This window comes from Enterococcus sp. SMC-9, from assembly GCF_021011285.1.
Taxonomy (GTDB): domain Bacteria; phylum Bacillota; class Bacilli; order Lactobacillales; family Enterococcaceae; genus Enterococcus_C; species Enterococcus_C montenegrensis.
This window is the reverse complement of record NZ_JAILYE010000006.1, coordinates 1-57671: the sequence shown is the minus strand read 5'-3', so window position 1 is coordinate 57671 and position 57671 is coordinate 1. Positions and strand designations below refer to the sequence as shown.

The window sequence follows — 57671 nt, the reverse complement described above, 5'->3', positions numbered from 1 at the left end:
AGTGGCGCCGGCTGTGGTGAACCGCTTTGGGTACAAAAAATCAATGTTGAAATTTCGCATGATGCAAGATCATGTGGTTTTTAATGTTTCTTTTTTTAATCAGCCCTATTTAAAAGACAAAGTTGTTTTAGGTGAAGAATTGGCAGTTTATGGCAAGTGGGATGCCAAGCGAAAAGCAATGACGGGTATGAAAATTTTGGGCTCTGGCACAGATGATGATTTCGCCCCAATTTATCACGTCAATAAAAGTTTGAAACAAAAAACATTAATTGATTTAATTCGCCAAGCTTTTGAACTTTATCAAAATCAAATTGACGAGAATCTGCCTGTATCCTTAAAAGAAAAATATCGCTTAATCGATCGTGACAAAGCGATGTATGCCATGCATTTTCCACGGGATAAAGAAGAAAGTCATCAAGCTAAGCGGCGCGTTGTTTTTGAAGAATTTTTCTTGTTCCAAATGAAGTTGCAGGCCCTAAAGCAAGCAGAAAAAGCTGCAATCAATGGTTTGGCGATTCAATATGATGTCAAGCGGTTGAAAACTTTTATTGATAGTCTGCCCTTTGAATTGACAGGTGCGCAAAAAAAAGTAACCAATGAGATTTGTGCCGACTTAAAGAGTCCCCAACATATGCAACGCTTATTGCAAGGGGATGTCGGTAGCGGGAAAACGGTCGTGGCGGCGATTGCCTTATATGCTACAATGACAGCTGGCTTTCAAGGGGCATTGATGGTACCAACAGAAATCTTGGCTCAGCAGCACATGGAAAGTCTAAACCAATTGTTTGATCCGTTGGAAGTTTCTACGGCTCTTTTGACAGGATCCACCAAGGCCAAAGAACGCCGGCTTATTTTAGCGCAATTGGAAAATGGTGAAATTGACGTCATTGTTGGGACCCATGCGCTAATCCAAGAAGATGTGACGTTTTCAAATTTAGGCTTAGTGATTACCGATGAACAACACCGTTTCGGGGTAAACCAACGTCGTGTATTACGGGAAAAAGGCTTGCGCCCAGATGTCTTATTTATGACAGCTACGCCAATTCCGCGAACCTTAGCGATTACGGCTTACGGGGAAATGGATGTTTCTGTTATCGATGAACTGCCAGCTGGTCGGATTCCAATTGAAACACGCTGGGTGCGACCGAGTCAGTTAGATGCTATTTTGGATTGGTCTTATCGCGAGTTAAAAAAAGAACATCAAATGTATGTTATTTGCCCATTAATTGAGGAGTCAGAAACATTGGATGTTAAAAACGCGACGGAGATTTATGAACATCTACAAGCTTTTTACGGGGATGATTATGCAGTGGGGATGCTTCACGGCAAAATGAAAAACCAAGAAAAAGAAGCGATTATGACTGACTTCAAGGACAATAAAATGCAAGTGCTAGTATCCACCACTGTCATTGAAGTTGGCGTTAATGTGCCCAATGCAACTGTGATGCTGATTATTGATGCCGAACGTTTTGGTTTAGCACAACTCCACCAATTGCGGGGCCGAGTGGGGCGAGGCGCAGAGGCTTCTTATTGTATTTTAGTTGCAGATCCTAAAAATGAAACGGGAGCTGCACGGATGAAAATTATGACAGAAACAAATAATGGCTTCATTTTAAGTGAAGAAGACTTGAAACTACGCGGCCCAGGAGAAGTATTTGGTTTCCGGCAATCAGGGATTCCGCAATTTATAGCAGGTGATTTAGTCGCAGATGCCAATATTTTGGAAGTAGCCCAAAGTGAAGCAAAAAATGTTTGGCGAATGAAAAACTGGCAAGTATTACCGGAATATCACGGATTGGCTGCAGCAATAAAAAATCAGACCAGTGCGCAATTCTTTGATTGATTATGCTATACTTTGTAGCATATGAAAAGCTTATAACCAGCTTATAGGCTGTAGTTAATGGTTTACAGGAGGTAATAACGAAATGATGAAAATCGCAGTCGATGCGATGGGCGGCGATAATGCACCCAAAGCAATTGTCGAAGGTGTCATGTTGGCAAAAAAAGATTTTCCTGATATTGAATTTCAATTATATGGTAAAGAAGCAGAAATCAAAAAATTCGTAACTGATGAAACAAACGTTAAAATTATTCACACGGATGAAAAAATTAATAGTGATGACGAACCGGTTAAAGCAATTCGTCGTAAAAAACAAGCTTCGATGGTCTTAGCAGCACAAGCAGTGAAAAATGGCACAGCAGATGCTATTTTTTCTGCGGGGAATACAGGGGCATTATTGGCAGCCGGCTTGTTTATCGTTGGGCGGATTAAAGGGATCGAACGTCCCGGTCTAATGTCTACGTTACCAGTGATTGGTAAAGAGGGCGGTTTTGATATGTTAGACCTTGGAGCAAATGCCGACAATAAACCTGAACATTTATTGCAATATGGCATTTTAGGCTCTTTTTATGCCCAACATGTCAGAGGGGTTACAAATCCTCGCGTTGGTTTGTTAAATAATGGGACCGAAGAAACCAAAGGCAGCGAATTAACGAAAAAAGCTTTTGAACTCTTAAAATCAGAAAAAAGCATTAACTTTATTGGTAATGTGGAAGCAAGAGAACTTTTAAACGGCGCAGCAGATGTTGTCGTGACCGATGGCTTTACCGGCAATGCCGTTTTAAAAACAATTGAAGGAACAGCGCTAAACATGATGGCGCTTTTAAAAGAATCTATCTTAGCAGAAGGCTTCAAAGGGAAAATGGGCGCATTGCTGTTAAAAGATGGTTTGCGTAATTTGAAAAATGAAATGGATTACGCCAAATATGGTGGTGCTGTTTTATTTGGCTTAAAAGCACCAGTAATTAAAACCCATGGTGCTACAGGACCAGAGGCGGTCAGCTATACAATCCGTCAAATTCATACCATGTTGCAAGCGGATATGGTCCCACAATTAGTCGCACAATTTGAGGCGCGGGAAGATGAAAAGGCGAATTAAAAAGCTTTTAAAACGACAATTACTTAAAAAAGGCTAGACAAAGTATTTAGAAACCCTTAAAATGTTTGGTAGCTATCTTTTGATATTGTCATAAACGTGGAGGTGAATACATTTGACGCGTGAAGAAGTATTTAAAAAAGTAGCAGCCGTGATTGCAAACCACTTTAACGTGGATGCCGATCAAGTTACTGATACTATGAGCATCAAAGACGACCTGAATGCAGATTCCATTAGCGTGATGGAATTTGTCTTGGAATTAGAAGATGAATTTGGTACCGAAATTTCTGATGAAGATGCCGAACAAATCGAAACAGTAGGTAGTGCAGTAGATTATATTGCCAGCCACTTGTCATAAGAAACCAGTTAAAACTGAATCTTTTGTCACTAAAAGAGTAAAGAAAGTTTACCTAAAATTTTCTTTACTCTTTTTTTCTTTAAAAAAAAACAAAATCATTTTGGCATTTTTGCGCATTATTTGTTGTTTAAATGCTTTTTTATGGTAGGATAAAAATACATAAAAATAAATATTTTTGTATGGAATTTCACTGGTAAGTTTACGTGAAAGTGCTTTTTTAGCGAGGAAATTAATCTTTAAAGTTATTTGTTGAGGGAATCTTTGTGAAATTGCATGAATTGTAGCTGAAATTTACGCTTTAATTTTTATAAAAGATTAGCTTAATAGCAAGTTTTTCTTCAAATTTACGAGAAATCAAAATTAATTTTGGGAGTTTTCTGAAAATTCTGCTTTCACAGCTCTTTAACTTGCATTATGATACACCTTTCTATATAATTATTAAGAAATATTAGCGGGAGTAATTGGAGACTGGTAGAAGACAGCATCTCTCCCATGCTTTTTTACATTTTCCGGCAAAAAATCTCCGCATTAGCGAAAGAGGGGTATTGGATTGTCACAAGATAATCAATTATTAGAAGTTCAAGATCTGCACACGGGCTTTCGTATTAAAGATGAATACTACGATGCTGTTGACGGTGTGTCATTTACTTTAGAACGTAACGAAATTTTAGCGATTGTTGGTGAGTCAGGTTGTGGAAAGAGTACACTTGCAACGACCATTATGGGATTGCATGATCCAAAAAACACCCGTATCACTGGTGAGATGCTTTATAAAGATTTGGACTTAGCCAATTTAAATGAAACTTTATATAACAAAATTCGCGGAAATGATATTGGGATGATCTTCCAAGATCCATTGTCAGCCTTAAATCCTTTGATGCGAATTGAAGACCAGATTAAAGAAGGTTTGGTTTATCACACCAATATGACCGCAGAGCAACGGCAAGCACGGGCGATGGAATTACTAGATCAAGTTGGAATTCCAAATCCCAAACGAGTAGGGCGCCAGTATCCCCATGAATTATCTGGTGGGATGCGTCAGCGGGTTATTATCGCGATTGCGATTGCAGCAAAGCCACCGATTTTGATTGCCGATGAACCAACTACTGCATTGGACGTAACCATCCAAGCACAAATTTTAGATTTGTTAAAAGATTTACAAGAAGAAACGGAATCCGGCATTATTTTGATTACCCATGACCTGGGTGTCGTAGCTGAAATGGCTGACCGAGTAGCGGTAATGTATGCTGGTCAATTTGTTGAAGTGGCGCCAGTAGAAGAGTTGTTTAACAACCCACAACATCCGTATACCCGTTCACTTTTAAACTCAATTCCGCAAGAAGACAATCACGATAATGAACTTCATGTAATTGAAGGGATTGTACCGACCTTGGTGAAAATGCCACGGACAGGTTGCCGTTTTGCACCACGGATTCCTTGGATTCCAGAAAGTGATCACGAGGAAAATCCAACCTTACACGAAGTTGGAAAAGATCACTTGGTGCGTTGTACTTGCTACAAGCACTTCCATTTTAAAGACGAAGGAGAAGTGTAAATGTCAGAATTAATTACGATTAAAGATCTGAAAATCCACTATCCAATTCGCAGCGGTTTCTTTAACCGCGTGACAGACCATGTCTATGCCGTTGATGGTGTTGATTTTGTCATCGAAAAAGGTAAAACATACGGTCTTGTAGGGGAATCAGGTTCAGGCAAATCTACAACCGGTAAAGCGATTTTAGGATTAGAAAAAGTTACCGGCGGAGAAATTATTTATAACGGACAGGATGTCACAAAACGCAATGTCCGGAAAAAAATGAATTACAACAAAGACGTTCAAATGATCTTCCAAGATTCTATGTCCTCTTTGAACCCAAAAAAACGCGTATTAGATATTATTGCAGAACCGTTACGCAACTTTGAACGTTTAAGCGATCAAGAAGAAAAAAATCGCGTAAAAGAATTATTGGATATCGTCGGGATGCCAGAAGATGCCTTATACAAATATCCCCATGAGTTCTCTGGTGGTCAAAGACAGCGTTTAGGTGTTGCCCGTGCAGTTGCAACAAATCCAAAACTAATTGTAGCCGATGAACCTGTATCTGCTTTGGACTTATCCGTTCAAGCACAAGTGTTGAATTTCATGAAACGCATCCAGCAGCAATATGATTTGAGTTATTTATTTATTTCCCATGACTTGGGTGTAGTCAAACACATGTGTGACAATATCGCTATTATGTATAAAGGCCGATTTGTTGAAATTGGCAGTCGGGAAGATATCTACAATGATCCACGTCACATTTATACAAAACGCTTATTATCTGCCATTCCTCGAATTGATGTACCAAATCGTGAGGCGCATAAAGAAAATCGCCGTCACGTGGAAGAAGAATACATCAAGCATCAAAAAGATTATTACGACAATACGGGGCGCGTTTATGATTTACGCAAGATTACAGATACCCATTCTGTCGCATTATTAAACGAGGGGGCTAAATAAAATGTGGAAAACAATTTTACGACGTGTACTTTTAATGATCCCTCAAGTTATTATTTTGAGTATTTTAATCTTTATGTTAGCCAAAATGATGCCTGGGGATCCATTTACCGGGTTGATCAGTCCTACGACTTCACCGTCACGGATTGCAGAACTAAGAGAACAAGCTGGTTTAAATGATCCATGGCCGCAACAATATGTTCGTTGGGTTGGTAACGCCTTAAAAGGTGACTTTGGTATTAGTTATAACTACAAATATGCCGTTACGACAGTTATCGGACAACGGATCGGCAATACGGTTCGTTTGGCGATTGTTACAGTTATTTTGACTTATTTGATTGCTATTCCAATGGGGTTATTTGCCGGCAGATATCAAAACTCTTGGTTTGATAAATTTGTTGTTGCATATAACTTCATCAGCTTTGCGATTCCAGTATTCGTATTAGCTTTGATTATGTTGTTAATTTTTGGTTACCGTCTAGATTGGTTCCCTACCACGGGGAGTGTCTCGATTAACTCCAGTGCTGGGTCCTTTAAGTACTTCTTAGATGAGTTATACCACGTCGCGTTGCCGGCAATTGTTCAAGCGTTACTGGGAACAGCTGTAACCATCCAATACTTACGTAGTGAAGTTGTCGATGCAAAACAAATGGATTATGTGCGGACTGCCCGTTCTAAAGGGGTACCAACCAACCGCGTGTTTACCCGCCATATTTTCCGAAACGCATCATTACCAATCGCTTCACAATTGGGGTATGAAATTGTCGCATTGATTTCTGGTTCAGTGGTTATCGAGCGTATCTTTAACTATCCGGGGATTGGGAACTTGTTCATTTCAAGTATCCAACAACGGGATTATGCTATCATCACTGCTTTGACGTTGATTTTCGGGATTGCTACTTTGATCGGGACATTGGTGTCTGATATCGTGATGAGTATCGTTGATCCGCGGATCCGCATTCAGTAGTAGGGGGATAGTAGAATGTCTGAAAAAAATACAACAGAAAAAACGGCTCCAGTTGAAAAAGTATCGGTTCCACCAATGGGAATTCGAATGATTGCCCGCGAATTTGTTAAAGATCGTTTGGCACTTTTTTCACTGATAGTCTTAGTCTTATTATTACTTTTTGCTTTTGTGGGGGCGTTGTTCTTTGACCAGAGTTTGGTCAATACCGTTAACCCAATTGACCGCTATTTGGAACCAGGATCAATTTCCATGGAAGGTCATAAATTACTTTTAGGTTCTGATGATGGTGGTCGTGATGTTTTAGGCTTGCTTGTAATCGGCGCACGTAACTCAATTTTTATTGGTTTTGCAATTACGATTGCGACATCGATTATCGGTGTGGGTATCGGAATTATGTCGGGTTACTTTGGTGGCATTTTCGATATGATCGTGATGCGTATAGTCGATTTCGTTATGATTTTACCCATCCAATTAATCATCATTGTGTTAGTAACCATTATTCCACGCTATACAGCACTAAGTTTGGTTATCATCATGAGTGCGTTTTATTGGACGGCTAAAGCACGGCTGTTTCGTGCTAAAACATTGTCTGAAGTTCGACGGGATTACGTTTCCGCTTCAAAAACATTGGGGACAAATGATTTTAAAATTATGTTTAGAGAAATCATGCCTAACTTAAGTTCATTAATTATCACCAACTTGACGATGAACTTTGCTGGTAATATCGGGATTGAAACAACATTGACTTTCTTAGGTTTTGGTTTACCAAACGAAACACCAAGTTTGGGGACACTGATTTCATTTGCAACCGATTCTGATGTCTTGGTAAACAAACAATGGGTTTGGGTACCAGCTTCAATTCTAATTTTAGTTTTAATGTTAGCCATCAACTACGTAGGACAAGCATTCAAACGTTCAGCAGATGCGCGTCAACGTTTAGGTTAATTGCGGTATAACCATCTCTTACAGATGTTTGTATAAAAAAAGTTTTTAGTAAATGTATGGGAGGAACGGAAATGAAGAAAAAAATCATGGGTATGGTATCATTGTTCAGTATTTTTGCATTAGCTGCCTGCGGTTCTGGCGGTTCAGACAACAGCAAAAATAATGACAGTGGTTCAGGTGACAAAGCAGCAAACACATCTTTTGAAATGGCAACAAAAAATGATAAAAAGGCAATTGACGGCGGTACTTTAGAAGTAGCAGTCGTATCAGATACTGACTTTACTGGTATTTTTAGTCCTGCCTTTAGCCAAATCACATTGGATGACTACTTTAGTGAACCAGCACAAGAAACATTGATTTCTGTTGATAAAGATTTGAAAATCAAAGAAGACAATCCAGCCTCAACAGTTAAAATGGATCCAGATAGTAAAACAGTTACCATGACAATTAAAGACGGCGTAAAATGGAGTGACGGCAAAGACGTTACAGCCGACGACATGATCTTCCCGTATGAAGTAATCGGACACAAAGACTACGCAGGTGTACGTTATAGTGATGCCCTACAACAAATCGAAGGTATGGTAGAATACCACGATGGCAAAGCAGACTCAATCAGTGGGATTGAAAAAGTTAACGACAAAGAAATCAAAATCAAATTCAAAAAATTCCTACCTTCAATTTTACAAGGTGGTAATGACCCAATCTTAGGTTATGCTATGCCAAAACATGCTTTTGAAGGCATTGCGATTAAAGATATGGAAGGTTCTGATCCAGTTCGTAAAAATCCTGTTACAATGGGACCTTATAAAATTAACAAAATCGTTGCCGGACAATCTGTTGAGTTTGTTCCAAACGAACATTATTATGGTGAGAAACCAAAATTAGATAAAGTTGTTATGACCAAAGTTGGTACAGCTGCAGCAGCTGAAGCTATGAAGTCTAAAAAATATGACATGTTCTATGAAATGCCAACAAACACGTATGATTCATGGAAAGACAACAAAGGTTACCAAATGTTAGGTCAATTAGACAATGCCTATGACTACATCGGCTTCAAGATGGGTAAATGGGATGCTGATAAAGGTAAAGTTGTAATGGATCAAAATGCTAAAATGGCAGATAAACACTTACGTCAAGCAATGGGTTATGCCCTAGATAACAAAATTATCGGCGACCGTTTCTATGCTGGTTTAAGAACGCCTGCTAACTCATTAATCGTGCCTCCATTTGGCGAATTATATGACAAAGATCTTAAAGGCTACACACAAGATGTAGATAAAGCGAAAAAACTATTAGACGATGCTGGCTTTAAAGATACTGATGGCGATGGTTTACGTGAAGACAAAGACGGTAAGAAATTAACAATCAACTTTGCTTTCCGTGACAACTCTGGTGTAGCAAAATCAATTGCAGATTACTATATCCAATCATGGAAAAAAATTGGTTTAGATGTTAAATTAACTGGCGGCCGTTTGATGGAGGTAAACAGCTTCTACGACAAATTAGGTGCTGACGATCCTGAAATCGACGTTTACCAAGCTGGTTGGTCAACTGGTTTTGATCCAAATCCAAGTGGTTTGTACGGAACAGTTGCACAATTTAACTTTACTCGTTTTGAATCTGAAGAAAATACGAAGTTGTTAGAAGAAATGTCTTCTGAAGATGCATTAGATTCTGCAAAACAAGTAGAAATGTATAAAGAATGGCAAGAATATGCTTTTGATCAAGCATTTGCAATTCCAACAATGTATATGTACACACTACGTCCAGTAAGTGATCGTGTCGTAGATTTCTCTATTCAACGTCAATACGATGCTTATCCATGGGCTACAATCGGTGTAAGTTCTGAAGAACGTTAATAATTGATAAGAAATGACCACGAATTTTCGTGGTCATTTTTTTATGGGAAAAACGTCTGTTTAAAAAATAGCGTGTTTTTTATTTTTTGTAGGTGAAATAGTTAAAAGTTCGTTGTAAATCAACGGAGATATCGTGAATAACATTTCCTAATCGCTAGAAAATCAGTATAATAGGAAGGTGAGTATTGAAACAAAATCCAACCTAAAAAGGACTGTCAATAATGGATAATCAATTACAAACTATGTTAAAAGAAAAATTTGGGATTGTTTTTAAAAACGTATCGTTATTAGAACAAGCATTTACCCATTCATCTTATGTCAATGAGCATCGCAATTTGAATTTAGCCGACAACGAACGTCTGGAATTTCTCGGGGATGCCGTTTTGGAATTATTGGTTTCTCGTTACTTGTATCGCCAATATCCCGATTTACCTGAAGGAAAGCTAACGAAAATGCGGGCGTCTATTGTGCGGGAGGAAAGTTTAGCTGCTTTTGCTAAAGAATGTGATTTTGACAAAGCAATAAAGTTAGGTAAAGGGGAAGAAAACTCTGGTGGCAGAACTCGTCCTTCACTTTTATGTGATCTTTTTGAAGCTTTCTTAGGGGCGTTATATTTGGATCAAGATTTAGAAACAGTTAAAGCTTTTATTCAAAAAGTGATTTTCCCTAAAGTTGCTGCGGGTGCTTTTTCACATGAGATGGATTACAAAACACGTCTGCAAGAAGTCTTGCAAAAAGGTGGCGACGTGCAGATTGATTATCGCCTGGTCAAAGAAGAAGGTCCGGCTCATGAACGGATTTTTTGGACAGAAGTGTATTGCGATGATCGTTTAATTGGTAAAGGCCAAGGAAAATCAAAAAAATTAGCCGAGCAAGCAGCGGCCAATAACGCCTTAGAAAAACTTGCATAGTAGAGATCAGAAGGGAGCCCGGAGCTTTCGTGTATTTAAAGAAAATTGAAATCGCAGGCTTCAAGTCTTTTGCAGATCGAACTGTAATCGACTTTGAAAATGGCGTAACGGCTGTTGTAGGGCCAAACGGTAGTGGTAAAAGTAATATCACCGAAGCAATTCGCTGGGTTTTAGGCGAGCAATCAGCTAAAAGTTTGCGCGGTGGCAAAATGCCCGATATTATTTTTGCCGGTTCTGATTCCCGCAAGCCATTAAATATCGCAGAAGTCACAGTGGTACTGGATAATAGTGATCATTACCTGCCACTTGACTATAGTGAAATCAGTGTGACACGCCGCTTGCGACGCAGTGGTGAAAGTGATTTTTATATTAACAAGCAAAGCTGTCGCTTAAAAGATATACAAGATTTGTTTATGGACTCAGGCCTTGGTAAAGAGTCCTTTTCTATCATTTCTCAAGGTAAAGTTGAGGCGATTTTTGCCAGTAAACCAGAAGATCGCCGCGGGATTTTTGAAGAAGCCGCGGGAGTTTTAAAGTATAAACAACGGAAGAAAAAAGCAGAGCAAAAATTATTTGAAACAGAAGACAACTTAAGCCGTGTCCAAGACATCGTCTATGAGTTAGAAGATCAACTGACTCCCCTCAAAGAACAAAGTCGCTCTGCAAAAGAATTTTTGCGGCTGAAAGAAGAATTAAAGCGCATTGATGTGGCCCATACAGTCACAGAGATCAAAACAACGAAAGCTACTTGGGACAAAGCAGAAGAAAGTTTACAACAGTTAAATCAAGACCTAAAAGCTATAACGAATAAACTGACAACAGCAGAAAATCAATTGCAAAATAAGCGCCAAAAGCGACAAGAATTGGATCAGTGGTTAGAAAATGCCAATCAACAATTACTTTTTCTAACTGAAAGCTTAAAACAAGCAGAAGGTCAGCAAGAAGTCTTGTTGGAGCGCTCGAAACATACGCAACGTAGTTTTTCTGAATACGAAGAAAATTTAGCAGAGAATAAAGAAAAAATTGAACAGCTAGAAAATGCGAAACAAGAAATTATTCATGAACTTTCAGCTAAAAATGGGGCAGTACAAAACTTAGAAACAAGCGTTGCAGCATTAAAAGACGAATTAACGCGGCTACAAAAATCCACCAAAGAGCTCTTAGAAGAATTGCGGGGGCAATATGTGGAAAAAATGCAGGAGCACGCGAATATTGGAAATGATTTAAAATATTTAGAACGTCAATATTTACAAGAAAATGCTAAAAACCAAAAAACAATGACCAAACAAGGGGAGTTGCATAACCAAATCGCCACGCTCTCTGTGCAAAAAACAACACTAGCAGAAAAATTAACAGCAGCTGAAGAAAATTTGCTAGAACAGCGTAAAAATTACATTTTGGTCCAACAGCAAGCCCAAAAGTTACAACAAGAGTTTGAAATGGAACAAAAGAAAATGTATAGCTTGATGCAACAAGTGCAACAAGTAAGAGCAAAGCAAAAAAGTTTGCAAGATATTCAAGACAATTACACTGGTTTTTATCAAGGAGTCAAAATTGTTTTACAAAACAAAGAGCAGCTGACAGGAATTGTAGGCGCTGTGGCAGAGCTTATTCAAGTGCCAACTGAATACACCTTAGCGATTGAAACAGCTCTAGGAGGAGCCGCGCAACACGTTGTCGTGGAAAATGAAGGCGATGCAAGACAGGCGATCACGTTTTTAAAAGAACGTCGCGCTGGCCGTGCAACTTTCTTGCCATTGACGACAATTAAAGGTCGCCATTTAAGTGAAGCGGTCATCAATATGGCAAGTAAAAATAAGGGCTTTTTAGGCGTAGCCAGTGAATTAGTTAAAGTTGCAGAAAAATTGCAGCCGATTTGTGACAACTTATTAGGCAGCACCTTAATTGCCCAAGACTTAAAGAGTGCCAATGAAATTGCCCGCGATGTGCAATTTCGTTACCGTGTTGTTTCACTAGAAGGCGATGTTATGAACGCTGGTGGCTCCATGACCGGGGGGGCGACTAAAAGAGGCAATCAAGGAAGTCTTTTTAGTCAAACCAATGAATTGCAAAACTTAACAACGGAACTTCAGACACTGGATACGCGCTTATTAGCAACTGAAAAACAAGTTCAGCGCATCGAAGAACGGGTAAAAGAAAAGACAGCTCAATTGGAGCAACTGCGCAATAGTGGCGAAAGCGCCCGCTTAACAGAGCAAGAATTAACCAATCAAGTCAAAAATGTGACCCAAGAATTACAGCGCTTGGAAAAAGAGCAAAAAGTATTCGCTTATGAAAATCGAGAAGTGCAGCAATTTTTAACCGAATATGAAGAACAAAAAGCAGAGTTAACCGCAAAACAAGCACAAGTCGACCGCAAACGAGAAAGCATCAACAAAGAGATTCAACAATTGACCCAACAAGAAGATGTGATTGAAGAGAAAAGACAAGTGGCTAGTGCTGCTTTAGCGACAAAACAAGCAGAGTTAGCAGTAGCGGTTGAAAAAGTCAGCAATTTAAAACAAACGCTTGAAAGAAATGACGCCGCGTTACAAGAAGCAAATAGGCGCCATGAAAGTTTAACTAATCAAATGGCTGCTTTAAACTCCAACTCAAGTGATCATGAACTGTCTGAAGAAGCCCTGCAAAAAAAAGTTGCAGATCTTCGGCAGAAAAAAGCCGATTTAGAGGGCGAATTGGCAGCAAACCGACAAGAGCGCAGTGTGTTGCAACAAGTTATCACCGCTGCAGACGAAGAAATGACGCAGTTGAATTTGGAACAAAAAACATTTTTATCGCAAAAAACCAAAGAAGAAGTAGCCAAAAACCGCGCTGATATTCATTTGGACAATCTTTTGGCTTATTTGCAAGAAGAGTATAGTATCACCTTTGAATTAGCTGTTAGAGAATATGACATAGTTTCAGATAGCCAACAAGCTAAAAATGAGATTCAACGCTACAAACGTGAAATTGAACGTTTAGGGCCAGTCAATCTAAACGCCATTGAACAATATGAGCAGGTGCTAGAACGCTATACCTTCTTAACAAGTCAACGAGATGACTTGCTAGCAGCCAAAGATCAATTATTTAAAACAATGGATGAAATGGACGAAGAAGTGAAAGTTCGTTTCGGTGAAATTTTTGAAGCAATTCGTTTGCGCTTTAAAGAAGTCTTTCCACAGATGTTTGGTGGTGGTCGTGCAGAATTGACACTAACAGATCCGACAGATTTATTAAATACAGGGATTGAAATTGAAGCCCAACCACCTGGTAAAAAATTGCAAAACTTAAGTTTACTTTCTGGTGGCGAACGTGCGTTAACGGCAATTGCATTGCTGTTTTCAATTATTCAAGTACGTCCGGTACCGTTTTGTGTGTTAGATGAAGTAGAGGCTGCTTTAGATGAAGCTAACGTTACCCGCTTTGGGCACTATTTAAGTCGTTTCCAAGATGATACGCAATTTATCGTAGTGACCCACCGCAAAGGAACGATGGAAGCCGCTGACGTGCTCTATGGGGTGACCATGCAAGAATCTGGCGTTTCTAAAATTGTTTCTGTCCGTTTAGAAGACGTCAGTGAAGGCGGTAAAATTAAAACAGAAGTGTAAGAAAAATTTTCTGAACAATTACAAAAGCCTTTTAGAAAGGAGTTTATTTGATTGATTAAGATGATCGCTATTGATCTTGATGGTACGTTACTAGATCAAGAAAAGAAAATTAGTCAACGTAATAAAGAGGCTTTGGCAAAGGCTAAAGCACAAGGGGTAAAGATTGTTTTATGTACAGGACGACCTTTACGGGCAATCAGACCTTATTTGGAGGAATTGGAGTTAAAAGAGGCTGGAGATTACAGTATCACGTTTAACGGTGGGCTCGTGCAAAAAAACGATACTGGTGAAGTAATGGCGAAATCTGTTTTAAGCTATGATAATGTACAAGAATTGGTAAAATTAGCGCGTGATTTGGCGTTACCATTAGATATTGTTTCCGATGAAGTCGTTTATATTCTGCCTACAGCTCCAGATCACCAATCTATTTATTCCAAGTTAAATCCATTGTTACACTTCCAACCCTTTTCACAAGCAGAATTAACGGAAGAATTGTTATACAACAAAGCAGTGGTTGCTTTTGAGCAAGAATACTTGGATCAACAGTTGGCAAAAATCCCAGCTGAGTTCAAAGAACGTTATGAAATTATCAAAACACGCGATGTTTTACTGGAATTCATGCCAAAAGGTGTAACCAAAGCGTATGGCTGTAAATTGTTAGCAGAGCATCTTGGCATTACAGCCGCGGAAGTCATGGCGATTGGTGATGAAGAAAATGATCTACCGATGATTGAATACGCGGGAATGGGCGTGGCAATGGATAATGCGGTAGCGATGGTCAAAGAAGCTGCGGACGTTATCACTGCTAGTAATGTCGCAGACGGCGTAGCACAAGTAGTCGAAAAATACGTGCTACAATAAATGAAAGCAAAATTACGATAAGGAGGTTCAATATGGGCTTTTTCGATAAGATTAAAAAGGCTTTAATGGGGGAAGCTGAACCAAAAACTCCCGAAGAAACACAAGTGCTACCCGTAGAAACAAAGGAAAATCTGTATGATGACAAACCGCAATCAAACCCGGATACGCCAGCTGAAAGTACAGAAAGTACAGAAAGTGCAGAAAGTACAGAAAATGCTGCGGATATACCGGCTGCTGCTGAAAAAGTAGCTCAAATACCAGCTACTACACAAGTTGAAATCCCAGCAGAAATCTCAGAAGAACAAAATATTACCGATTCCAAGGTCGAAAAAAGAGAAGATCCTGCAGAAGATAGTGCTGCTTTTGTTGTCACTGAACCAGCCGAGACTGTAAAAAAATCAACGGTTGAAGCAAATGCCAATCAGTCAGAAACTGTTGATTTTACACCACCTGTCAGTGAAGCTGCTACTTTTGTTTCCGAAGAAGAACAAGTAGAAGAAATTAAAGAACAAAAAGAGCCAATTGCTTCAGAAAATGTACAGGAAAAATATGACAAAGGGTTAAAAAAATCACGAAAAACTTTTGGGCAACGCTTAAATGAATTGTTTGCCAACTTTCGTAGTGTGGATGAAGCGTTTTTTGAAGAAGTAGAAGAAACCTTGATCGGTGCGGATGTTGGTTTTGAAGCAGCAATGAAAATTGCCGACGACTTACGCCAAGAAGTAAAATTACAGAACGTGAAAAAGCCAGCCGAAGTACAAAATGTTATGATTGAAAAATTGGTTGATTTGTATGATGAAGCCGGTAGCGATGAGGTCAATACGTTAAATATTCAACCTAATGGTTTAACAGTTATGCTTTTTGTTGGGGTAAATGGTGTCGGTAAAACGACAAGCATTGGTAAATTGGCTTATGAGTATAAACAAGCCGGAAAAAAAGTACTCTTAGCTGCAGCGGATACATTTCGTGCGGGTGCGATTGACCAATTAGTGGTTTGGGGTCAGCGCGCTGGTGTAGAAGTGGTTCGTGGCAATGCCGGGGGGGATCCGGCTGCGGTAGTTTATGATGCCATGGAAAAAGCGAAGGCACAAAATGCGGATATTTTATTAGTTGATACCGCGGGACGATTGCAAAATAAAGTCAACTTAATGAATGAATTGGAAAAAATTAAGCGTGTTATCAAGCGGGAAGCACCTGATGCTCCTCATGAAGTCCTATTGGTTTTAGATGCCACCACTGGACAAAATGCGATGGTTCAAGCTAAGCAATTTAAGGAAACGACGGATGTGACAGGGCTGATTTTAACAAAATTAGACGGAACTGCTAAAGGTGGGATTGTTTTAGCCATTCGAAATGAATTGCATCTACCGGTTAAATTAGTTGGCTTAGGAGAAGGTATCGATGACTTGGAACCTTTTGATCCTAATGAATTTATTGTCGGCTTGTTTAAAGGCTTAATAAAGGATGTATAAAAAAGCCTGATGACTAGCATCTTTTAAAAGGTATTTTAAAACAGCAAGGTGAAGTTTTACTCGCTATCTGGGTGAAATTTCACCTTTGTCTTTAACTTTGAATAAAAACCTGGAGGAATGGTATGACACAAACAAGTTTATTAAAACGTTTAATCTTTTATTGTGGTTTTATTCTATTACAAAATCTTGTTTCAACGGTGGTCTTTTTGCCGAAAATTAGCGATGTGTTGCTCGCTTTAATTAGTGTGTTAGTCGCTGGCGGGTTTATTTATTTTTTAACAACGCGCTACCAAAAGCAGTTGCTGGTCTACAACCCCCGCGCAATGGGTCAAAAAAAAGTCGTAGGAAAATGGAAGTATGTGCTTTTAGGTGTCTTGGCGATGTTTGCTGCTAATATTGTGCTAGCAAATTTTTTGCCAGAAACAACGGAAAATCAAGCCGGGATTAATCAAAGCTTTTTGGTAAATCCCATTACCCTGACTGTCTATGGTGTGATTTTAGCCCCGATAATTGAAGAATTGCTGTTTCGCGGGATCTTTATGAATTACTTTTGGAATAAAGATACTGCCCGTGCAAAAGTTTTAGCCGTACTCACTTCGGCATTATTATTTGGTCTAATGCATGAACCCCGCATTTCAATGGCATTACTTTTATATATGACTTTAGGAATTGTGTTGGCAAGTGTGTATCAAAAAACAGAAGATTTACGTTGCTCAATGCTAGTGCATATGCTCTATAACGGTTTAGGCTTTGTCGGTATGTTTTTAACATTGCAATAAGAAAAGCTGAACAAACTTGTCCAGACTGCAAAAAATAAGGATGGGATTTTCGAAAATTGCTCTTTAAATTTTTGAAAATTTCAACTTATTTCTTGGCGGACTAGTATGTGAAGCTAGCCAATAAGAAAAGCTGAACAAACTTGCTCAGACTGCAAAAAATAAGGATGGAATTTTCGAAAATTGCTCTTTAAATTTTTGAAAATTTCAACTTATTTCTTGGCGGACTAGTATGTGAAGCTAGCCAATAAGAAAAGCTGAACAAACTTGCTCAGACTGCAAAAAATAAGGCTGGGATTTTTGAAAATTGCTTCTTAAATTTTTGAAAATTTCAACTTAAAGCCAAAGAAAGCTAGTATGAAAAGCTGGGTAGGGATACTCCTACTAGTAAAAAAGATCGGAAAATGCAGCGTGAGATGCGACATTTTCCGGTCTTTTTGCAGTTTAAAACTATGATTCTTTACTACTGATAGGAATGATCAAACTGAAGGTAGTGCCTTCTTTTGAACTTGTGACCTCCATTAGCCAGCTGTTGCGTTTGACGATGGAAGAGACAATGAAAAGACCAAGTCCGGTTCCCCCTTCTTCTTTTCTAGTAGTTAGAAATGGTGTGAAAATCTGATCTTTAATACTTTTATCAATACCAGGACCATTATCTGAAACTTGAATCAGTGCTAATTTTTTATTTTGATAAATAAACGCGCCTTCTGTAATTTTTGCCTGCATCACAGCAGAAGGTGTGGTCAGTGAAACAGTAATAGTCGCGTCCGGTTTCGCTTGATAGGCATTGGTGATTAAGTTATAGAGTAAAACTTGAACATCGTCTTGTTGGAATAAGGCATCGGCTGAAAGGTCGATTTCTTTTATGATGGTGACAGATTTTGGAATTAGAATTTTCATCGTTGTAACAGCTTCTTCGATTGCTTGATTTAAAGACTGTACTTTTTTCGTTTGATCTTTTTCTTTTGAAAAATGCAAAATTCGTTGCGAAAGTTGTTGCCCTTTTTTAGCGGCATAGTGCATATCTTCTAAATCTGCGATAAGTTCTGGATCATCTGTGTGTTCTGTCATTAATAGCTCAATATTACCAATTAAAGGCGTTAAAAAATTGTTCATATCATGTACGATTCCGGTTGTAACAAGACCGATTGTTTCCATTTTTGACTCTTGTAGGAGACTTTTTTCCAATTGGTGTTTTTCAGCTTCTAATTGCCGTTTTTCTTTTAAGCGTTGGTTTTCATTAGTTGTGTGCTGTTGTTTGGCAAGCAGACGGACCATCAAAACTAAAAGCGATGCAACCATTAACAAAATTACAACAAGCCCTAAATTAATCAGTAGATCGTGCAAAATCCAACCGTTATCTTGGTAAAAGTCTGCTGTATTGGCAATGACAAAGCGCTCTTCGCCAATTTTTACCCATTGAAAGGCATTGAGTTTTAAAACAGAAGTTAAATCCGACTCATTCCACCAATAAGAATGATAACTTAGGCTGCCTTTTTCGTGCTTTTTTTGGTAGACATCGAGTTTTTCTAAATCGGTATAATCTAGGTTAGGAAACCGTTTTTTACGGCCAGTTATAATATTTAATCCTATTTGTTCTCGGGCCGGATGCATGACGACTTCCATTTTTTCATTTTTCATTAGAGGGTAACGTTGTTCTGTATCCGTTGGTTGAATTTTATCTAAGAATAATTGCTCTAAATTTAACGGTACGACAACTAACCCTTGTAGCTCTTTTTTTGTATTGTAAATTGGATGATAGAGATTAAAAAAAGAGTTTTGCTGAATAAAATAGACCTTCCCATTTTGGTTAACTTGTCCTTTTAGTGCTTTTTGAAAGAAAGGATCCGTAGTCATTTTTTTACTTAAGGTACTATTGGTCACCTGATTTTTAGCAGAATAATGACTTTCTAATGGTTGCCCCTCTTTATCAAAAAGAAAGATACCAGAAAAAGCGTGATTGCGCATAAAAAATTGCGTAATAAGATTATTTTGCTGTGGTAGTTGTAAGGCGGTATCCGTATTAATTGTATCCGTTACAAAACTGTCCAAGTCGCTGGCACTACTTGTAATTTCAGCTACAATTAATTTGGTACTTACCTCATTGACCTGTTCTAATTGTGTTTTTCCCATTTTTAAAGCTTCTTGTTGTATGTTATGATAGCCTAAAGCCGTGATGAGAATACCTGTTAAAGTTATCGCCATCACCGTGATAAAAAGTGCATTCATTTTTTTAGTTAACTTTTTCATTTTTTGGTAAGCCTTTCATTTTAACTTGGAGGAATTTGCGATGCGCAATGAAAAAATCTTAGTAGTTGACGATGATCCAGCGATTCGCCGCTTAATTTGGAAATCACTGCAATCGACTGGTATCCTGATTTATCAAAGTGATTCAATTGAAAAAACGATTGATATTATGAGTCGGGTGGAATTTGATTTATTTTTATTAGATATTAGTTTGGAATATGAAAATGACGGGTATCACTTAGCACAAATGATTCGCAATGAAAACAGCGTCGTGCCCATTATTTTTTTAAGTGGTAAAACACAAGATCAAGATATCGTTACCGGCCTTGAAACCGGGGCGGACTTATATTTGACCAAGCCATTTTCGCCTGCTATTTTAAAGGCGCAAGTCTTGGCTTCTTTAGACCGCAGTTTGGTGTTAAAAAAACATAATGGTCAACAAATTAAAACCAGCAATGTCTTAAAACTTGGTGAATTTACGTATGATAAAAAACGCTACCAGCTTTATAAAAACGATGTAGCACTTAAACTATCTTCCAAAGAAACACAACTTATGCAGTTTTTTATGGAAAATCCCAACCAGGTTTTTTCAAAGGAACAGATTTACCAAAGTGTTTGGGACGAAGAAAAAACCGATGCCAACACTATTATGGTCTTTATCAATCATTTACGCAATAAGATTGAAGATGATCCGAAAAATGCAAAATATTTGCAAACAGTGTGGGGAATCGGTTATACATTTGTCGCAACTATTTAAAATAGTCCTTCTAAAAGGGCAAAGTAGATGCCAAGGGATAATAAATCGGCGGCACCCCCAGGACTCCAATTGCGGGAAATTAAAATTTCATCATATTGGATGAGCGCTCTTATTAGTTCTGCGTTGGTTAACTCTTTTGCATGGAGTTGCTGCATTTCTGCCTTTAGCGTAATAAGGGCTGTTGCTCCGCCGCGATGTAAGACGTTACTGTCTTCTAATTCACTCATTAAAAAGACCAATGCCCGTAATAATAATTCTTCACGGGGCAAATTACGATTTTCCCGCAGATAAGGAAGTAAAACTTCTCCTAAAGCCGGATAACCTGCTGCGGCTTGACCACGAATGCCTGTCGCTCCTTTAGCTAGGTAAAGCTTTTCACCGTGTGTCAGTTCTTTTTTTGACGCAACGTTTTTAAAGTCGGTTTTTAATAAGTCTTTGGTAATGGCTTGACTTAATTTTAAAATATTTTCAGAGTCAGTTGCAGTCAAAGGCAACTGGCTTTTTTGTAGATGTAGTCCTGTCGCACCTAATAAAACCGCAAAAGAAAAATTGGCACCTTTATGGGTGTTGATTCCATTTGTCGCAGTAAACATGGCCGCTTCAGCTTGTTGGCCTAGTTGGCGTAAAGTATAAAACAGTTCAGCCGGAGTTCCCTGGTGTTGTAGTCCGGCTTTTAAATATTGAGAAAAATAAGGGGATAGCGCCAAGATGCTATCAATGAATAAATAAAAATCCATATCTTTGTGAGCGCCGTTAGTTAGACGGTCCACTAGCCCTGGTTTTGGTGAAAGGGCAACTTCGTAAAAAAGCCCCTTTTTAGCTGCGGCAACGACGGTGTGGTATTGGTTATTCAATTTGATGTGACTCCATTTCTTGTAAAATAAATTGTAAGGAGTGGTTTAAATGTTCATGGGTAATTAGCGTTACTTGGGTAATATCGTTTGTCACCATACCGCGATAAAGTAGCCAATGCTCCTCTAGTGCGCGATAACGCCGTTCAGATGAGCGAATGGCAATATCACGAAAATAAACGAGGTAGGCTTGTAGATCTGTCACAATAGTTTTCAAACGTTTCATCTGACTCTTTTCATAAATAAACGAATTGAAGTCAGAGAAGTTTTGTAAAACTTCATCGACTTTATCTTCTTGATTGAGGCGGTCGCCTTCTTCTAATAAAGCCCGCAAATCATCGAAATCTTTTGGGGTCATAAGCTGCATGGCCTTAATTGTCGCAAGTGTATCCAGCGACTTGCGAATATCATAAATTTCGTGGGCGTCTTTTATACTAATTCCTTTAACTACGATACCAACGCGGGGAACATGTTCGACTAATTGTTCTTCTACTAATTGGTGCAAAGCAAAGCGAATCGGGGTCCGGCTGATATTTAGCGTTTCTGAGAATTCTTTTTCGTTGATTCTCTCACCAGCAGGAATTTGACCTAAAATAATACTTTTTCGAAATGCTTCGTAAATAGAAAGTTTTAAGGGTTGATTTTGAGATAAGTCTAAATTATTTTTAACGGCTGCAATGGTTGCGTTCATTTTTATCAATCATCCTTTTATGGAAGTCTTTTTAAGTGAATTGGGACTTGATTTCTCGCCTCATCATATTTTCTATCTTGTTATTTGTCAACAAGCGTTTTTTCTTTTAGATAATAGTAGGTAATAAAAAGAAAAAAACCGGGTCGAAAGTGGCCCGGTTTTTTTTGTGACTTTATTTTTGTGGGATATAAAACGGTAAGTGACCGAATAACATAATCGTTACCACGAAGATGACGAAGATACAAGCGGCCCATTTCCCAGCTTCTCGTTGCCATTGTCCCATATCTAGTTTTGTTAAACGTAGTAGTAAGTAGATAAATGCTACTAATGGTGACAATAAGTGGAATGCTTGTCCCATTAATGAAGCAAGTGCCATTTGCATATTGGTAAAACCATAAGCACGACCTGCTTCAGCTAAGACTGGCATAACACCAAAGTAGAAACCATCATTTGAGATGAAGAATGTACCTGGTGCTGAAATTAATGCAATTACAATACCCCAGAAACCAGCAAGTTGTTTTGGAATAATGTAAGTGAAACTTGTTGCCAATGCTTCAGCTAAACCTGAACCTTGGAAAATACCCATGAAGACACCAGCAGCAAAAACTAGAATAACTACTTGAACAGCGTCGCCACCGTTAGCGCCGATACGAGCTGACTGATCTTTTAAGACAGGGTAGTTTACGATTAACGCAATACAAGTACCTAATAAGAACAAGAACAATGGTGGTTGTGCAAACCAACCAGGTAAACCAATTTGATCTGCAAATGAACTCAATACTAACCAAGCAATTAAAGCAATAGTCATGATTCCATTAAAAGCAAAAAGTTTTGGACGACGAATTGCCATTGTTTCTGGGTCTGTAACAGCAGTCATTTCTTCAATTTCTGCATCTGATAATTCTTTAATCCCTAAGCGTTTTCTTTCCTGACGTCCCATGTGAGGTGCTACTATAAAGATAACGAATAAAACAGAAAGAATCATACCTGGCATTAGGTAAGCTAGAATTTCAGCACCAACATCTAACACGGCCATTGCCCGTGCAGTTGGTCCGCCCCATGGCAATAAGTTCATGATTGTGTTTTGCAAAATAACCAAAACACCTAGGTTCATTAATTTCATATCTAATTTTTTATAGATTGGAATAAAAGCAGAACAGCAGATTAATGTTGTTGTTGTACCGTCACCGTTTAAAGAAACAGCGGCAGCTACAACTGCAGTGGCAATCAAAACTTTCATTGGATCGCCTTTGGCAAAATGGATCATTTTTTTAGTGATTGGATCAAAAAGACCAGCATCTAACATGATAGAGAAGTAAAGGATGGCAAATAATAACATGATCCCTGTGTTAGAGGTTGTTTTGATACCTTCCATAACCCAATCGCCGATATTGTTGCTACCGGCTACACCGTCAACGACAGGTGGTGCGGTTACACCAGCAGCCAGTGCGATTAAAGCAAATACTAAAGGAATAATAACTAATGACGTAAGTGGAGATAATTTCTTTTTCATGATAACGAACATGAAGACGATAATCATGAGGTAAGACAAAATAGTAAGTAACATTTCCTTCTTCCTTTCAAAAACAGTTTTTTTGTGCTAGCGCCAAAATGTGATGTAAAAGCTGGCTAACAAATGCATTTTTTCACAATTCTTCTGCTAACGCTTACATCATACGTAAGAATTTTCTAAAAAAAAACAAGCTTTTTAAAAAGGAACACGAAAAAAACAATTTGAGACAACAAATCTTATTTAGTGCTTAAAAAGTTATTAATAAAATCTTAACGGAGTGAAAAGGTTGTTAAATCAACGTTTTAAAGCGTTTTTAGTAAAATATGTGATTTTGAAACAGTAAAAGAACAATTTAATCAGAAAGCAAATCTTCTCAATAAAGTAAATCATTCTATAATGAGGATGTTGTAAGACAGTAACACCAAATTTTGAAATTATCTGTAGCCGACAAGGTTTAAGAAGATGAAAAGAAAGGAGTGAGTCGATGGGATTATGGGATTTTTTCCGTCAAAAGAAAACCGAAGAAGCGCAACCTATCTCACCTTCTGCAGTAGAGAAACAACCTACATCACCATGGCAGGAAGTACCCGCTTATATTGAAACAGATCCAAAAAATTATGAACTTGTTAGCGTTATTGCCTCCGCAATTATGGCCGGTGAACAGTCAGATAGCCAGTTTGTCGTGAAACGAATCTTAGAACGCAATCCTGAGGCCAAGCTCGTATCCATTATCTCAGCGAGTATTGCTGCAGGTGAACAAGAAGACAGTCAATTGACGGTCAAGAAAATCATGAAAAAATAAAACTATCTATGAAAGAGGAGAATGATTATGTTACGTAAATTCAAAATTGCAATTGATGGAACAGAGTATTTAGTAGAAATGGAAGAAATTGGCGGCGTGCCACAGCCGGCAGCACCAGCACCAGCACCACAAGCAGCTGCACCAGTTCAAACAGCTCCTGCAGCAGCGCCAAAAGAAGAAGCACCACAAGCAACTGCCGCTACAACACCAGCAAGCGCAGATGCAATGACAGCTCCAATGCCAGGAACAATTTTGAAAATTTTAGTAAACGTTGGCGATGAAGTCAAAGAAAATCAACCAGTTATGATTTTAGAAGCGATGAAAATGGAAAATGAAGTTGTTGCACCAAAAGTTGGTACAGTAACAGGAATTCATGTGACACAAGGCCAAATGGTTAACCCTGGTGAAGCGTTAATTACAATTGGTTAATTTGATCAATTAGAAATGAAAATTTGATATAGGAAGTGAATTAAGTGGAAACTCTTTTAGAAGGAATTATCGGTATGGGACAAGAGCCGGGAAGAATTGTCATGATGCTAATCGGCGGCTTGTTGATGTACCTAGGGATCAAAAAAGAATACGAACCAACATTATTGGTGCCAATGGGTCTGGGAACAATTTTAGTGAACTTCCCAAATTCAGGTGTTTTACAAGCCGGTGGCGAAGCTGGTCCTTTCCAAGTATTATTTGATGCCGGAATCAGTACAGAATTATTCCCACTACTATTATTTATCGGGATTGGTGCCATGATCGATTTTGGGCCATTATTACAAAATCCGTTCTTGCTATTATTCGGTGCAGCTGCCCAATTTGGTATTTTCTTTACTGTTATCGTAGCCGTTTTACTTGGCTTTGATATTAATGATGCTGCTTCAATCGGGATTATCGGTGCCGCAGACGGTCCGACTTCAATCTTTGTGGCGAACACATTGAACTCAAAATATATGGGGGCAATTATGGTAGCGGCTTACTCATACATGGCCTTGGTACCAATTATCCAGCCAGTAGCCATTAAAGCTGTTACAACGAAAAAAGAACGTCAAATCCGCATGACCTATCATGCTGGGGCGGTATCACAAACAGCAAAAATTTTATTCCCAATCGTTATTACGATCGTAGCAGGTTTGATTGCGCCAGTGTCATTGCCATTAGTAGGTTTCTTAATGTTTGGTAACTTGTTAAGAGAATGTGGCGTTTTAGATCGTTTGTCAGTTTCTGCACAAAACGAATTGGTTAACTTGGTAAGTATCTTACTTGGTTTAACAATTTCAGTAAAAATGCAAGCCGACGATTTCTTAAAAGTAGATACATTAATCGTTATCGGGTTAGGTTTAGTCGCATTTGTGATGGACTCTATCGGTGGTGTGTTGTTTGCCAAAGTGTTGAACTTGTTTAGAAAAGAAAAAGTAAACCCAATGATTGGTGCTGCTGGTATTTCTGCGTTCCCAATGTCAAGTCGTGTTATTCAAAAAATGGCGACAGAAGAAGATCCGCAAAACTTCATTTTGATGCATGCGGCTGGTGCCAACGTTTCAGGTCAGATTGCTTCTGTTATCGCAGGCGGTCTGTTATTAGCGCTATTAGCATAATAATTTGCAAGTGAAAAACAGCTTGATAACAAAAGGAGGAAAACCATGTTTGAAGATTTAAAAATTGCATTTGAACTATTAGGTTTTGGTTGGGGCGGCGTTTTTGTCGTAATCTTAATCATTTACGCAGCCTCACAATTATTGGCGAAATTATTTCCGCCAAAATAAAAAATAATCGGGTGAGAAAAGATGTTAACACTAAAAAGACTCTGGTTGATCCAAGATGTAAAAGACCATAATCAGTGGAGTGAATTTTTACAAGCCGGTGGGCTGCACCCTGCTGAAGATGCGACGTATACTGTAGGAATTTATGATGGTGAAGAATTAATAGCGACCGGATCTCTGTCAGACAATATCATTAAGTATTTATTAGTATGCAAAAGATATCAATCTGAAAACTTGTTGACACAAATTATTGTTCATTTAATTGAACGCTTGCATGAAGAGGATATTTTTCACTACTTTGTTTACACTGCACCGGATAAAGAAGTTATTTTTCGTTCTTTAGGATTCAAAAAAATCATGAATACTAAAGAAGTATTGTTTATGGAACAAGGAGAACCTAGTTTTGACGACTATTTAAATTATATTGCTCGTTTTGATCATCCAGGTGAAAACGGTAGTATCGTGATGAATGCTAATCCGTTTACCTTAGGCCATAAATACTTGGTGGAACAAGCACGTAAAGTTTGTGATCATGTCTATGTTTTTGTTGTCTCAGAAGAAAAATCAGAATTTTCCAGTCCTGAACGCTTCGCTTTAGTTAAAAACGGCTTAAAAGAGTTTGAAGATGTGACGGTTTTACCGGCCAGAGATTATATGGTGTCATCTTTAACATTCCCAGCCTATTTCTTAAAAGATCGTGCCGAGTTAAATGTTGCTAGCGTTCAAGCCCGTTTAGATGCAACCCTTTTTAAAGAACGTATCGCACCTGTATTGCATATTAAAAAGCGCTTTGTTGGAGAGGAACCTTATTCAAAAGTAACCAATGTTTACAATGAAGCGATGAAAGAAGTATTTCGTCCGGATCTGTCACTGACTATCTTGCCTCGTTTGGCAATTGAAGGTGAAATCGTCAGCGCAACCAAAGTACGACAAGCACTCCAAGATCACAATGAGCCACTTGTCCAATCCTTCGTTCCGGACACTGTTTTAGCTTACTTGAAAGAGAAAAATAAAATTTGAGGTGAAAATTGTGGAAATCAAAAAAAGTGCAGTAGCTGGTACTGTGGAGTCAAGTGACATTATGGTTACTGTCGCTCCAAACCAAGAAGAAAAAATTGCAATTGCGTTAGATAGTAGTGTTGAGAAACAATATGGACAAGAAATTCGTGATTTGATTGAAAACACATTAAAACGCTTGGATGTAACAGCTGCTAAGGTAACAGCAGTCGACAAAGGTGCATTGGATTGTACCATTCAAGCGCGGACATTGACCGCGGTTTACCGTGCGAGTGAAGTCGCAGAATACGACTGGAAGGAGATCGACTCATGGAACGCTTAAGAAGAACGATGATGTTTGTACCTGGTGCTAATGCCGCAATGTTGAGAGATGCGCCTTTATATGGTGCTGATTCAATTATGTTTGACTTAGAAGATGCTGTTTCTTTAAAAGAAAAAGACTCAGCTCGGACTTTGGTTCACTTTGCTTTAAAAACATTTGATTACAGCAGTGTGGAAACCGTAGTCCGAATTAACAGTTTGGATACAGTAGGTGCACAAGATATTGCTGCAATGGTCTTAGCTGGCGTCAATGTTATCCGTTTGCCAAAAACTGAAACAGCACAAGATATTGTGGATGTGGATGTTGAAATTACAAAAGTAGAAGAAGCAAATGGAATTGTCGTTGGGACTACTAAAATGATGGCAGCGATTGAATCAGCTGAAGGCGTCTTAAATGCCCGGGAAATTGCGAAAGCTTCTACCCGATTAATTGGTATTGCCCTTGGTGCAGAAGACTATGTAACCAACATGAAGACGCGCCGCTATCCAGATGGACAAGAATTGTTCTTTGCCCGTAGTTTCATTCTTCATTCTGCAAGAGCAGCCGGCATTGCCGCAATCGATACAGTTTATTCAGATGTCGATAATGAAGCAGGTTTCTTAAAAGAAGTTGAAATGATTAAACAACTTGGTTTTGATGGAAAATCAGTGATTAATCCGCGCCAAATTCCACTTGTCAATAAAGTATATGCACCGACTGAAAAAGAAATTCAAAACGCAAAAGAAGTAATTTGGGGAATCAGAGAAGCCGAAGCCAAAGGATCTGGCGTTATTTCAGTTAACGGAAAAATGGTAGATAAACCTATCGTGGAACGGGCAGAACGTGTCATTGCTTTAGCAAAAGCTGCCAAGTTGATTTCCGAGGAGGATATTTAAAATGACAACAAATAAATTAGGTCGCGAAATTCCAACACAATTTGCTGAACAATATGGTGTTTTTGAAGGTGAATTAGCAAATATCAAAGAATACCAAGAATCAAGTCGTAAGATTAAACCTGTTAAACCAAGAGACACGAAACTTTTAGGGAGTATTCGTGAAGCGATTGAAAAAACGGGCTTAAAAGACGGCATGACAATTTCATTCCACCATCATTTCCGTGAAGGTGACTTTGTTATGAATATGGTTTTAGAAGAAATTGCTAAAATGGGGATTAAAAATTTATCCATTGCACCAAGTTCTATTGCCAATGTTCATGCACCATTAATTGATCATATTAAAAACGGTGTGGTCACCAATATTACGTCAAGTGGTTTGCGGGACAAAGTCGGCGCAGCCATCTCAGAAGGAATTATGGAAAACCCGGTTGTGATCCGTTCCCACGGTGGGCGTGCCCGGGCGATTGCCACAGGAGATGTCCACATTGACGTTGCCTTTTTAGGCGCGCCAAGTTCAGATGAATACGGCAATGCCAATGGTACGGTTGGTAAAGCAACGTGTGGTTCTTTAGGCTATGCTATGATTGATGCTAAATATGCTGATCAAGTCGTTATCATTACGGATACTTTAATGCCTTATCCAAATACACCAATCAGCATTCCTCAAACAGATGTTGATTATGTAGTCGAAGTTGACGCCATTGGCGATCCAAACGGAATTGCAAAAGGTGCAACCCGTTTTACTAAAAATCCAAAAGAATTATTAATTGCCGAATATGCAGCAAAAGTGATTACAAATTCACCTTATTACAAAGAAGGTTTCTCGTTCCAAACAGGTACAGGTGGCGCAGCTTTAGCGGTTTCACGTTTTATGCGCGAAGCAATGCTTAAAGATGGTATTAAAGCCAGCTTTGCTTTAGGTGGAATCACCAATGCGATGGTGGAACTATTAGAAGAAGGACTTGTGGAAAAAATTATCGATGTGCAAGATTTTGATCATCCTTCTGCTATTTCATTAGGCAAAAATGCAAATCACTATGAAATTGATGCTAATATGTATGCTTCACCATTAAGTAAAGGTGCTGTGATTAATCAACTTGATACAGCAATTTTATCTGCTTTAGAAATTGATACAAACTTTAATGTAAATGTTATTACAGGTTCTGATGGGGTTATCCGTGGCGCTTCAGGGGGACACTCAGATACTTCAATGGCTTGCAAAATGAGCTTGGTTATTGCACCGATTATTCGTGGTCGGATTGCAACAATTGTTGATCAAGTAAATACGGTTGTTACGCCAGGTTCAAGTATTGATGTCGTGGTAACAGAAGTTGGGATTGCTATCAATCCAGCGCGCCAAGACTTGATTGAACACTTCAAAAAACTAGATGTACCACAATTTACGATTGAAGAATTAAAAGAAAAAGCATATAGCATCGTAGGAGAACCGCAACCAATTCAATACGGCGATAAAGTCGTAGCTTTAATTGAATACCGCGATGGCTCAATCATCGATGTGGTCAAAAATGTCTAATTATTTTCAAGGTGAAACTGTTGCGCTATCCGAAATGTTAGCTGCTCGTGAACAACGAGTTGCATTGCAACATGAACTTTTAAAAAAATGTGCTAACGCAAGCTTGCTTTCAGCAACAATGAATATTCCAGGGCCGGTTAAAAATACTCCGGCTTTGGAAAAAACATTTATCACTTTGGTCGAGACAGTTCGCAAAGAATTAAAAGATTTCTTTATCATTGAAACAAATTATTTTTCCCGTAAAACCGGTTTGGAGTTTTTACTTTTAGCAGAGATATCCCCGGAGCTGTTAAAAAGAAAAATGATTGAAATCGAAGAAAAACACCCACAAGGCCGCTTGGTTGATTTAGATGTTTTGTGGCTAAAAGATGGTAAAATGCAGTCAATTAGTCGGCAAGATTTAGGCTTTCCTGCTAGAAAATGCCTCATTTGCAATAAAGACGCCAAGGTTTGTGGTCGGGCTAGAACACATACAATTGAAGAAATGCAAGCAAAAATTGCAAGTATAATAGAAGATAGAAAGGAGTAGGGAGATGACCAAACAAATTCGCTTTATGGAAACAGTTTTGCGAGACGGCCAACAAAGTCAAATCGCAACGCGGATGTCCACTGAAGATATGTTACCAATCATCAAAACGATGGATGAAGCTGGCTTTCATTCATTGGAGATGTGGGGAGGCGCAACATTTGATTCTTGTCTACGGTTTTTAAATGAAGACCCGTGGGAAAGATTGCGCAAAATCCGCCAAGAAGTCAAAAATACGAAATTACAAATGCTATTACGTGGTCAAAATCTACTCGGCTACAAAAATTATGCAGATGACGTTGTACGTGAATTCGTCATGAAATCTGTTGAAAATGGAATCGATATCGTGCGGGTTTTTGATGCTTTAAATGATACCCGTAATTTACGAACTTCAATTGAAGCATGTAAAGAAGCTGGTGGTCATTGTCAAACAGCGATTTCTTACACAACTAGCGATTTTCATACCGTCGATTATTTTGTTTCTTTAGCCAAAGAAATGGCAGAACTAGGTGCAGATTCAATCTGTATTAAAGATATGGCAGGAGTTTTAACCCCTGCGACTGGTTTTGAATTGGTGAGCCGCATTAAAGATAGTATTGCTTTACCATTGGAAGTTCATACCCATGCAACCAGTGGAATCTCAGAAATGACCTACTTAAAGGTAGCTGAAGCTGGAGCGGATATTATCGATACTGCAATTTCATCATTTTCAGGTGGGACGAGCCAACCGGCGACAGAATCTGTTGCTATCGCTTTATCAGGTCTTGGTTTTGATACCGGTCTTAAAATGGATAAATTGGAAGAAATCGCAAATTATTTCAATCCAATTCGCGATCACTTCCGCAATGAAGGAATACTAAATCCTAAAGTAAAAGATACAGAGCCAAAAACTTTAATTTATCAAGTTCCCGGTGGTATGTTATCTAACTTATTAAGTCAATTGACTGAACAAGGCAATGCAGATAAGTATGATGAAGTTTTAGCTGAAGTGCCAAAAGTGCGGGCAGATTTAGGTTTCCCACCACTTGTAACACCACTATCACAAATGGTCGGTACGCAAGCATTAATGAATATTTTGGCTGGTGAACGCTACAAAATGGTACCAAACGAAATCAAAGATTACGTTCGAGGCCTATACGGTAAACCACCAGTTGCTATTAAAGAAGATATCAAAGAAAAAATTATCGGGGATGAACCAGTTATCACAAAACGTCCTGCAGATTTACTAGCACCACAATTACCAGGTTTTGAAGAAAAAATCAAAGAATACGCAAAATCAATCGAAGACGTGTTAAGTTACGCTGTCTTCCCACAACAAGCAAAAGATTTCTTAGGACGCCGTGAAGATCCATTTTATGACGTACCACTTCAAACTGTAAACGTAAAGATTGACGTACAATAAGAAAAAAAGTTAATGACTCTTTTAAAGTTCAATTTTTAATCGAAGTAGTAAAAGCTGTAAAAATCAGTAATGATTTTTACAGCTTTTTTTGTGATGAGATTGGAGTCCAATCACCAAAAAATGATTTTATCATCAAAATTTATGATTGAATGCAAATTTTGATGATAATTATTTTTTTAAATGATTGAGCTTTTTGAATACTTAAGTAATATTGTAAGTGCTTACAATTGGTTGCGGCCGGAATTAATTGTTTAGTGATGGATTAGTTAAATAATAGCTGAAGTGAGGTTAGGAAATTGAAAAACTCAAAAATGAAAAAAATCGCTTTGTTTACTTCTTTATTAGTAGTTCCGTTTTTAGTTGCTGGATGTGGAAATGATGCAAAGGAAAGTTCTGCCAGTAAAGATGGAAAAACAGAAATTAAAATTACTTGGCGCAATACCGGGGATCATGATAAGATGCAGAAATTTTTAGAAGAAGAATTTATTCCGAAATTTGAAAAAGATAATCCAGATATTAAAGTGACGCCATCTTCTATTACTGCAAGTGAGGGTGATTATTTTTCTAAAGTTGCTTTATCAATGCAATCAGAGAGTACTGCTCCAGATATTGTTGCAGAGGATTCTTTCATGCTAAACTCGGATGCCAATGCCGGCTATTTGACAGCTTTAGATGACTACGTAGCAAAATGGGACGATTGGAGTAATTATACTGAGAATTTGAAAGCAGGATCTATTGCTCAAGATGGTAAATTATATGCTATTCCAGGAACATCAGACTCCAGAGGAATTTGGTTTAATAAAAATGTATTTAAAAAAGCGGGTTTGCCTGAAGACTGGCAACCAAAAACATGGGAAGATATTGTAGCTGCAGCAGAAAAAGTGAAAGAGACGCAACCAAAAGTAATTCCTTTTGGTATGGGAGTAGCAAAAGCAAACGGTGAGTCTGTTTCTATGCAAACTTTTGAAATGTTGTTATATGGAACAAAAGACCAATTATTTGATTCAGAAACCCGAAAATGGGACGTGAATAGCCAAGGTATTTTGGACTCATTAAACTTTATTGATGAAATTTATAATCAGAAAAAATTAGGACCATCCTTATCAATTGCTATTAATAGTAACTACGGTTCAGTAATGTTCCAAGAAAAATTTCCTAAAGATGAGGTAGCTATGCTTTTGGATGGATTCTGGAGTCAGGGAAATTGGACTGAATCAGGAGCAACTCCAGTTGAAAACATGACCGAGCGTTTTGGATTTGCTGCTATGCCAACCCAAAATGGCGATGCACCAGGAACTACTACAATGTCTGGTGGTTGGACATGGGCAATTCCTGCAAAAGCTAAAAATAAAGAAGCATCATGGAAAGTTATACAAGCATTAGGTGGTAAAGAAGAACAAGCCAAGCGTGCAATTGCAGAAGGGAATTTAACAGTACGTGATGATTCCGCTGAATTACCAGAATACAAAGATCAACCGTTCATTGCTGAAGCTACTAGTTTCTTAAAGAATGCGCATTTCCGTCCAGCTGACGATAAGTATCCAAACGTATCTGTCGAAATTCAAAACATGGTGGAATCTGTGGCGACAGGTTCAAAAACGCCAGAACAAGCAGCAAAAGACTATGCAACCAATGTGACACGGATTGTAGGAGAAGAGAATATTAAAAAATAATATATGGGCGGCTTTACAGCCGCCTTTTACTTAAGTAGGTGAAAAATATGGAAAACGGATTAATTGAACCATCAAAACATGAAAATAAAAGAAAACCACTATCTGATAACTTGAAGTCAATTTTCTTTTTATTACCAAGTTGGGTTTTGTTGTTAATTTTCTTTATTGGTCCGATGATTTTAACTTTTATTTTTTCTTTTACAAATCTAGCGTTAACAGGTGCTGAAGCAAGTCAATTGCAATTTATTGGTTTTGAAAACTTTACACGCATGTTTCAAGATCCAGAGTTTCGAACTAGTGTCTGGAATACAATCATTTTTGTATTTTTTTCAGCAGTATTAGGCCAATGCTTTTTAGGATTTCTGATTGCCTTTTTAATGCGAGAAAAAAATAAAACGTTTCGAAGAGTAATTGGTTTGATTATTATTGCTGCTTGGGTCACGCCAGAGGTTGTTGTCTCATTTTGTTGGGTGGCATTTCTTAGTGAAAGTGGTACAGCCAATTGGGTATTGGGATTATTAAATATCGAGCCAATAGCATGGTTGTTCACTTTTCCGATGGCTAGTGTAATTATTGCAAATATTTGGCGAGGCACTGCTTTTTCAATGATGGTCTTTCAATCGGCGTTAGATGATATTCCAAAAGAAGTAGAAGAAGCAGCTATTATGGATGGTGCTTCACGCTGGAAAATTGTGACCAAAATTACAATTCCAATGGTAAAAGGTACAATTGCAACAAACTTGATGTTGGTAACCTTACAGACTTTAGGCGTATTTACCTTGATTTATACAATGACTGGTGGTGGCCCTGGGGTAAGCACGGCTACTTTGCCTGTATTTATGTATAAACAAGCATTTGTGAGTTATCAATTAGGGTATGGAACGGCTATTTCCTTAGTTCTCTTAGTAATTGGAGCAATAGCAAGTCTTATTTACATGAAAACTTTGAAAGTGAAAGTGTAGGTGAATGAAATGGTTAAAAGAAGTTATCAAATTGAAACGGCAATCCATTATATCATTCTAACTTTATTAGGAATTTTATTTTTACTTCCGTTATTATGGATGCTTTTTGCATCTGTGGATACAGGTGCAATTCAGGCATTGAAGATGCCTAAAAGTTTTACCTTAGAAAATTTTATTTCAATTATTACTGATGGCGGATTAGTTCGTTCTTTTGGCATTGGTCTATTGATTTCAGGCTGCCAAGCATTATTGGTAGTGGGGCTTTGTGTATTGGCTGCCTATCCACTTTCGCGTTATAAGCTTCGCTATAAAAAATCATTTATGATGACGATTTTATTTATGACGTCTTTGCCAATGACAGCGGTTATTGTACCGGTTTTTCAAATGTTCTTATACTTAAAATTTCAAGATTCACTAATAGCACTTACGTTCTTTCTAACGGCTTCATCACTGCCATATGGAATTTGGATGATGAAAAATTTTATGGACTCAGTCCCGCTAGATCTGGAGGAATCAGCATGGATTGACGGTGCGTCTACTTGGCAAGGAATAAAAAAAGTTGTTGCACCACTGATGTTACCTGGAATTTTTACAGTTGGGATATTTACTTTTTCTGGAAGTTGGGGGAACTTTTTTGTACCGTATATTCTAATCCAGTCTCCAGATAAAATGCCTGCGTCAGTTTCAATTTTTCAATTTTTTGGTAACTTTGGCATGGTTAATTATGGCCGACTGGCGGCCTTTTCAGTTTTATATTCTTTACCAGTTGTAATTTTATATGCTATTTCACAGAACTTCATGTCTAAAGGATTTAGTATGGGAGGAGCAACAAAAGGATGATGAATTTTACATTTGTAGAAGAAAAGCTGCGTAACCGAATTGATAGTTTAAAAGAGCTCCGCTATCAGAGCAAGGTAGAGATTACGGATTGGTTTATTAAAGAAGATGTCACAAAAGAAGAAAAATATCCACCAGTAGATTTTAATGATTGGCAAACGTTCAAATTAGGAGATCAGTGGAGTGGGCGAGATTTTTATCTATGGATTCAGCAAGTGGTGAAGATTCCTGATGGTGGACGATTACTGTTTCTTTTTGATTTTGGCCGAACAGGCGGTGGGTATAATTCTGGGTTTGAGTCGCTTCTTTTTATCAATGGCAAACCTTACCAAGGTGTAGATAGTAATCATCAAGAGGTTTTTTTAGATGAGGCGTTATACGGAAAAGAAGTCACAGTATCCTTGCGGTTGTGGTCTGGTCTTGAAGGTGGCGGACCAGAAAAAATTCAACGACATGAATTCAAAAAAGCGGAGTTAGTAGTGTTAGACGAACAAACAGATGGATTATACTATCTGTCAGATGTTGTCTTGAATACTATTTTGGAATTAAGTGATAATGACCCAATCAGATATCAATTATTAGATGTGTTAAATCGAGCATTTACGAAGGTTGATTGGTCTTACCCTGGTAGTAATGCATTTTATACTTCAATTGAACAAGCGGAAACTTATCTATCTGAAAAAATTGATGAAATTGAGAAAGATGATAATGTTGAGATTACGGCGATTGGCCATACTCACATTGATGTAGCATGGTTGTGGCGGTTAAAGCATACACGAGAAAAAGCAGCTCGAAGCTTTTCTACCGTGTTACGCTTAATGGAGAAATATCCAGACTATATTTTTTTACAAACTCAGCCTCAACTATATAAGTATATGAAAAATGATTATCCTGAGATATATCAGAAAATTAAGGAACGTGTTGCAGAGGGTCGTTGGGAAGTTGACGGAGCGATGTGGTTAGAATCAGATTGTAATATTCCCAGTGGTGAATCATTGACGCGACAAATTTTACACGGTTCAAAATTTATTAAAGAAGAATTTGGTCAAGAAGTGAACTATTTATGGTTGCCAGATGTTTTTGGTTACTCATGGGCGCTGCCACAGATTTTGAAGAAAAGTGGCATTGATACTTTTATGACTACAAAAATTAGCTGGAATCAATTTAATCGGATGCCTCACGATACTTTTATTTGGAAGGGAATGGATGGTAGTGAGATCTTAACGCACTTCATTACAACACCAGAGCCCAAACCGCATGCCAGTTGGGCATCTGAATGGTTTTATACGTATAATGGCCTTCTAGAGCCAGAAACAGTTTTGGGAGCTTACAGAGGATACAGGGATAAAGATATTAATTCTAGTCTTTTGATTTCTTATGGACATGGAGATGGTGGCGGTGGTGTTACGCGAGACATGTTGGAAAAACGTAGACAAATGGATCGAGTGGCAGGCCTGCCAAAAGTTAAAACAGGAAGAGCAAAAGAATTCTTTGAAGAATTACAAAAAACTTTTAGTGAGACAGATCATTATGTTCATAAATGGGATGGAGAACTATATTTAGAATACCATCGCGGAACATATACTTCGCAAGGTTACGTGAAAAAAATGAATCGAAAAACAGAGCTTGCATTACGCGAATTGGAAATTTTGTACACATTCGCAGAGTCTAAAGGCTATGATTATCCTAAAGAAAAACTTTTTGAACTCTGGGAGATTTTATTGCGAAATCAATTTCACGATATCATTCCTGGCTCCTCCATTAAAGAAGTTTACCAAGATCATAAAGAAGAATTTATTATGGTCAAAAAGGAAATTCAGAATTTATATCAGCAATTAAACAAGAAAACAGATAAATTACTGCTCGTTAACACTGCTGCTTGGTTAAGAGATACACTTGTTTGTATTCCATTGCAAAGCGCAGATAGCTACCAAGATGAACAAGGAAATATTTTTTCTACAGTCAAAACAAAAGATAAAAAGTATATTTATGTTCCAGACTTACCAGCGCTTTCTGATAGACTTTTAACACCAATTGATGAGGTAGTCGCAACAGAGCACGTAACTGGAGTCGTGAAAGAAAATTATGTTGAAACTCCCCATTATGTTTTGAAATGGAATGAGGATGGTCACTTTACAAGTCTCTATGATAAAGATTTTGAGCGTGAAGTATTAAAAGGAAAAGGCAATCAGTTGCAAATTTTTGAAGATAAGCCTAAGGACTTTGACGCGTGGGATATTGATATTTTTTATCAAGAAAAGATGATGGAGATACCGTTTACAAGTTTTGAGTTGACTGAAAATAACGAGTTTTTTGTAGAAATTACTTTTGATGCAAAAATTGGTAAATCTGAACTTAGTCAAAAAGTACGTCTTTATGCGAATTCAAGACGAATAGATTTTATTACAGATGTGGATTGGGTAGAGCGACAACGGCTATTGAAAGTAGCGTTTGAAGTAGATGTACGTGCTGTAGAAGCAACCTATGATATTCAATATGGAAATGTTAAGCGACCTACCCATTGGAATACCAGCTGGGATATGGCTAAATTTGAAACAGTTGGGCACCAGTGGGCGGATTTATCTGAAAGAAATTATGGTGTCAGCTTAATGAATGATTGTAAATATGGTTATGATATTAAAGGGAATATAATGCGATTATCTCTATTAAAAGGTGGTATATATCCTGATCCAGAAGCTGACCAGGGGCATCATCGTTTCACTTACAGTATTTTTCCTCATAGTGGGGATTGTATTTCGGGAGGAACGGTTAGAGAGGCGTGGGAAATCAACAATTCTATTACCGTCTTAAATCAAGATGATCATTTGCTACCAGCACTACAGTTATCTGTTGAAGGTGGCGTTGCAATTGATGCAATAAAAAAAGCTGAAAATGGAAAAGGCTTTATTTTACGAGTGCATGATTATTCTGGCGGTCGTAGTAAATTTGAAATTTTGGGAATGAAGGCTGTTAATTGGAATCCGACGAATTTATTAGAACTAGATGAATCTGATTGTAGTAAAGGGCATGTAGCTTTTGAAATATCACCATATGAAGTAAAAACAACTCGAATATACTGATAAAGTGACAACGGTATAAAAAATGAATCGAAAAATAAATTTATTATTTAATTTTTGATGAATGATTTATGAAACCGTTGTCTTTTTGTCTTTTTTTAGCATAAAAACTGTGCCATAATTCAATGGGGGTGTCAAATGAGGAATACAATATACAAAAAGATTTTTTTCTCTTTTTCCATCATTATTGTTTTATATACAGTTTTATTACTTTTTGTTTTTATTTCCAAAGAATTGAGCCGTCAGCGTTATGAGTCTGCCGTTGAGGTAGAATTCTATTTGGAAAGAGAAAGTGCACGGATTGATTCACAGATTGAGACGGCAATTGATTCAACACAAATGTTAGCCGACAATAAAAAGATCCAAGAATTAGCCAATGTAAAACAAAATAATTATGCATTATTTTCAGATATCTTCGACCAAATGAAAGATAATCTTTTTTCAGGCTATCAGTTAGGTTATAATCTCGGAATCACACAAGGGATAAATCAAAAAGTTGTAGGATTGAATGGTTATTTTGATTTTGATGATTATTTAAGTTTTATTGGGATACCCAAGGACAATCCTGAAATTCAAGAATTTTTTAATGATGATGATCGGTATAGAATTCGTATTATTACCGTAAATCAAAGTATTTATCTACTAAGAAAAATTTATCAAGCAGATAATCCAGCTTCGTTATATTTTATTGTAAATTGGGATAAGCAGCGCCTTCACGCACAAGAAAATATTAATGAGTTAGGAAAGTTATACTTTCAAGATTCAGAGGCGAGCAAAAAGAACCTTGGAGATGGGATTAGTATATTATCTTCTTTAGTTCCGATAAAGCCACAAAAATCGAATCTAATTGGACATAAAGTAGAGTCAGATAATTCTATTTTTTGGAAGTTTTCCAACATCGTTCCTTCGTTGGCTTATGTCTATATCGTGCCGCAAAAGAACTTAAGTCGTTTACCCTTAGATACTGTGTGGGTTATTGTCGCTGTTTTAGTTGCCTCTTTGTTGTTGGGTTCATTACTGACGCTATATTTTAGTCGAACGAATTATCGTCCTTATCGCAAAATAATCTCAGAAATTCAACATGATGATAGCGGTAGCGTAAACGTGGAAATTCTATTGAAAAAAATTGAAGATTTAAAAACGGGTCGTGCGGACTATGATCGCTTTCAAGCATCAAATATTGAAGACATTAGAGAAATGTTTTTCAAAAATGTTTTACTGGGGAAATATCCACCTAATGATCTTCAAAGAATCGCTTCTAGTGTGGGGTTAGAGTCACTAAAATCAGGGGGGTTAATTGCAATTTTAACGATTAAGGGACGTTCAACAGATGAAGAGAACTTAAAAGAAAGAGAGCTGCTAAAAGCACGACAAAGGATTATTGAATATGGGACAGATACGAAAAATATTAAGTTATACGTCCAACCGATTGATTCCGGACGATTTGCTTTAATTTATTCTACGAAAGAACAAGCGGGGGTCTTAAGGAGAATTGAAGATTTACGTAACCTCTTGGCAAATAATCTTCATTTAGAAAGTCAGTTTTTCCTATCAGTTCCATTTGATACGATTACAGATTTTGCATCGGTTTTTAGAGACGTTTTTAGTTTAAATACAGACAGCTTATTTAAACCTGAACAAATTATTATTAATCGTTCTCTAGATAAAGGCAATGACTTTGTTTACTCTGTTGAAGCTGAGCAGAGACTTGTCCATCTTGTTAAAGCGCGAAAAATTGAGGAAGCACGTAATCTGGTTGAGAATATTTTACGAACAAATTACATTGAAAAAAGACTTACGACCCATGCGTTAGAAGATTTAAAGCAGTCTTTAATTAATACAATAAAACGAATTACGCAATTGTTGGGTGTAGATTTTGCTGATTTCTATACGAATAATCAAACACTATTTGAACAGCTAATTAGTACAGATTCCAAAGAGCTCTATAGAGTGTTTTTGACATTATTCCAAGAAGTATTTACTGCTGCCAAAGAGAGCGAAGAAGAGGCGCAAGATATTATAAAACGTGTGCTGGAATATATTGATATAAATTATAAAGAGGATCTATCTCTATCTGATTTAGCTGAAAACTTTAAATTAACAGAATCCTATTTGTCTCGTCTAATTAAAGAAGGAACAGGGATTACATTCAAGAGTTATTTGAATCAATTGAAAGTAAATTATGCGAAAAAATTATTAATGGAGAAAAAAATGAAAGTTAATGAAGTTGCTGAGTCTGTAGGAGTCAAGAATGTCAACACATTCATTCGCATGTTTAAGCAATATGAAGGTGTCACACCAGGCAAATATCAAACTTATGGCAATGAAGAAAAATAAAAGTAAATATCACTGTGTCGTAAAAAAATATTATTTGTAGAAAGAAATTCTTTGATTTTGTTACCGATCGATAGAAAGTAACGAGAATTAAAAATAGGAGCGTAAGTATGGAAATAAGTGAATTTAATCGTATTACAGAGCAGCATTTAACCTTGTTATTAGAGGCTGATCCGGCAGAAAAAATAGTGAGAGACTATACAAAACGAGGGACAGCTTTTGAATTGCGACAAGAAGGGAAATTGGCAGGGGTTATCGTGTTATTGCCGACACGGCCGGAAACCGTTGAAATCATGAACGTAGCAGTTGCCAAACCATTTCGTAGACAAAAATTAGCACAAACGCTGTTAGGCCATGCTCTTTGGTGGAGTAAGAAAAATGGTTTTCGAACAGTTGAAATTGGTACCGGATCAACTGGGATGGAACAACTTTATCTGTATCAAAAATGTGGCTTTCGGATGACCCATATTGAGCGTGACTTTTTTGTGCGCCATTATCCTGAAGAAATTATTGAAAATGGTCTGGTATTAAAGGATATGGTCCGTCTGGCCCAAGATATAGAGTAAAAGGAGAGTTTAGTATTGTTAGATAAATCAATTCCTTATAAAGAAGTTTGGATGAAACGCAAACTGACGCTGCCGATTTTAGCGGCAGCTTTGCCAAAGGGATTTTCATTTCAATTTTATCAAGTTGGTGATGAAAAAGCGTGGAGTGAAATTGAAACGAGTGTTTTAGAATTTGAAAATACAACCGAAGCAATGCGCTATTTCAAACGTACCTTTGCACCCTACAAAGAAAAATTAGCGCAGCAGATGTTGTTTGTGGTCGATCCCAACGGTAAAAAAGTTGCAACCTGTACGGCGTGGCAAAAAGAAATTCAAGGAGAAAGTTATCCTTTATTTCATTGGTTGGCAGTTGATCCTAAGTATCAGGGACTAGGACTGGCAAAAGCGTTGGTAGCACGGATATTGCAAATTTTTCAAACCATGATGCCAGAAGAAGCGACAATTTATCTGCATACGCAAACGTGGAGTCACGATGCTATTGGCTTGTATGAAAAATTTGCCTTTTCCTTAATGGCAGAAAATCTTGATGGCACAGTTAATGACGATTACCCAGCGGTTATAGAAATATTAAATCGTTTAAGAAAATAGACGTTTTCATTTTTATATAGAAATTTTAAGCTACAAAAAAAGAAGAACAGGTAAGGAGAAAAGAAAATGAGGGAATTGACGTTTGTTAAAAGTGCTGAAGAGGACAAAGTATGCCAAGTTTTAGAAAATAAAAAGGAAGTTTATTTTTTGTCAGAGGTTTTGACCTTGCCTACACGTAAAAGATACCGACTGTATAACACTGATGGGCAAGAATTAGGGGAAATAAAGCGCAAACGCTATAGCATGGGGTATGTCGACTTACCACGGCTGTTTTTGAAACTAAGAGCCTATAATGAAATTAGTATCGTCAAAGATATGAAAAATTTCCGTACGAGTTATGAAATTAAAGGAGAAAGTTTAGCACTTACGGGAACATTTTTAGGAGATAGCTTTGCTATCATTAAAGGTGTAGAAAAAATTGCAACAGTGCAAGTTGGCAAAGAAAAAGAAGCCTATACTTTTACAGTTCAAGTATTAAAAGAGAACTTTGAAACCTTGATTGTCGGTTTTGTAACCCTCTTAATCTTTGTATATGATCATGAGAATGTTAAATTAGAGCAAAGCGAGTAACACGCATTAGCGACATATGATTTAGCAGTGGCAGAAAAAAGCATTTTGTTGCATTTTTTTAGCTACAATAAAAGATAAACTGCCACACAAAAAAACAGGAACTGCCTACTTTTGTAAGACAGTTCCTGTTTTTTTTCTGACGCAATAGTTAGGGGGCTAGTGCGTACTTTTGAAATGTTTCATTTCAAATACCAGCTCTTTAAAAAAATGCAAGAATCAGTCTCTGATAAAGAGCATCAAAATACAAATTTCTGAGATTTTGTAAAAGAGCTAAGCGGTATTTTCTGCATTTATAATTATCTACTCAAGGCATGACGAAGTACTTGTTTTTGCCAAGCATTTTCGTAATGAGCCAATTGTTCATGGTAGCTGCGACTTCCTTTTTGAATCCGGACTTGCATGAATTTGATCAAGAGTAAAAATGCGGTGATGATACTAAATAAAATAATAAATTGTAACATCTTCCTCACCTCCTGAAACTAGTTTAGCGTCTTTTAGTTTTATCCAGATAGGACATATGTCATAATGAAAGTGATTGGAGGCGGATACATTGCAAAAAAAGTCGCTAAATGTTAAACAAGAACAAATTTTGGCAGAATGGAATTTAGCAAAAGACCATTTACGAGGGTGTGAGTTGTGGCAATTTGAACAAAGAGAAACCATCATTACCCAAGGTGCGTTGTTGGATCGCTTGCTTTTTGTTTTATCCGGCAAAGCGAAAGTTTGTACCTTAGCTGATAATGGCAAAAATTTGGTTTTAGCCTACTATATTTCTGAAGGTATTATTGGCGATATGGAGTTTGCTATGAGAAAAGATGAGGCGGAAACGACAATGGTGGCATTGTCTGATTTTCAGTGTATTGCCCTGCCGATTTTGCCCAATGAAGCTTATTTACGACAGAATAGTCTTTTTATGAACACAATGGCACAAGGCTTGGCCGAAAAACTACAGCTTAGTTCGGAAAATTTTTTATCGGCGGCTTTTTATCCAGGAAAACAGCGTCTATGTGATTATATCCTGCAATCGGCATATAAAAATTTCTTTAGCGATAATCTAACCGATGTGGCGGCGACAATTGGAATGAGCTACCGTCATATGTTTCGTTTGCTAAATGATTTAATAACAACTGGCGTTTTGACAAAAGTTGGCAATGGCTACGAAATTTTACAGCCGGACCAATTGCAGCATTTTGCGAAAGGATATTTATAGTGGGACATATGTCCTAGTGATAGAAAAAATTTTAGCGAGCTCTTAAAAGCGCATTGATTGTCCTCAAGTTACATTCCAGCTAAAATGAAAGCAAAGAAAAAAGATGGAGGCGTTAGGATGGACTTGGAATTAGCGGTAAAACTTACAGAGGATTTAAGAGAAATCTATTGGGAAAAATGGCAAAGCCACTTGTATTTTGTACCAACAAAGAAGATTTTGCCTAAAGTGGAGCGAGGAATTTATATAACGACAGAAGAAAGACAGGTTAAGACAATAGAACTTACGGATCCAAAGTCAGTCACCCAGCCAACTATTGTCATTGAGGTGCCTTGGGAAATCGAGCCAGTGCTTTTATTGCAACATTTAGTAAATGTTTGGGAAGAAAATGGCTTAGAAGTCATCACGAAAGCCCCGACTGAAAAAATTCCAAGTAATCAATATGATAACCTTGCAACATTTCAGTTGGATCTTTTTTCTGTCTTTAATTTTTTAGGCTATCCAATGGCCAAAGTGAAGAAAAAACCGGCCAAAGCACAACACCGCTGGAATAAAAAAGTCAGTGACATTACGTTTCACATTAACCATGAAGGCGCTACAGGAGAGGCAATTTGGCGTAAGCGTAATGAATTGGTCTTATTAAAAGGAGCGAAATTAAAAGCCGAAGCACCTTTGAATAAAGATGGTAGCGTAGGCTTTGCGGTACGTTTTACCAATCAATTACGGGATGAAAATGCGGATAAGGTGAAAGACTTTACGACGATTGCAGATATTGTTTTTAAAAGTGTGAATGAGTTGGGCAATTTTTTATATTTTGCCGGTACCAATAGTTGGTTGGTGCTAAAAGATGACAAGGGCAACACCATTGATAGTTATACGGTGGTGAAATAGCTCAGAAAGGACAGTTATGTCAGAGAAAATTTTTACCATGCCTGTTGCTAAAGTATATCCCTTATATGTAAAAAAAGCAGAGCGCAAAGGCCGCAGTAAAGCTGAAGTGGATGAAATTATCATGTGGCTGACGGGCTTTGACAAAGAACAATTAGCTAGGGAGATACAAAATGATACCGATTTTGAAAACTTCTTTTTAAAAGCGCCACAACTTAATCCAGCAGCAACTTCCATTAAAGGTGTGATTTGTGGCGTACGGGTGGAAGAAATAAAAGACCCTTTGATGCAAAAAATTCGCTATTTAGATAAGTTAGTTGATGAACTGGCAAAAGGTAAAGCGATGGATAAAATTTTACGTAGCAATTGAGGAAAGCAACCCTTTTTAACCAGATAACTTTGCGTATCCAATGTATTGCGCTAAATTTCATGCAGTAAAAATAGTCTGGGACATAACTCAAAAAGTTATGTCCCAGACTATTCGTATCTGAATAAACGGTGGAATCAGCAGCAACTCCTCGGAGTTAGACGCTTCTGTTCCAACCTCTTTTTTTGCTATACTAAAAAAATACTTTAGTTTAAGGCGGGGATAGGATGAAAATTGCAATTTTAGGTTATTCTGGTAGCGGTAAGTCGACTTTAGCCGCTTATTTAGGCAAGCAGTATGGTATTAGTTACCTGCATTTAGATCAAGTGCAGTTCACTGACAACTGGCAAACGCGTCCAGAAACTGTTGCCAAAGAGATTGTCGAAGATTTTATGGGAAAACCAGATTGGATTATTGACGGCAATTATACCCGTTATTATCAAGCAGAACGTTTGAAACAGGCAGACCAAATTGTACTCTTATTATTTCCCCGTTATGCCGCTCTTTGGCGGATATTTAAACGAACAGTGCGTTATCATGGTAAATCTAGACCGGATATGGCAGCTAACTCTCCAGAACATTTTAGTTGGGAATTTTTCTGGTGGATTATCTGGAAAGGACGAACTTCGAATGTGAGAAAGCACTATCAAACCATTCAAAACCAATACCCACAAAAGGTTATCGTTATTAAAAATCAGCAGCAATTAAATGCTTTTTATCGCCGGCCAAAAAATAGTGACTGACAATCATAGTTTGAATGTAATCGTCTAGAGTTAATTCAAACTATGATTTGTCACGATTTCAATGATTTATTTTTCTGGTGGATAAGTAAATCCGGGCAGCTGCCCACTTTGACTGGTGAGGGGAAAGACATCTACTTTAGTTACAGTGGCGCTTTTTACCGTGTCATCTGTTAAAATCTTTTCTAATTCAAAGGCGGGTAAATATAGGGTTACGCCATATATTTTGAGGCCATTTTTGTTCACATCTGCTAAAACATTTTTTAACGTCGCAGCTTGAATTTTACTAGGGTCTTGTGCTAGAAAGCTCTCGTTTTTGATTAAGTATTGCAGTAATGATTTAAAATGGGTGGTTTGGCGTTTTTCTTCTGACCATTGATTTTGCTTTGTGTCAGCTAGGTGGCTAACCAATAAGGGGAAATCATCATTTAATTGCTTTTCATTTTTAATGCCGACGCCAATACCCGAAAAGCCGCCAGCAGGATTAAAGCCTACGACAACAGGGTTATTCGTGTCATCAATTGTCTTTTGTGAAGGGCGCACAGCCTGCCACAATGTATTCACGTTATTAGTATTGAGTTTTAGCCACTCTTGGTAGGCGCTAATACTTTTATCTGCTTTAAAAACAAGGTTGACATTAACATAGGTGCTTTTTGGCAGCGGCTTGATATTTTCTCTCAGATTGCTTTTTGCAAGAGCGGTATCAGCTTTGACAACTTTTGTGTCAGCTAGTTGGTTTGAAGGGAGCATTTCTTGGCTAAATGTGGGCGTGAAATAATGAAAGTCAGAATTATTCAAGTAAAGTTTATTCCGCTTAATTTCAAATGTCTTAGTACCGATTATTTGGTTGCTGTATTTAGAGCGATAGGTTTCGTTGATTTGATAAGTTCCAATTCCTGTTTGTTCCATCGTCAAATCCGTCATGTCATAATCTGGGATTGTCAATTCATTATAAATTTGGCGATCGAAAATATACTGGTTACCTTCTACATAGGCGTTTTGACCAGTTGGATTATAAAAGAATTGATTCAAAACTTTGGGTACTGCTAAAAATAGTAGGATCGTCACAAGAACCGCACTAAAAACAAGCAGTATTCCCCGACGATGATTTTTTTGTTGTATTTTTTTTTGCACTTTTTCAAAATCAAAATTTTGTTGGGTCATCTTGTAACATCTCCTTTAATTGCTTGCGACTGCGATACAGACGGGTCTTTACTTGTCCAAGGGATAAATTTGTAAGTGCAGCAATTTCTTTTATTGGCCAATCGAGAAAGTAAAATAAATAGAGCAGCTCTTGTTGGTCTTGCGGCAAGGTATCTAGTGCGTGATAGAGCTGTATTTTTTCCTCAGTTTGTAACAGCTGCTCCAAAGGTGAAAAATCAGAATCAGAAATTGTCTGTGCCGTTGTTTTTGTTAAGGGGATAATGTGCCAACGCTTTTTCTTGCGGGTAAGATCGATATAATGATTTTTGATCACACGTAACAACCAAAATTTTACCCTTTCTTCTGGTAAAGTAGCAAAAGCGTCTAAAAGTTTAAAAAAAGCATCACTTACTAAATCTTCTGCGAGCGTTACATCTTTTGTCAGGCTCAAACTATAAAGCCAGCATTCTTTGGCGTAGCGCTCATATAAAATTGCCAATTCTGACTTCATCTTTTTCACCCCTTCATTATAAATACGTTTTTTTTTAGCTTTGGTTACAGTTTTTCTTTAATTTTAACATTTCTATTAACTTTTATTGAAAGTGCTTTTTTGAAGCGGGAATAAAGGTATAAAAATGGGATGTTTGTTACACTTATTTAAGTAGCAACCTTAAAATAAGTTTTTTTTGTGAAGGGGCGAGTAAGTATGACGGGAAAAATTGCGGCAGTAGGATTTTATGAAGGATTACCACTAAGTGATCCCAATAGTTTTCAAGATATAATGGTGCCACGTCCCCAGCCTTTAGCCAATGATCTATTAGTTGCAGTTAGAGCGGTTTCTGTGAATCCAGTCGATACCAAATTGCGACAAAATGCTCAAAAGACGTTAACGCCACAAATTTTAGGCTTTGATGCAGTTGGAGAGGTAGTGGCGACAGGGGCAAATGTCCACGATCTTCAAGTGGGCGACAGAGTGTATTATGCAGGGACAAAAAAGCGCGCTGGTAGTAATCAAGCATTGCAATTGGTTGATCGCCGTATTTGTGCCCTAGCTCCTAAAACATTGACTGAAGCAAAGGCTGCCGCCATGCCGTTAACAACGTTGACTGCCTATGAACTATTATTTGAAAAATTTGGTTTAGTGGCAGAAAAAAATGCTAATGAGGGTAAGAAGATTTTAATTATTAATAGCGCAGGCGGGGTGGGTTCAATTATGAGTCAATTGGCGCACTGGGCCGGCTTAAGTGTTTATGGTACGAGCAGTCCGCATAATTTTGAATGGCTGCGCTATAATCAAGTCGATTATCCGATTGATTATCACGGTGATCTGGAACAAAATTTACAAGCGACTGGCACAAATAAATTTGATTATATTGCCGTACTCTACGCCATTACCCCTTATTTTGAAGCCGTTAGTAACTTAATTGCGCCCTTAGGACATGTTGGCACCATTGTAGAGGTGAAAGAGGCACTGCCATTAGTTGCATGGAAAAATTTATCGGTTAGTTTTGATTGGGAATACATGTTTACTAAAACGGATTTCAACCAAGAAATTGAAAGTCAAGGGAAAATTTTAGCTCACGTGGCGCAATTGATTGATGAAGGAGAGCTTCACACAACGTTAACCAAAACAATTTCTGGCGGAATTAATGCAAAAAATTTGAAAAAAGCGACCGCGTTAGTTGAAAAAGGACATATGATAGGTAAAGTCGTCGTAACGGGACCTTTTTAGAATGTTATTTTAAAATCTTTAAAATAGGAATTCGCATTTTTAAAAATTTGTCTTCTTGTTTTATAATATTAGTGTCTTAGTAATAAATGTAATGGGTTACATTTTTAAAGACAGTTTTTTTTAGTTTGCTTTTAGTAAATTTGAAAATATTCAGATATGAAACTGTTGTTATAATTTGAAGATGATATGGTGGATGCTATTAGAATTTTTTTAGGTTGCGTGGGGTTAAAAACGGAGGATACATCATGGAACAAAGAAAAATAATTGGAAAGATTCTCCAAGTTGTGGTCGCGATTATTTTGGGCTTTGTTGCCTATTGGGTGTTAATAGTATTAACAGGAGGAACGACACTTTAAAAGCGTGAAGTGAGGGATTAAAAATGGGGAAAGTACAGCGGTATTTTGGATTAACGTTACTCGGTTTTTTACTCGTGTATTTTTTTGATTTTCATGATTGGCGTCTTTTTTTATTTTTGGGACTTCCGGCTACGTTGACGGGATATTATTTGGCGGCCTATCATCATCGAGAATTTGCTAAGCAGTGAGAATAGATGCGACAGCTTCGTTTTTTAACGCTAGCGTGGCTACGCAAAAATAAAAAATGGAATGGTGAAAAGTTAAGGTAAAATGGGATTTTCCTTAACTTTGAGCAATTCCATTTTTTTTATGCTGTCTTTCCCATATAATGAGCATGAAACTAACTAAAAGGAAGCTGCTTATGAAAACATTTAAAGAATTATTGCATCAAGAAGCGGTACAACCCTATCTTTGGCAAGCCCGCTATGGTGTCGAAAAAGAAAGTCAACGGATTACAGCAGAGGGCACCTTGGCCAAAACAGATCATCCCTCAGTCTTAGGTAATCGTGCGTATCACCCGTATATTCAAACTGATTTTTCCGAAACCCAATTGGAATTAGTCACACCTGTAGCTGAAACAGCAAGTGAATTGATGCGATGGTTAGCGGCTATTCACGACGTTACCTATCGTTCAATGTCGCAAGCAGAATTTATGTGGCCAATGAGTATGCCACCTCGTTTACCGGCAAAAGATGAAGACATCGTTATTGCGAAATTAGACACTTTTGAAGATATTTTATACCGTCGTTATTTGGCTAAAGCCTATGGTAAAAGAAAACAAATGGTCTCAGGCATTCATTTCAACTTCGAATTTGGCGCAGATTTGTTACAAAATTTATTTGCAAGTCAAAGTGAATACCCAGATTTTACTGACTTTAAAACGGCAGTCTACTTGAAAGTTACGCGTAACTATTTGCGTTATCGCTGGTTTTTAACCTATTTATTTGGTGCTACACCAACGAGTAACGAAGGCTATTTTGTGGCAGAAGATGCACCAAATGAACCTGTACGTAGTATCCGCAACAGTCGCTTTGGTTATACCAATCACAATGATGTGCATGTTTCTTATGAAAGTTTAGCAAAATATTTAGCCGATATTGCACAGATGGTAGAAAGCGGTAAACTTTCAGAAGAAAAAGAGTTTTATGCGCCAGTGCGCCTGCGGGGTGGGCAAAAAGTTTCGGACTTAGCGCAAACTGGTATTCGTTATATTGAACTACGCAATATTGACTTAAATCCCTTTACGCCCTTTGGCATTAGCCAAGAGCAAGTGGAATTTTTCCATGCCTTTATGTTGTATATGCTTTATTTACCCGAAGAGGCAGCCGCGGATGAATGGGTAGCAAAAGGAGATGAAATTAATAATTTTGTGGCCTTGGAACGACCTGATCACCTGACCGATTATGTCGAAGAAGGAATGGACTTGGTGGCCGGACTTAAGGCTATGGTGAAAAAATTGCAGCTACCATTACCAACGGACTTCTTTACTTTTGTTGAAAATGCTTTTGTAGATCCTAGCGAAACTTTTGCGGCACGTTTGTATGCAGCTACAAAAGAAAATCCTATAAACTGGGGACGCAAGATCGCCAAAGAAAACCAAGCAAAAGCGTGGGCGAAACCCTATCAATTGGCTGGTTTTGCTGATATGGAATTATCAACCCAAATCATGATGTTTGATGCGATTCAAAAAGGTGTCCAAGTTACTGTTTTGGACGAGCAGGATCAGTTTTTACAATTACGTTTTGCTGGGCGCACCGAATATGTCAAAAATGCGAATATGACCAGTAAAGATAGTTATGTTGTACCGTTAATGATGGCCAATAAGACGGTGACAAAAAAAGTCTTAGCTAAAGCGGGCTTTCGCGTACCGCAAGGAATGGAGTTTACGGATATCGATGCGGCACTGCTTGCTTATCCAAAATTTGCTAAAAGTGGCTTTGTGGTCAAACCGAAATCTACCAATTATGGTTTGGGAATATCCATTTTTAAAAACGGTGCCAGTCTAGAAGATTTCAAAGAAGCCTTAACAATTGCCTTTGCTGAGGACACAGCTGTTTTAGTAGAGGAATTTATGGCAGGAACTGAATATCGTTTCTTTGTTTTAGACGGTGAGGTTAAAGCCATCATGTTGCGAGTACCTGCAAATATTGTCGGTGATGGAAAGCATACCATTGCCCAATTAGTGGCTGCAAAAAATCAAGATCCGCTAAGAGGAACACAGCATCGTTCGCCGCTAGAATTAATCCAGTTAGGCGAGCTTGAAAAATTAATGCTAAAAGAACAAGGCTACACAACCAACAGCGTTCCAGAAGTTGGTGTAACGGTTTATTTGCGGGAAAATTCTAACGTTAGCACAGGTGGGGATTCTATCGATGTGACCGATGACTTTGCAGCAGATTATAAAAAAATTGCAGCAGATGCGGTAACAGCCTTGGGGGCTAAAATTTCCGGGATTGATTTAATTATTCCGGACAAAGAAAAACCCGCCAATAAAGAAAAAGCCTATGGCATTATAGAAGCCAATTTTAATCCCGCCATGCACATGCATGTCTATCCCTTTGGCGGAAAAAGCCGGCGTTTGACCATGGACGTGTTGCGATTTTTATATCCTGAGATCAATTAAATTAAAAAAGTCAGATACGCTGCGTAATTTTAGCGACAGCGTATCTGACTTTTATTTTTTAATATTCAAAACTTTTAATTTCAATGGTTTGCTTGGTTTCTTCCACTTTTAAGCCAGTCGTAGCTTCCCACCAGTTTTTCATTTCTTTCTCGTAAGTTGTAGGAAAAGCATCGACAATTTCTAGTAAGCTTTTATTATTGATTTTGGCATAAGGAAAATTCAAGGTTAAATTGTACTTCAGCTCCGTTAACAAACTGTAATATTGGAACATTAGGTAATTCATTTCATCTGGATCATCACAAGATAAAACTTTTGGTGCACGGTCCAGCATAAAGCCAAAACTGCGCATCATAAACATAATTCCATCCAAATGATCAGGTTGAATATAAGAAGCATCCTTCAAAATATCAATATGCGTATCAAGGGCTTCTAGTAATTCCGTTTTTAAAGCAGTGTATTCTGGTTGTGTCATAGCAATCCCTCCTAATTAAGCTGTTTTAAATGATTGAGTTATCAAATCATTTAAAACTCGTTTTTGTCAGCAAATCGTCAGCTGTCTCATCGCTTTAATTTTTGATTTTAATGAAATAAGCGCTCAAAAAAGCCGGTTTTTTTCTCCGGTTTTTGTTCTGTTTTTTCTTCATTTTCTTCAGGATATTTTTTTTCCACATCAATTACCGGCTCGTTGACGGCTTCTTTAGCAACTAATAGCAAACCAAAGCTGTCGGGATTAGCATCTACAAAATCATTCACGACTGTAAATTTTGCATTGTTTTTAGTGGCCAGTTGAATATATTCGCCTTGTAGACTTTCTGGCATTTGGCCATTTAAAAGAATCGTGGCATCTTCATGTTTTTTTAATTCAGTTAAAAAACTGTCTTTATCAGTGGGATTTTTCATTTGCGCAATGGTCATGCTTAAATAGCAGCGTTCACGAAATGTTCCCATATATTTATGTTGTTCATCAGGATTAACTAACGGCGTACCATAGCGCCCCTTATCCAAGTGCTGTTGTAATTCGTCTGTCATCTCGTCTCCCCCAATAATTCTGATAAGCTAATTATAGCATGTTTGAAAGAAAAGGTAAGAAAATGCTTGCATTCTGATTATTTACAGGATTTCATTGGAAATCGCCTTTTTTTCTGAAAATGAAAGGGGTATACTAATTGTCAGTAGATGAACAACAAAGAAGAAAGAAGGCGACTATTTTGGAAAACTTAGGGGAAAAAATGCTGTTACCGTTGATTATTTTATTTTTATTGGTTAGTACATATATCGACAGCCTTTCTCTTTTTCAAATCATTGGGGGAATTTTGCTGGTGATTTTAATACCAGCTGGCTTGAAATTTTTAAAAGTGCGCCAGATGGAGCGTTCATAATCACAAAAAAGCACGTCACCAATCTGAAGCTTGGGGGTTGTTTACACCAGTTTTCCTAAGCCTATTTAGATTTGTGACGTGTTTTTTATTTGCTTGTAGTTTATTGTCTATGCCTATTTCAGTTGTCGATTTGGAGGTAGCGTTGGTATTTTTACTATTTTAAAGCTTTTTTTGTACTATAATAAAAAGAAAAGGACGAAGAAGGGATTTTTGTGAAACGCATTTTAATAAATGGTAAAATTTTTACCGGTGAAAAATTTGTCTCTGCCATGGAGATAACAGATGAGACAATTAGCTGGATTGGGGATAGTCAAACCGCACGCAAACGTGCTGCTGATGAAGTAGTGGATTTAAAAGGGCGGTTGACCTTACCGAGTTTTTGGGATGTCCATACTCATCCGTTGTGGATTTCAGAAACATTAGGTAGTGTTGCTTGTACACCACCTAATGTTTTCAGTATTGAAGAGATGATTGCAGCTTTAAAAAATTCCCCTCAAGTAGGCAAAAAAGATGCGTGGATTGAAGGTTGGGGGTATGATGAATCAAAACTTGCAGAATCCCGCACGCCAACACGTCACGATTTAGACAAGGTATCCACTACCCAACCCGTTTATGTCTTGCGTTCAGATTGTCATTCTTGTGCGGTTAACTCTGTGGCGCTAAAATTAGCCGGCATTACAAAAGAGACTCCCGACCCTTTTGGGGGCATGATTGGACATTTTGAAAATGGTGAACCCAATGGCGTAATGTTGGAAAATGGTGCCAGTAAATTAATTAAAGCAGTCAAAGAAAAGGACACCTTTGAAAATGTCGTCAAACGCACCTTGAAATTGGCCGCACATTATCGTAGTCGTGGTATCGGTGTGATTAGTGACATGATTAGTTTGGTTGCACCATTTGATTATGCTGAAATTTATTCAGAAGCAGCTCGTCGCACCTTGGAACAAGAAGTTTATTTGTATTACTCCATCGATGAAATTAAACGCTTCAATTTGACTAAATTACCGCAACCTACCCATCCCCACGTGCATGTTGCAGGAATTAAATTGTTTATGGATGGGACGATTTCCAATCGAACTGCCAGAGTTAAAAAACCTTATAAAAATGCGACTACCACCGGATTTTCTATTAATACTGCTAAAGACTTACAACTGGCATATAAATTTGCAAAAGAAAATAACTGTCAAATTGCGATCCATGCGATGGGGGATGCCGCAATTCAGTTGATTTTGGATACTTATGGTGATTTACAACCGTGGTTATCTGATCGTCCTTCGGTCAGAATTGAACACGCAACATTACTAGATGATAAAATATTAAAACAATTTCGGGATGCAAAAATGAATTTTGCCTTTGTTACACAAATCATTTTCTTGTACGCTGAATATGCTGCTTATTTTCAAAATTTAGATGAAAAACGTTTGAAGGAATGTTATCCCCTAGCTTCCATGTTACAAAGTGGGGTGCGGACAGCATTATCTTCTGATGCTCCTGCGACCGCTTGGATTAAACCAGATGATGTTTTTGCTAGTCTTGCTTGTGCGGTTACACGTCTTGGCGCAAATGGGGAGGATTTAAATCATAAAGAGGCAATCGATCTTGTTACTGCCTTAAGCATGTATACAAAAGCTGCAGCAGGTATGGTAGAAACAGCGCAAACAGGGATGCTTACAGTTGGTCAAAGTGCTGACATCATTGTTCTTTCCCAAGACTTATTTAACGTCGATCCGCAGCAGTGGCAAAAGACAACAATTGAAAAAATGTATCTCCGGGGAAAAGAACTAAACGCATAAAAACAAATGAAATAGAGGTGTAAAATGGAAGAATTCGTTAATATTCCTTTGACATTCGCTGAAAATACCGTATTGGAGACCAATCGTTTACGATTACGACCGCTTAAAATAACGGATGCAAAAGATATGTATGAATACGCAAGTGACGAAGAAACAACCCGCTATGTTTTTCAAACCCATCGCAGTTTAGAAGATAGTAAATTTGCTATTGCCAACTATTTTATGGCAGATCCCCTAGGCAAGTATGCCATTGAGGAAAAAAAGAGCGGTAAAATGATTGGCACAATCGATCTACGGGTGGAAGCTAATTATGGTCGAGGCGAGCTAGGGTATACGTTAAATAAAGCTTATTGGGGGCAAGGTTTAATGCCAGAAGCGGCTTTTGCTTTACTCGTTTTAGGTTTTGATAAAATGAAGTTAGTCGCAATTAGTGCCTATCATAATTTGGAAAATGCTAAATCTGGGCGAGTGATGGAAAAGATAGGGATGAAAAAAGTTACCGAAATCAAAAGCAGTCGTTTATGGAAAGGCGAGCTAATTGATGAGGCTTTGTATCTGATTACTGCTGCCGATTGGCAAAAACGCGTCATGTAAGCTGGGCTAGTAAAATATACAATAGTTAAAAAAACAGATACTTTGAAAGGAAATGATAATATGAAACTTTCAATTGATACTGAAGTTGTGAAATTAATCCGTGATAAAATGCAGCCAGGTGATTTAGTTTACCTCGATTTTGAAGATGGAGATGGCCCTTTTGCTAACACCGGTCTTAGCTGTCGCTTGGATTTAAGTTTTCGGATTATTATCACGCCAGCTGATTATCCTGCGGTGGGACTAAATGTCTACAACGAGACCTTAATAACAGATATTGGACCGTTAAAAATTAAAAAAAGCTCCGAACGGTATTTGGAAGAAAATACGCGTCTAGTGGTAAATCAAACACTCCAGATATTGCAATTAAAAGGAGATAGTGGAATTTTAGCGAATAATATTCCTATCTTACGAATTGATAAAGTGATTGCAGGTGGTAATGATGGGAAAATTAGCGGTTGTTAGTGATCTTCATGCAGATATCAATCGTTTTACAACGGAAGATTTAGCACAGTTATTGTCCGTTTTAAAAGAAAAAAAAGCAGATCGGCTCCATTTTGCCGGTGATTTGGCCAACAAAGTGGAAAAAGCACAAGCAATTGTCGCCTATTTTGAGCAATACTTACCGACTACTTTTAATTGGGGCAATCATGAAATGGCAGATTTAACTGCTGCGGAAATTGAAGATTACCCCAATCCAGCTTTTTTAAATCAGAAAGCTTTAGCTTTAAATCAAAAAACAGTTTTAGTGGGCTATAATGGGTGGTATGACTATCGTTTTTCAACGCTAAAAGATAAAGAAAAAATCGAAGCAATCAAGCGGCTTTATTGGTATGACCGCGTGATTAAACGAGAAGAAAGTGATCAAAAAGTAGATGCGCAATTGCAAAAACGTTTAAAAAAATTATTAGATGCTTTAAAAAAAGCCGATAAAAAAGTCATTTTAGCAACGCATTTTGTTCCTAAAAAGGAATTTATTGTCTATCAAACAGATCCGAAATTAAAACGTTGGAACGAGTTAAACGCTTTTTTGGGTTCAGAAAAATTAGGGGAGCTTTTAGATCACTATGATAATCTTGAACAAGTGGTTTTTGGCCATACCCATCGTCGCTTTGATGATAAAAAAATAAATGGGACACGCTATAGCTGCCGTCCTTTTGGCTACTTTTTTGAATGGCAGCTGACACGAGAGTTTGTTTTAGAAAATCAATTAGTGGAAGAATACAACCCGATGAAATTGCGAGGCGTATTAAAAGCTCATGAAGCTCAGTTTAAAGAATATCAAAAGCAACATTTAAAAAGCGAATTTGAACAAGCCGTCACCATGATTGACTATTAAAAAAGCAGTACCAAAACAGCCTGATAAAGGGCCTTTTGGTACTACTTTTTATTTGTTGCAATGATTCAAGTAAGATTATAAAAATAAACCTTTGTATAATAAAATTGCGACGATACTTGCTAAAATTGGTGCTAAAACGGGTACCCAAGCATAGTCCCACTGGGAAGAACCTTTATATTTTAAAGGTAAAATACTGTGAAGAATTCGAGGCCCTAAATCACGAGCAGGGTTTAAACCAGGCCCGGTTGGTCCACCTAATGACGCAACCAAGGTCCAAACTAGAAAACCTAAAGCAAAATGAGCAGTTCCTAAATTATTTTGGAAAAATGGTGCTTTGGTAATTCCGATCGCTCCAAAGAATAAAATAAATGAACCAAAAAACTCATTTACAAAACCGTTTAATTTTGAACCAACACTGTTAATCGTTGAAAATGTTCCCAAAACATGATTGGTATCTTCTGTTTGATCGTAGTATGGTTTATAACACGCTACGACGATTAATTGTCCCACAATGGCACCAAGCATTTGCGCTACGATATATGGCAAAACTTCGCTCCAAGGGAACATGCCGGCAACAGCTAAACCAATTGAAAAAGCTGGGTTGATATGGTTACCGCTGATAGAGCCAAACATCATGGCAGGGATCATAACCCCACACCCATAACCAACAGCAATTAACATCCAGTCACTGCCGTACCCTTTTGTTCCTTTCAAGTCGACGTTTGCAACAGCGCCGTTACCTAGCATAATTAAAAAAGCTGTACCGACAAATTCGGCTGCTAGGCGTGTCATTAGTGAATAATCCAAATAAAAAACCTCCTCAAATTTTTGTTTGCGTTTAAAATAAGTGCAAAAAAGTAAGCTAAAAAACTCAAACATTACTATAAAAACAGATTTTATTTAAAAAGACAAATGATAACACTTCTGATAATTTCTGAAAAAATGCTGTTACATTATTATTAAGATTATTACAATTATTTTAATAGTAATCATAGAAAGTGTTTTCTATTGCGTCATATCAAGGGTTTTGCTAGAATAAAAGACAAGGATTGAATAACATCCTAATTATTTTATTCCGAGTAGGAGGAATTATTAATGAACAAAGCAGATTTAATTTCAGCTGTTGCTGAAAAATCAGGGGTTACAAAAAAAGACGCGACTGCTGTCTTGGCTGCCATCATCGATACTGTTGAAACAACATTGAAGTCAGAAGAAAGCGTACAAATTATGGGTTTTGGTACTTTTGAAACACGTAAACGTGCTGCACGTAAAGGTCGCAACCCACAAACTGGTGAAGAAATCGAAATTCCAGCATCTGTTACACCAGCTTTTAAACCAGGCAAACAATTAAAAGACGCTGTGTAAAATAAAACAGCTTTAGGAAGCCTGTAATACCGGGCTTCCTTCTTTATTTATCATCAATAC

55 protein-coding genes (1 of these 55 running past the window's edge) are annotated in these 57671 nt (G+C 37.8%); 45 read left to right on the top strand and 10 right to left on the bottom strand.

The features are described from left to right. From recG to K4422_RS10140, 13 genes are all read left to right on the top strand, one after another. Positions 1–1843, top strand: the 3' portion of a protein-coding gene (gene recG, locus K4422_RS10200) for an ATP-dependent DNA helicase RecG (RefSeq protein WP_230711064.1). Its footprint begins 194 nt before the window's first position; only the last 1843 of its 2037 coding nucleotides appear in the window; the start codon falls outside the window, past its left edge; the stop codon is at positions 1841–1843. Positions 1844–1928: 85 nt separating this feature from the next. Further along, positions 1929–2939: a phosphate acyltransferase PlsX gene (plsX, locus tag K4422_RS10195; protein WP_206903649.1), complete on the top strand. Its 1011-nt coding sequence runs from the start codon at positions 1929–1931 to the stop codon at positions 2937–2939. Between the two features lie 112 nt (positions 2940–3051). Further along, positions 3052–3294: an acyl carrier protein gene (acpP, locus tag K4422_RS10190; protein WP_071864237.1), complete on the top strand. Its 243-nt coding sequence runs from the start codon at positions 3052–3054 to the stop codon at positions 3292–3294. A gap of 550 nt (positions 3295–3844) precedes the next feature. Next, entirely contained in the window at positions 3845–4849 is a 1005-nt protein-coding gene (locus tag K4422_RS10185) for an ABC transporter ATP-binding protein (RefSeq protein WP_206903392.1), read from the top strand. After that, positions 4850–5794 (top strand): ABC transporter ATP-binding protein, encoded by a 945-nt coding sequence (locus K4422_RS10180; protein ID WP_206903393.1) that lies wholly within the window; start codon positions 4850–4852, stop codon positions 5792–5794. Position 5795: 1 nt separating this feature from the next. Then, entirely contained in the window at positions 5796–6758 is a 963-nt protein-coding gene (opp4B, locus tag K4422_RS10175; RefSeq protein ID WP_206903394.1) for an oligopeptide ABC transporter permease, read from the top strand. A gap of 15 nt (positions 6759–6773) precedes the next feature. Further along, positions 6774–7703, top strand: a complete 930-nt coding sequence (locus K4422_RS10170) for an ABC transporter permease (RefSeq protein ID WP_206903395.1) — start codon at positions 6774–6776, stop codon at positions 7701–7703. A gap of 71 nt (positions 7704–7774) precedes the next feature. Beyond that, positions 7775–9562, top strand: a complete 1788-nt coding sequence (locus K4422_RS10165; RefSeq protein ID WP_230711063.1) for an oligopeptide ABC transporter substrate-binding protein — start codon at positions 7775–7777, stop codon at positions 9560–9562. A 221-nt stretch (positions 9563–9783) separates the two neighbouring features. After that, positions 9784–10473, top strand: coding sequence for a ribonuclease III (gene rnc, locus K4422_RS10160; protein ID WP_230711062.1), 690 nt, complete (start codon positions 9784–9786; stop codon positions 10471–10473). 29 nt (positions 10474–10502) lie between these two features. Further along, complete coding sequence (smc, locus tag K4422_RS10155; RefSeq protein ID WP_230711061.1) at positions 10503–14081, top strand: chromosome segregation protein SMC; 3579 nt, start codon at positions 10503–10505, stop codon at positions 14079–14081. 51 nt (positions 14082–14132) lie between these two features. Then, positions 14133–14942, top strand: a complete 810-nt coding sequence (locus K4422_RS10150; RefSeq protein ID WP_206903399.1) for a Cof-type HAD-IIB family hydrolase — start codon at positions 14133–14135, stop codon at positions 14940–14942. A gap of 32 nt (positions 14943–14974) precedes the next feature. Then, on the top strand, positions 14975–16414 hold the full coding sequence (gene ftsY, locus K4422_RS10145; protein ID WP_230711060.1) for a signal recognition particle-docking protein FtsY: 1440 nt from the start codon (positions 14975–14977) through the stop codon (positions 16412–16414). A gap of 122 nt (positions 16415–16536) precedes the next feature. Next, a complete protein-coding gene (locus K4422_RS10140) occupies positions 16537–17193 on the top strand; it encodes a CPBP family intramembrane glutamic endopeptidase (protein ID WP_230711059.1) in 657 nt (218 codons plus the stop codon). A 447-nt stretch (positions 17194–17640) separates the two neighbouring features. Here K4422_RS10140 and K4422_RS10135 read toward each other — a convergent pair whose 3' ends face one another. Continuing rightward, positions 17641–19440 carry a sensor histidine kinase gene (locus tag K4422_RS10135; protein ID WP_230711058.1) on the bottom strand — a complete coding sequence of 600 codons (1800 nt, stop codon included), beginning with the start codon at positions 19438–19440 and terminating at the stop codon, positions 17641–17643. Between the two features lie 40 nt (positions 19441–19480). On the opposite strand from K4422_RS10135, the gene K4422_RS10130 reads away from it, so the two are divergent. After that, entirely contained in the window at positions 19481–20194 is a 714-nt protein-coding gene (locus K4422_RS10130; protein ID WP_206903403.1) for a response regulator transcription factor, read from the top strand. Here K4422_RS10130 and citG read toward each other — a convergent pair. The 3 genes from citG to K4422_RS10115 form a co-directional block, all read right to left on the bottom strand. Then, positions 20191–21048, bottom strand: a complete 858-nt coding sequence (citG, locus tag K4422_RS10125; RefSeq protein WP_230711057.1) for a triphosphoribosyl-dephospho-CoA synthase CitG — start codon at positions 21046–21048, stop codon at positions 20191–20193. The genes K4422_RS10130 and citG overlap by 4 nt on opposite strands. Beyond that, positions 21041–21736 (bottom strand): GntR family transcriptional regulator, encoded by a 696-nt coding sequence (locus K4422_RS10120; protein ID WP_206903405.1) that lies wholly within the window; start codon positions 21734–21736, stop codon positions 21041–21043. Before K4422_RS10120 ends, citG begins: the two co-directional genes overlap by 8 nt. Positions 21737–21908: 172 nt before the next feature. Further along, on the bottom strand, positions 21909–23303 hold the full coding sequence (locus K4422_RS10115; RefSeq protein ID WP_230711056.1) for a CitMHS family transporter: 1395 nt from the start codon (positions 23301–23303) through the stop codon (positions 21909–21911). A gap of 430 nt (positions 23304–23733) precedes the next feature. On the opposite strand from K4422_RS10115, the gene K4422_RS10110 reads away from it, so the two are divergent. The 18 genes from K4422_RS10110 to K4422_RS10030 all read left to right on the top strand — a co-directional run bounded on the left by K4422_RS10110 (position 23734) and on the right by K4422_RS10030 (position 42088). Next, on the top strand, positions 23734–24051 hold the full coding sequence (locus K4422_RS10110; RefSeq protein WP_206903407.1) for a hypothetical protein: 318 nt from the start codon (positions 23734–23736) through the stop codon (positions 24049–24051). Positions 24052–24078: 27 nt separating this feature from the next. Next, on the top strand, positions 24079–24480 hold the full coding sequence (locus K4422_RS10105) for an acetyl-CoA carboxylase biotin carboxyl carrier protein subunit (protein ID WP_268991033.1): 402 nt from the start codon (positions 24079–24081) through the stop codon (positions 24478–24480). A 44-nt stretch (positions 24481–24524) separates the two neighbouring features. Further along, entirely contained in the window at positions 24525–25640 is a 1116-nt protein-coding gene (locus tag K4422_RS10100; protein ID WP_230711055.1) for a sodium ion-translocating decarboxylase subunit beta, read from the top strand. A gap of 45 nt (positions 25641–25685) precedes the next feature. After that, positions 25686–25808 carry an OadG-related small transporter subunit gene (locus tag K4422_RS13585; RefSeq protein ID WP_095006513.1) on the top strand — a complete coding sequence of 41 codons (123 nt, stop codon included), beginning with the start codon at positions 25686–25688 and terminating at the stop codon, positions 25806–25808. A 21-nt stretch (positions 25809–25829) separates the two neighbouring features. Then, positions 25830–26825, top strand: a complete 996-nt coding sequence (citC, locus tag K4422_RS10095) for a [citrate (pro-3S)-lyase] ligase (RefSeq protein WP_206903410.1) — start codon at positions 25830–25832, stop codon at positions 26823–26825. Between the two features lie 10 nt (positions 26826–26835). Beyond that, a complete protein-coding gene (citD, locus tag K4422_RS10090; RefSeq protein ID WP_206903411.1) occupies positions 26836–27144 on the top strand; it encodes a citrate lyase acyl carrier protein in 309 nt (102 codons plus the stop codon). After that, the gene (gene citE / locus K4422_RS10085; protein WP_206903412.1) at positions 27132–28019 is read left to right on the top strand and encodes a citrate (pro-3S)-lyase subunit beta; all 888 of its coding nucleotides are present in this window, start codon (positions 27132–27134) and stop codon (positions 28017–28019) included. Before citD ends, citE begins: the two co-directional genes overlap by 13 nt. A 1-nt stretch (position 28020) precedes the next feature. Then, positions 28021–29553, top strand: coding sequence for a citrate lyase subunit alpha (gene citF / locus K4422_RS10080; protein WP_206903413.1), 1533 nt, complete (start codon positions 28021–28023; stop codon positions 29551–29553). Further along, positions 29546–30082 carry a citrate lyase holo-[acyl-carrier protein] synthase gene (citX, locus tag K4422_RS10075; RefSeq protein WP_206903414.1) on the top strand — a complete coding sequence of 179 codons (537 nt, stop codon included), beginning with the start codon at positions 29546–29548 and terminating at the stop codon, positions 30080–30082. The genes citF and citX overlap by 8 nt, the downstream gene beginning before the upstream one ends. Positions 30083–30086: 4 nt before the next feature. Further along, positions 30087–31481 (top strand): oxaloacetate decarboxylase subunit alpha, encoded by a 1395-nt coding sequence (locus tag K4422_RS10070; RefSeq protein WP_230711054.1) that lies wholly within the window; start codon positions 30087–30089, stop codon positions 31479–31481. A gap of 311 nt (positions 31482–31792) precedes the next feature. After that, positions 31793–33154 carry an extracellular solute-binding protein gene (locus K4422_RS10065; RefSeq protein WP_206903650.1) on the top strand — a complete coding sequence of 454 codons (1362 nt, stop codon included), beginning with the start codon at positions 31793–31795 and terminating at the stop codon, positions 33152–33154. 47 nt (positions 33155–33201) lie between these two features. Then, a complete protein-coding gene (locus K4422_RS10060; protein WP_206903416.1) occupies positions 33202–34116 on the top strand; it encodes a carbohydrate ABC transporter permease in 915 nt (304 codons plus the stop codon). Positions 34117–34125: 9 nt separating this feature from the next. Beyond that, positions 34126–34956, top strand: coding sequence for a carbohydrate ABC transporter permease (locus tag K4422_RS10055; RefSeq protein WP_206903417.1), 831 nt, complete (start codon positions 34126–34128; stop codon positions 34954–34956). Further along, positions 34953–38033, top strand: coding sequence for an alpha-mannosidase (locus K4422_RS10050; RefSeq protein ID WP_329957733.1), 3081 nt, complete (start codon positions 34953–34955; stop codon positions 38031–38033). Before K4422_RS10055 ends, K4422_RS10050 begins: the two co-directional genes overlap by 4 nt. A 135-nt stretch (positions 38034–38168) precedes the next feature. Beyond that, positions 38169–40367, top strand: a complete 2199-nt coding sequence (locus K4422_RS10045) for a helix-turn-helix transcriptional regulator (RefSeq protein WP_230711053.1) — start codon at positions 38169–38171, stop codon at positions 40365–40367. Positions 40368–40474: 107 nt separating this feature from the next. Next, positions 40475–40930 carry a GNAT family N-acetyltransferase gene (locus tag K4422_RS10040; RefSeq protein WP_230711052.1) on the top strand — a complete coding sequence of 152 codons (456 nt, stop codon included), beginning with the start codon at positions 40475–40477 and terminating at the stop codon, positions 40928–40930. Between the two features lie 15 nt (positions 40931–40945). Beyond that, positions 40946–41518 (top strand): GNAT family N-acetyltransferase, encoded by a 573-nt coding sequence (locus K4422_RS10035; RefSeq protein WP_230711051.1) that lies wholly within the window; start codon positions 40946–40948, stop codon positions 41516–41518. Between the two features lie 66 nt (positions 41519–41584). Further along, positions 41585–42088 carry a hypothetical protein gene (locus K4422_RS10030; RefSeq protein WP_230711050.1) on the top strand — a complete coding sequence of 168 codons (504 nt, stop codon included), beginning with the start codon at positions 41585–41587 and terminating at the stop codon, positions 42086–42088. 296 nt (positions 42089–42384) lie between these two features. On the opposite strand, the gene K4422_RS10025 is transcribed toward K4422_RS10030, so the two are convergent. Continuing rightward, a complete protein-coding gene (locus K4422_RS10025; RefSeq protein WP_206903422.1) occupies positions 42385–42549 on the bottom strand; it encodes a hypothetical protein in 165 nt (54 codons plus the stop codon). Positions 42550–42638: 89 nt separating this feature from the next. Here K4422_RS10025 and K4422_RS10020 point away from each other — a divergent pair, with 89 nt between their 5' ends. The 4 genes from K4422_RS10020 to K4422_RS10005 all read left to right on the top strand — a co-directional run bounded on the left by K4422_RS10020 (position 42639) and on the right by K4422_RS10005 (position 45293). Continuing rightward, on the top strand, positions 42639–43298 hold the full coding sequence (locus K4422_RS10020; protein ID WP_230711045.1) for a cyclic nucleotide-binding domain-containing protein: 660 nt from the start codon (positions 42639–42641) through the stop codon (positions 43296–43298). 117 nt (positions 43299–43415) lie between these two features. Further along, a complete protein-coding gene (locus K4422_RS10015) occupies positions 43416–44186 on the top strand; it encodes a hypothetical protein (protein WP_230711043.1) in 771 nt (256 codons plus the stop codon). 16 nt (positions 44187–44202) lie between these two features. Next, a complete protein-coding gene (locus K4422_RS10010) occupies positions 44203–44553 on the top strand; it encodes a DUF2200 domain-containing protein (protein WP_230711036.1) in 351 nt (116 codons plus the stop codon). A gap of 224 nt (positions 44554–44777) precedes the next feature. Beyond that, positions 44778–45293 (top strand): DNA topology modulation protein FlaR, encoded by a 516-nt coding sequence (locus K4422_RS10005; RefSeq protein WP_230711034.1) that lies wholly within the window; start codon positions 44778–44780, stop codon positions 45291–45293. Between the two features lie 66 nt (positions 45294–45359). Here K4422_RS10005 and K4422_RS10000 read toward each other — a convergent pair whose 3' ends face one another. Then, the gene (locus K4422_RS10000; protein ID WP_230711032.1) at positions 45360–46454 is read right to left on the bottom strand and encodes an anti sigma factor C-terminal domain-containing protein; all 1095 of its coding nucleotides are present in this window, start codon (positions 46452–46454) and stop codon (positions 45360–45362) included. After that, positions 46435–46944: an RNA polymerase sigma factor gene (locus K4422_RS09995; protein ID WP_230711030.1), complete on the bottom strand. Its 510-nt coding sequence runs from the start codon at positions 46942–46944 to the stop codon at positions 46435–46437. Before K4422_RS09995 ends, K4422_RS10000 begins: the two co-directional genes overlap by 20 nt. A gap of 195 nt (positions 46945–47139) precedes the next feature. On the opposite strand from K4422_RS09995, the gene K4422_RS09990 reads away from it, so the two are divergent. The 3 genes from K4422_RS09990 to gshAB all read left to right on the top strand — a co-directional run bounded on the left by K4422_RS09990 (position 47140) and on the right by gshAB (position 51144). Beyond that, entirely contained in the window at positions 47140–48165 is a 1026-nt protein-coding gene (locus K4422_RS09990) for a zinc-binding alcohol dehydrogenase family protein (protein ID WP_230711027.1), read from the top strand. 379 nt (positions 48166–48544) lie between these two features. Further along, positions 48545–48709 carry a hypothetical protein gene (locus tag K4422_RS09985; protein WP_206903430.1) on the top strand — a complete coding sequence of 55 codons (165 nt, stop codon included), beginning with the start codon at positions 48545–48547 and terminating at the stop codon, positions 48707–48709. Positions 48710–48882: 173 nt separating this feature from the next. Next, complete coding sequence (gene gshAB / locus K4422_RS09980) at positions 48883–51144, top strand: bifunctional glutamate--cysteine ligase GshA/glutathione synthetase GshB (protein WP_230711025.1); 2262 nt, start codon at positions 48883–48885, stop codon at positions 51142–51144. Positions 51145–51202: 58 nt separating this feature from the next. Here the strand turns inward: gshAB and K4422_RS09975 are convergent, their stop codons facing one another. Both K4422_RS09975 and K4422_RS09970 read right to left on the bottom strand, forming a co-directional pair. Next, a complete protein-coding gene (locus tag K4422_RS09975) occupies positions 51203–51616 on the bottom strand; it encodes a hypothetical protein (protein WP_206903432.1) in 414 nt (137 codons plus the stop codon). Between the two features lie 107 nt (positions 51617–51723). Continuing rightward, complete coding sequence (locus tag K4422_RS09970) at positions 51724–52173, bottom strand: YueI family protein (RefSeq protein WP_206903433.1); 450 nt, start codon at positions 52171–52173, stop codon at positions 51724–51726. Positions 52174–52310: 137 nt separating this feature from the next. Here K4422_RS09970 and K4422_RS09965 point away from each other — a divergent pair, with 137 nt between their 5' ends. The 5 genes from K4422_RS09965 to K4422_RS09945 all read left to right on the top strand — a co-directional run bounded on the left by K4422_RS09965 (position 52311) and on the right by K4422_RS09945 (position 56246). After that, the gene (locus K4422_RS09965; protein ID WP_230711023.1) at positions 52311–52523 is read left to right on the top strand and encodes a hypothetical protein; all 213 of its coding nucleotides are present in this window, start codon (positions 52311–52313) and stop codon (positions 52521–52523) included. A 212-nt stretch (positions 52524–52735) separates the two neighbouring features. After that, positions 52736–54316, top strand: a complete 1581-nt coding sequence (locus tag K4422_RS09960) for an amidohydrolase (RefSeq protein ID WP_230711022.1) — start codon at positions 52736–52738, stop codon at positions 54314–54316. Positions 54317–54340: 24 nt separating this feature from the next. Then, positions 54341–54910, top strand: coding sequence for a GNAT family N-acetyltransferase (locus tag K4422_RS09955; protein WP_230711019.1), 570 nt, complete (start codon positions 54341–54343; stop codon positions 54908–54910). Positions 54911–54970: 60 nt separating this feature from the next. Beyond that, the gene (locus tag K4422_RS09950) at positions 54971–55372 is read left to right on the top strand and encodes an iron-sulfur cluster biosynthesis family protein (RefSeq protein ID WP_230711017.1); all 402 of its coding nucleotides are present in this window, start codon (positions 54971–54973) and stop codon (positions 55370–55372) included. After that, positions 55350–56246, top strand: coding sequence for a metallophosphoesterase (locus tag K4422_RS09945; protein WP_206903437.1), 897 nt, complete (start codon positions 55350–55352; stop codon positions 56244–56246). Before K4422_RS09950 ends, K4422_RS09945 begins: the two co-directional genes overlap by 23 nt. 75 nt (positions 56247–56321) lie before the next feature. Here K4422_RS09945 and K4422_RS09940 read toward each other — a convergent pair whose 3' ends face one another. After that, a complete protein-coding gene (locus K4422_RS09940; RefSeq protein ID WP_206903438.1) occupies positions 56322–57053 on the bottom strand; it encodes an MIP/aquaporin family protein in 732 nt (243 codons plus the stop codon). Between the two features lie 288 nt (positions 57054–57341). Between K4422_RS09940 and K4422_RS09935 the strand changes: the two genes are divergently transcribed. Next, positions 57342–57611: an HU family DNA-binding protein gene (locus K4422_RS09935; RefSeq protein WP_230711015.1), complete on the top strand. Its 270-nt coding sequence runs from the start codon at positions 57342–57344 to the stop codon at positions 57609–57611. The last annotated feature ends 60 nt before the right edge of the window (positions 57612–57671 follow it).

Bases quoted from the DNA above. Each gene is read 5' to 3' on its own strand.
- plsX (WP_206903649.1), top strand. From the start codon at position 1,929: ATGAAAATCGCAGTCGATGCGATGGGCGGCGATAATGCACCCAAAGCA.
- K4422_RS10180 (WP_206903393.1), top strand. From the start codon at position 4,850: ATGTCAGAATTAATTACGATTAAAGATCTGAAAATCCACTATCCAATT.
- opp4B (WP_206903394.1), top strand. From the start codon at position 5,796: ATGTGGAAAACAATTTTACGACGTGTACTTTTAATGATCCCTCAAGTT.
- K4422_RS10170 (WP_206903395.1), top strand. From the start codon at position 6,774: ATGTCTGAAAAAAATACAACAGAAAAAACGGCTCCAGTTGAAAAAGTA.
- K4422_RS10165 (WP_230711063.1), top strand. From the start codon at position 7,775: ATGAAGAAAAAAATCATGGGTATGGTATCATTGTTCAGTATTTTTGCA.
- rnc (WP_230711062.1), top strand. From the start codon at position 9,784: ATGGATAATCAATTACAAACTATGTTAAAAGAAAAATTTGGGATTGTT.
- ftsY (WP_230711060.1), top strand. From the start codon at position 14,975: ATGGGCTTTTTCGATAAGATTAAAAAGGCTTTAATGGGGGAAGCTGAA.
- K4422_RS10140 (WP_230711059.1), top strand. From the start codon at position 16,537: ATGACACAAACAAGTTTATTAAAACGTTTAATCTTTTATTGTGGTTTT.
- K4422_RS10135 (WP_230711058.1), bottom strand. From the start codon at position 19,440: ATGAAAAAGTTAACTAAAAAAATGAATGCACTTTTTATCACGGTGATG.
- K4422_RS10130 (WP_206903403.1), top strand. From the start codon at position 19,481: ATGCGCAATGAAAAAATCTTAGTAGTTGACGATGATCCAGCGATTCGC.
- K4422_RS10120 (WP_206903405.1), bottom strand. From the start codon at position 21,736: ATGAACGCAACCATTGCAGCCGTTAAAAATAATTTAGACTTATCTCAA.
- K4422_RS10115 (WP_230711056.1), bottom strand. From the start codon at position 23,303: ATGTTACTTACTATTTTGTCTTACCTCATGATTATCGTCTTCATGTTC.
- K4422_RS10110 (WP_206903407.1), top strand. From the start codon at position 23,734: ATGGGATTATGGGATTTTTTCCGTCAAAAGAAAACCGAAGAAGCGCAA.
- K4422_RS10105 (WP_268991033.1), top strand. From the start codon at position 24,079: ATGTTACGTAAATTCAAAATTGCAATTGATGGAACAGAGTATTTAGTA.
- K4422_RS13585 (WP_095006513.1), top strand. From the start codon at position 25,686: ATGTTTGAAGATTTAAAAATTGCATTTGAACTATTAGGTTTTGGTTGG.
- citC (WP_206903410.1), top strand. From the start codon at position 25,830: ATGTTAACACTAAAAAGACTCTGGTTGATCCAAGATGTAAAAGACCAT.
- citE (WP_206903412.1), top strand. From the start codon at position 27,132: ATGGAACGCTTAAGAAGAACGATGATGTTTGTACCTGGTGCTAATGCC.
- citF (WP_206903413.1), top strand. From the start codon at position 28,021: ATGACAACAAATAAATTAGGTCGCGAAATTCCAACACAATTTGCTGAA.
- citX (WP_206903414.1), top strand. From the start codon at position 29,546: ATGTCTAATTATTTTCAAGGTGAAACTGTTGCGCTATCCGAAATGTTA.
- K4422_RS10070 (WP_230711054.1), top strand. From the start codon at position 30,087: ATGACCAAACAAATTCGCTTTATGGAAACAGTTTTGCGAGACGGCCAA.
- K4422_RS10065 (WP_206903650.1), top strand. From the start codon at position 31,793: ATGAAAAAAATCGCTTTGTTTACTTCTTTATTAGTAGTTCCGTTTTTA.
- K4422_RS10060 (WP_206903416.1), top strand. From the start codon at position 33,202: ATGGAAAACGGATTAATTGAACCATCAAAACATGAAAATAAAAGAAAA.
- K4422_RS10055 (WP_206903417.1), top strand. From the start codon at position 34,126: ATGGTTAAAAGAAGTTATCAAATTGAAACGGCAATCCATTATATCATT.
- K4422_RS10050 (WP_329957733.1), top strand. From the start codon at position 34,953: ATGATGAATTTTACATTTGTAGAAGAAAAGCTGCGTAACCGAATTGAT.
- K4422_RS10045 (WP_230711053.1), top strand. From the start codon at position 38,169: ATGAGGAATACAATATACAAAAAGATTTTTTTCTCTTTTTCCATCATT.
- K4422_RS10040 (WP_230711052.1), top strand. From the start codon at position 40,475: ATGGAAATAAGTGAATTTAATCGTATTACAGAGCAGCATTTAACCTTG.
- K4422_RS10030 (WP_230711050.1), top strand. From the start codon at position 41,585: ATGAGGGAATTGACGTTTGTTAAAAGTGCTGAAGAGGACAAAGTATGC.
- K4422_RS10025 (WP_206903422.1), bottom strand. From the start codon at position 42,549: ATGTTACAATTTATTATTTTATTTAGTATCATCACCGCATTTTTACTC.
- K4422_RS10015 (WP_230711043.1), top strand. From the start codon at position 43,416: ATGGACTTGGAATTAGCGGTAAAACTTACAGAGGATTTAAGAGAAATC.
- K4422_RS10010 (WP_230711036.1), top strand. From the start codon at position 44,203: ATGTCAGAGAAAATTTTTACCATGCCTGTTGCTAAAGTATATCCCTTA.
- K4422_RS10005 (WP_230711034.1), top strand. From the start codon at position 44,778: ATGAAAATTGCAATTTTAGGTTATTCTGGTAGCGGTAAGTCGACTTTA.
- K4422_RS10000 (WP_230711032.1), bottom strand. From the start codon at position 46,454: ATGACCCAACAAAATTTTGATTTTGAAAAAGTGCAAAAAAAAATACAA.
- K4422_RS09995 (WP_230711030.1), bottom strand. From the start codon at position 46,944: ATGAAGTCAGAATTGGCAATTTTATATGAGCGCTACGCCAAAGAATGC.
- K4422_RS09990 (WP_230711027.1), top strand. From the start codon at position 47,140: ATGACGGGAAAAATTGCGGCAGTAGGATTTTATGAAGGATTACCACTA.
- K4422_RS09985 (WP_206903430.1), top strand. From the start codon at position 48,545: ATGGGGAAAGTACAGCGGTATTTTGGATTAACGTTACTCGGTTTTTTA.
- gshAB (WP_230711025.1), top strand. From the start codon at position 48,883: ATGAAAACATTTAAAGAATTATTGCATCAAGAAGCGGTACAACCCTAT.
- K4422_RS09975 (WP_206903432.1), bottom strand. From the start codon at position 51,616: ATGACACAACCAGAATACACTGCTTTAAAAACGGAATTACTAGAAGCC.
- K4422_RS09970 (WP_206903433.1), bottom strand. From the start codon at position 52,173: ATGACAGACGAATTACAACAGCACTTGGATAAGGGGCGCTATGGTACG.
- K4422_RS09955 (WP_230711019.1), top strand. From the start codon at position 54,341: ATGGAAGAATTCGTTAATATTCCTTTGACATTCGCTGAAAATACCGTA.
- K4422_RS09950 (WP_230711017.1), top strand. From the start codon at position 54,971: ATGAAACTTTCAATTGATACTGAAGTTGTGAAATTAATCCGTGATAAA.
- K4422_RS09945 (WP_206903437.1), top strand. From the start codon at position 55,350: ATGGGAAAATTAGCGGTTGTTAGTGATCTTCATGCAGATATCAATCGT.
- K4422_RS09935 (WP_230711015.1), top strand. From the start codon at position 57,342: ATGAACAAAGCAGATTTAATTTCAGCTGTTGCTGAAAAATCAGGGGTT.